We start from the raw sequence: 43,917 nt of genomic DNA on the forward strand, positions 1-43,917 counted from the left end.
GGCATTTCAGCCCTATTTCATGCCTAAACGTTTCGCACATTTATTACAAGTGTATTGACCTTGAGTCCCCTTGCCTAGTTTGGTATCGGGTGATACTAAACGTCGGGACATATAAACAGTTATAAGGTGGTCAGGGTTGACCTCTTAGATTCAGTCAGGGGACTGAAGACCTTACTAGGCGGTTATTTCGGGCATTTCAGCCCTATTTCATGCCTAAACGTTTCGCACATTTATTACAAGTGTATTGACCTTGAGTCCCCTTGCCTAGTTTGGTATCGGGTGATACTAAACGTCGGGACATATAAACAGTTATAAGGTGGTCAGGGTTGACCTCTTAGATTCAGTCAGGGGACTGAAGACCTTACTAGGCGGTTATTTCGGGCATTTCAGCCCTATTTCATGCCTAAACGTTTCGCACATTTATTACAAGTGTATTGACCTTGAGTCCCCTTGCCTAGTTTGGTATCGGGTGATACTAAACGTCGGGACATATAAACAGTTATAAGGTTGGTCAGGGTTGACCTCTTAGATTCAGTTAGGGGACTGAAGACCTTACTAGTCGGTTATTTCAGGTATTTCAGCCCTATTTCATGCCTAAACGTTTCGCACGTCTATTTTTAACTTGACGTAAGCGGTCAGGGATTGAGATAATCTAACAAGTATGTACGACAATGAAATCCTAGACTCTAGCAACTCCTTAAATAATCCTCTCGATGGGAGCGCTCTGGATCAAGCAGCGGAAATCCCCCCCGATCCAGAGGAAATGCTGTCATTGCTTACTTCTGCTCATGTCAGCGAGAGAATGATCGCCGCCCGCGCCTTTTGTGAATTGCGTGATGAAAGAGCGATCGCCCCGTTACTAGAAATGTTAAACGATGTCTGTCCCCTAGTGCGTGTCAGTGTCGCCTACGCTTTGGGCAGAAATCCCAGTCTTAACTCTGTGGAACCCTTAATCGATTTACTGGCCAGAGATTGGAATGGTTACGTCAGAAAAGGAGTAGTTTGGGCCCTGGGTAACTGTGGTGATCGCCGAGCGATCGAGCCTTTGGTTCATGCTCTTAAAACTGATATTTCGGCGGTGCGATTATGGGCCGCCAGTAGTTTGGCCCAGATTGCCAAGGTCAATTATGAAGATATCATCACCGTCTTGCCGCCTTTAATCGAAGGATTGCGCCGAGATTTAATCGCCGCAGTGCGGAGTAATTGCGCCTGGTCAATCGGTCAATTATGCCGAGAATTGCCCTTAAATGTGATTTATGCCACGGCGATCGATGCTTTGATCGAGGCCTTGGTGGAAGATGAGGATTTAGGTGTCAAGGAGGATGCTAGGGGTGCTTTATTAAAAGTGGGCGACCCGAGAGGATTACAATTGATCGAGGAATTAGAGCTTGAAGGAATTATCTAAACCGCTAATTTTGGGTGTTACAGGGGCATCAGGACTGATTTATGCCGTCCGTACTCTCAAATATCTACTTTTAGCCGACTACACGATCGATCTAGTGGCCTCCAAATCAGCTTACACTGTCTGGCAAGCGGAAGATAATATGCGGATGCCGCCAGAACCGGAGCTACAAGAACAATTTTGGCGCGGCCAATGCGGGGTGATGGAGGGGGGAAAACTACGCTGTCATCGTTGGGGCGATGTGGGGGCAACGATCGCCAGTGGTTCCTATCGCACCCTTGGTATGGTAATTATTCCCTGTAGCATGAGTACAGTGGCCAAATTAGCGGGGGGGTTAAGTTCCGATTTGCTAGAAAGGGCGGCCGATGTGCAGATGAAGGAGGGCAGAAAATTGGTTGTAGTGCCGCGAGAAACCCCCTTGAGTTTAATTCATCTGCGTAATTTAACCACTTTAGCCGAGGCGGGCGTTAGAATCGTGCCAGCAATACCGGCATGGTATCACCATCCCCAATCGATCGAGGATTTGGTCGATTTTGTCATCGCTCGTACCCTCGATCAGTTAGATATCGATTGTGTGGCCATTAATCGCTGGCAAGGACATTAACAGTTATCAGTTATCAGTTATCAGTTATCAGTGGGTAAGTTATCAGTTATCAGTGGGTAAGTTATCAGTTATCAGTTATCAGTTATCAGTGGGTAAGTTATCAGTTATCAGTGGGTAAGTTATCAGTTATCAGTTATCAGTTATCAGTGGGTAAGTTAAGCTAAACGGCTTTTACTTCGGATCACCGATATAGACTCCAAAAGGGTTATAGCTATTGGATCATGCAGGTTAAGCGCCGTTTAGCTTATCAGTTATCAGTTATCAGTGGGTAAGTTATCAGTTATCAGATGTAAGTTTTAAGTTAATTAGTTAGTTAGTTATCTTTATCTTTATACCTGTTTACTGTTTACTGATCACTGTTTACTGATCACTGTTTACTGATCACTGATCACTGAATCAAGGGAGGTAAAAATGGGCTGGATTATGGTCTTATTTGCGATCGCTATGGGCGGATTACTGATCTGGCAGAATCTGGGGGTGATCACTTTGGTCTTTTTTGGCGGTATTATGACGGTAAAACTGCCCCTAGCTGTCTGGGTGTTACTTTTCACCCTAGTGGGAATTATCAGTGGTTTAACCCTGCAATTTCTCTATAGTTTTGGTCGTCCTTTGGCTGCCCCAAAAGCTTCCCCTCGTATAGCGAATAATCCTACAGTCCCACCCCCATCTCCCCGACCTACCTATATTCAGGATACTACTCCGTCTGCACGGGGTAACGATTGGGAAAGAGATAGCGGTGATGATTGGAATTTTGATACACCCCCCGAAAAACCGACGACCATTCAGGATCGGGAAGAATTTCCGCCTAGGGTTGCCGATGAGGAAAAAGCGAATTTTGTCAAGCCTCCAGAGGACAGTTCTCAAACTGGCTCAGTTTATTCCTATAGTTACCGCACGGCCAAACAGACTCGCGGGGAAAAGGCCGATCAAGTTTACGATGTCAATTATCGGATTATTATGCCCCCTGCTCAGGATGAAAACGAAGATCGGGAGGTAAACAAAGCGGATGAAGAAGAGTGGATTTAATTTGACAGAGTAGAGGTTTCTACCCAAATAGCTCAGAGAAGACAAACTGTTCTGGCCTTGTCTCCTGTCTTACAATGGTTAAATCTAGGTTGTGTAGATAGATCGCCATGAAACACACATTATCCGTATTAGTTGAAGATGAAGCGGGAGTCTTAACCCGTATTGCTGGATTGTTTGCCCGTCGGGGCTTTAATATTGAAAGTCTGGCCGTGGGTCCGGCTGAACAAATGGGAGTTTCTCGCATTACGATGGTAGTACCAGGAGATGAGGACAGCATCGAACAGTTAACCAAACAACTTTACAAATTAATTAACGTCCTCAAGGTGCAGGATATCACCCAAACCCCCTGTGTGGAAAGGGAATTAATGCTGATTAAAGTTAATGCTACCGCCGAGCGCCGGGCCGAAGTGATCGAATTAGCGCAGGTATTCCGGGCGCGGATTGTGGATATTTCCGAGGAAACCCTGACCATCGAAGTGGTGGGGGATCCGGGTAAAATGGTGGCGATTATGCAAATGCTGAATAAATTTGGCGTTCGCGAGGTGGCCCGTACCGGTAAAATTGCTCTGATTCGCGAGTCGGGAGTCAATACGGAATACCTCAAAGCTTTAGAGGCTAAAATGTCAATTTAGGGATATTGGGTATGAATTGGGGTGTTAGGGTTTTAGGGTGTTAGGGTTTTAGGGTGTTGGGGTGATGGGGTGTTAGGGTGGTCACTGCGTGCGCGTTGCGGGGGGTGTTAGGGTGTTGGGGTTTTAGTTGAAATTCCCCACTCCCCACTTCCCCACTTCCCCACTTGCCTCTTGCCTTCAGAAGCTGATAACTGATAAAAACTATGTCTAAGCAGTCGCCGAAAACCCAAATTAGTCAACTTGTCACCGTTGCCGTGCAGAAATTGCAAGGAAAGGTGAATTTTCAGGCGGTAAATCTCAAAAAAGGGGCGAGAGTTCCCGAATTACGCCTTAAAAACGAGAATGGCAGCGGGGAAAGCAAATATCCCCTTATCGGCGATCGCTATTTGTTGGGTCGTAGTTCCAGTTCCTGTGATATTACTATCCGTAACACTGTGGTGAGTCAGATTCATTGTTCCCTGCAGCGTGACCCGAAAAATCCCCATAATTTCCTGCTCACAGATGAAAACTCCACCAACGGGGTTTATATGGGTAAACGTCGTCTCAAAAGCCTTTCCCTGCGTCATGGTGATATCTTTACCCTGGCCCCCCCAGACTTAGCCAATTGTGTCACCATCTCCTACTACTGTCCCCCTCCCCTGTGGGCGCGACTTTTGCGCTATGGTTTCTATGGTGCGGGGGGTATTTTCGGTTTATTAGTTTTAGCGGTTATCTGGGAAAGTCGCAAAGTTAATGTTTATCCACTCCCTTCCGGGGTGAGCGGTCCGGTGGTGGTTTACCCTAGGGATGGTCAAACTCCCCTCAATCCCATTCGACAGGAAACTCACCGAGAATTAGATAATCTGGGCGATTTTTCTCCCTATTTGCCCAAGGCGGTTGTCGCTTCCGAAGATAGTCGTTTTTACTGGCATTTTGGGGTTGATCCTTTGGGGATTGTTCGGGCTGTTATGATTAATTGGCAAGGTCGGGGCATTCGTCAAGGGGCCAGCACCCTGACTCAACAGTTAGCGCGTAGTTTATTCCCCGAAGTCGGTCGCCAAAATACTGCCGATCGCAAACTCCGGGAGGCTGTGGTCGCTTTACAATTAGAAGCGGTCTATAGTAAGGATACAATTCTCAAAACCTATCTCAATCGAGTTTATCTCGGTCTGGCCGGTTACGGTTTTGAAGACGCGGCCCGCTTTTATTTCGATAAATCCGCCAGAGATTTAGATATCTCCGAGGCTGCTACTCTTGTGGCTATGTTACCCGCCCCGAATCGATTTAATCCCATTCAAGATTACGACACTTCCGTACAATTACGCAATCGTGTCATCGATCGCATGGCCCAATTAGGCATGATTTCCCCGGAAGCGGCGGCCAGCGCCCGCAGATCTCGCATTGAAATCAGTCCCCAAGCCAAAAAATCCCTATCTAGTACGATTGCACCATATTTTTATAGTTACGTTTTCGAGGAATTACAGGACCTTTTAGGCGAAGAAGTGGCCAAAGAGGGCAATTTTATCGTTGAAACCAGTTTAGACCGCCGGCTGCAAGCGATCGCAGAAAAAAGTTTAAAAAATAATGTCCTAAAGCAAGGACCCCGCTATCGATACTCCCAAGGGGCTTTAGTTACCCTAAACAGTCAAACTGGGGAAATTCTCGCTTTAGTCGGGGGAGTTGATTATCAAAAAAGCCAATTTAACCGCGCTATCCAAGCTAAACGTCAACCCGGTTCCACTTTTAAGGTATTTGCTTATGCTGCCGCCCTAGAACAGGGAATATCGCCCTATAAAACCTATACCTGCGCTGGACTCTCTTGGCAAGGACAAGCCTATTCTCCCTGTGAACGTAGTAGCGGGGGGGTCAATATGTTTCAAGGTTTAGCGCGATCGGAAAATAGTGTTGCCCTTCGCATTGCTCGCGAGGCAGGATTAAGTAATGTGGTCAATGTGGCGGAACGTTTGGGGGTGAAATCACCTTTAAATCCCGTACCGGGGCTAATTTTAGGGCAAAGCGAGGTAAATGTCTTGGAAATGACCGGCGCTTATGCGGTTTTTGACCATGGCGGGCGCTGGAATCGTCCCCACGCCATTAAACGCATTCTCGACGCTTCCGACTGTAAAAATGTGGAGGATTTGAGTACTTGTCGGGTTATTTATGACTATGGCGACGATAGCGATAGAAATCAGCAGGTAATCTCCCCTAAAACCGCCGAAACGATGAATAGTTTATTGCGGGGGGTGATAACTAATGGTACAGGAGGCGCTGCTAGTATTGGCATGGGAGAAGCGGGTAAAACGGGAACTACGGATAATTATGTGGACCTCTGGTTTATCGGTTATCTTCCCCGTCGCGACTGGGTGACAGGCATTTGGTTAGGTAATGATAATAATTCTCCCACTGCGGGCAGTAGTCAACAGGCAGCCCGGTTATGGGGCGATTATCACCGTCAGTTAATCACTACACAAAACTAATGCCAATAGTTCTGAAGCTCAGACCCATTTTAACGGTCTATCCTTAAGATTAGTGGAATCAACCACAAAGACACAAAGGACACAAAGATTAGGTTTGTTAATTCTTCTTCCCATCTAATCAAAATTGGGTGGGTTGCGCTACCGCTAACCCACCCAACTGGACTACTTCATTGGGGAGATGAAGTTAAACAAAGTTAGCGGTCAACAGATTATCAGAGTCAACCCCACTCAAAAGAACTGAGGAAGCATTGGCTGAAAAAAGACCCCCAAGACCTTGAATAATCAGTGTAGATGAGCCAGCAGCCCCATTAGCGGCAATGGTGAAGACATTACTACTAAAGGTGCCAGAGAGGCGGTAGTTCGTACTACTAGCCAGAGCATCAGGAGAAAGGCCAAGCGCCGATGTCGGTAATACGCCGCTACCTTGAATGTCAAGGAATTCTCCTGCTGCACCTCCACCTGCAACAAAGTCTGTAATGATATCTAAGCTATTGCCGAAAGTGATGGTCATACCAACCGTAAAATTACCAGCAGCAGATATAGCTGTTGGCGCAGTACTGTCCGCGGTTCCCTGGACAAATCTGTCCGCATTAGCCCCACCTGTCAGGGAATCTGAGCCCGTCCCACCGTTGATCCTGTCACCGCCATTCCCACCAAGAAGGGAGTCATTGCCATCCCCACCAAGTAGGGAGTCATTGCCAGCGTCACCAAAGATGACATTGGCAACGCTGCTACCGGTCAGGGTATCGGCAGAACCGGAGCCAGTTAGGTTTTCAAAGCCAGCAATGATGTCGCCCGCAGCATCCCCACCAGATACGACACTGGTGGCGAGGTTGACATTAACACCGGCTGTAGAACCGGCATAGGAAAGGGTGTCAGTGTCAGCCCCACCGTTGAGGGTGTCAGCACCAGCCCCACCGTTGATCGTGTCATTGCCAGCGTCACCAAAGATGACATTGGCAACGCTGCTACCAGTCAGGTTATCGGTAAAACCAGAGCCGGTGAGGTTTTCAAAGTTACTAATGATGTCGCCCGCAGCATCCCCACCGGATACGGTACCGGTGGCGAGGTTGACATTAACACCGGCTGTAGAAGCGGCATAGGAAAGGGTGTCATTGTCAGCCCCACCGTCGAGGCTGTCAGCACCGGCCCCACCCTCGATCGTGTCATTGCCAGCAAGACCAAGGATGACATTGGCACCAGTGCTACCAGTCAGGTTATCGGCAAAAGCGGAGCCGGTGAGGTTTTCAAAGTTACTAATGATGTCGCCCGCAGCATCCCCACCAGAGCCGGCACTGGTGGCGAGGTTGACGCTAACAGCGGATGCAGAGTTGGCATAGGAAAGGGTGTCATTGTCAGCCCCACCGTCGAGGCTGTCAGCACCAGCCCCACCCTCGATCGTGTCATTGCCAGCGCCACCGTTGATGGTATTGGCATTGCCGTCGCCAGTCAGGGTATCGGCAAAAGCGGAGCCGGTGAGGTTTTCAAAGTTACTAATGATGTCGCCCGCAGCATCCCCACCAGAGCCGGCACTGGTGGCGAGGTTGACGCTAACAGCCGCTCCAGAACTGGCATAGGAAAGGCTGTCAGCACCAGCCCCACCGTCGAGGCTGTCAGCACCAGCCCCACCATCGATCGTGTCATCGCCAGCCCCACCAAGAATGCTGTCATCGTCAGTGCCACCATCAATGGTGTCGTTGCCATCCTGACCGTCGATGAAGTCATTGCCAGCCTCACCAGAGATGGTGTCATCGCCAGTCGCCGTATCTTCCTCAAACCCAAACGCACCAAAGAGGGTGTCATTGCCACCCCCACCAGCGAGGATGTCATTGCCAAGGCCACCATAGATGATATTTGCCCCACCGTCGCCAGTCAGGGTATCGTTATAATTGGTGCCATCCAAGTTTTCAAAGCCAGCAATGGTGTCGCCTGCAGCAAACCCCGATACGGCACCGGTGGCGAGGTTGACACTAACACTAACACCATTAAAAGAGTTGCTATAGCTGAGAAGGTCAATACCAGCCCCACCGTTGAGGTTTTCAGCGGCAGCTCTTCCGTAGATCTCGTCATTGCCATCCCCACCATTGAGGGTGCTATTGCTGGTATCCCCACCACCGAGGATGTCATCGCCAGCCCCACCATCGATGACGTTATTGCCAAACCCATCGATGATGTAGTCATTGCCATCCCCACCAAAGAGGGTATCATTGCCATCACCGTCAGTGATCGTGTCATCACCATCCCCACCATCGACCGAGTCATTGCCAAACCCAGGAAGGATACGGTCATTGCCAGCCCCGCCAAGGATGGTGTCATTGTTTAATGCACCAAATGTCTGCGTAGTGCCACCGTTGAGGAGGTCATCACCATCCCCACCCTCGATGAAGTCATTGCCATCGAAACCCAAGAGGGTGTCATTGTCAGCCCCACCATTGAGGCTGTCATTGCCAGCCCCACCATTGAGGCTGTCTTTGCCATCCCCACCGGTAATAGAGTCATTGCCAGCGCCACCGGTAATGGTGTCATTGCCCCCCTCACCGTTGAGGATGATGCTGGTAACGCCGGAGGCAGTGGTCAGCCCGGCTGCGCTGATCGTGTCATTGCCATCGCCGGCGTTGACGGTCAGCGTGGTATCAGAAAAGTTGCCATTGGGAGTGACTGAGCCGGATGTGGCGGTGATGTTGTAGCCAGTGACTAATGGGGTGCGGTTCTTAATGACGATGTTGTCATTGCCAGTGCCGCCAGCATGAGTTGCCATGTTTTTTTTTCTCTAAAGATACAGGTGAAGGTGATCGAGGCCATGCACGGGACTCAGTCTTGAATATTAAATCAACCCATCAGCAAGGTAGGCTTACCCTCCGGCTGGGGCCAGACTAGAGTGACCAGTGGCGACTACTGAAGTTAAGTGATGTGATCAGTCGAGTTACCTACCCCCCACCTGTCGCCGTCCCCCCAAAAGGGGGACTATAGGGACTGGACTCAAGCGGTTTGCTTAGAAGGTGAAAAGTAGATGGATTTTACATCCCTAGGACATTGATACCGCTTCGCCGGTTCGGTTTACACCGTTGCAGATGCCGTATCGATAAAAGTAGAAACCAAGGTCGCAAGATAGCCACCTTGTTAGGGCGTTCTAAGAAAACTCTAACCTAAGGTAAGGCGATCTGCTTTGGCATCAAGAAATCAAAACTCATACATCAAATATTCACAATTGACGGTATTTTACCAATCCCCAAAATTGGGGAAGCGATAAGAATTTCATGAAATCTTTAGCATATTAGGATTAATTGTAAGCTATCGGGATAGGGAAATGTTTGCCATACCCCTCATCTTTTATAAAAACTACACAATTGCTATAAAAACTACACAATTGCTATAAAAACTACACAATTGCCCGGATTCAGCTGGTTGGAAGTACTCAGCCCCGCCTCCCCCTATTACTGTCCCCCTCCCCTGTGGGCGAGACTTTTGCGCTATGGTTTCTATGGTGCGGGGGGTATTTTCGGTTTATTAGTTTTAGCGGTTATCTGGGAAAGTCGCAAAGTTAATGTTTATCCACTCCCTTCCGGGGTGAGCGGTCCGGTGGTGGTTTACCCTAGGGATGGTCAAACTCCCCTCAATCCCATTCGACAGGAAACTCACCAAGAATTAGATAATCTGGGGGATTTTTCACCCTATTTGCCCAAGGCGGTTGTCGCTTCCGAAGATAGTCGTTTTTACTGGCATTTTGGCGTTGATCCTTTGGGGATTGTCCGGGCTGTTATGATTAATTGGCAAGGTCGGGGCATTCGTCAAGGGGCCAGTACCCTGACTCAACAGTTAGCGCGTAGTTTATTCCCCGAAGTCGGTCGCCAAAATACTGCCGATCGCAAACTCCGGGAGGCTGTGGTCGCTTTACAATTAGAAGCGGTCTATAGTAAGGATACAATTCTCAAAACCTATCTCAATCGAGTTTATCTCGGTCTGGCCGGTTACGGTTTTGAAGACGCGGCCCGCTTTTATTTCGATAAATCCGCCAGAGATTTAGATATCTCCGAGGCTGCTACTCTTGTGGCTATGTTACCCGCCCCGAATCGATTTAATCCCATTCAAGATTACGACACTTCCGTACAATTACGCAATCGTGTCATCGATCGCATGGCCCAATTAGGCATGATTTCCCCGGAAGCGGCGGCCAGCGCCCGCAGATCTCGCATTGAAATCAGTCCCCAAGCCAAAAAATCCCTATCTAGTACGATTGCACCATATTTTTATAGTTACGTTTTCGAGGAATTACAGGACCTTTTAGGCGAAGAAGTGGCCAAAGAGGGCAATTTTATCGTTGAAACCAGTTTAGACCGCCGGCTGCAAGCGATCGCAGAAAAAAGTTTAAAAAATAATGTCCTAAAGCAAGGACCCCGCTATCGATACTCCCAAGGGGCTTTAGTTACCCTAAACAGTCAAACTGGGGAAATTCTCGCTTTAGTCGGGGGAGTTGATTATCAAAAAAGCCAATTTAACCGCGCTATCCAAGCTAAACGTCAACCCGGTTCCACTTTTAAGGTATTTGCTTATGCTGCCGCCCTAGAACAGGGAATATCGCCCTATAAAACCTATACCTGCGCTGGACTCTCTTGGCAAGGACAAGCCTATTCTCCCTGTGAACGTAGTAGCGGGGGGGTCAATATGTTTCAAGGTTTAGCGCGATCGGAAAATAGTGTTGCCCTTCGCATTGCTCGCGAGGCAGGATTAAGTAATGTGGTCAATGTGGCGGAACGTTTGGGGGTGAAATCACCTTTAAATCCCGTACCGGGGCTAATTTTAGGGCAAAGCGAGGTAAATGTCTTGGAAATGACCGGCGCTTATGGGGTTTTTGACCACGGTGGGCGCTGGAATCGTCCCCACGCCATTAAACGCATTCTCGACGCTTCCGACTGTAAAAATGTGGAGGATTTGAGTACTTGTCGGGTTATTTATGACTATGGCGACGATAGCGAGAGAAATCAGCAGGTAATCTCCCCTAAAACCGCCGAAACAATGAATAGCTTATTGCGGGGGGTGATAACTAATGGTACAGGAGGCGCTGCCAGTATTGGCATGGGAGAAGCGGGTAAAACGGGAACCACTAATAATTATGTGGATCTCTGGTTTATCGGTTATCTTCCCCGTCGCGACTGGGTGACAGGCATTTGGTTAGGTAATGATAATAATTCTCCCACTGCGGGCAGTAGTCAACAGGCAGCCCGGTTATGGGGCGATTATCACCGTCAGTTAATCACTACACAAAACTAATCCCAATACTACTACCTAGGGTTTGCGGCAAAAAGCTTTTCGGTGGGGGCAGGTGGGGTGTGGGGTTTTATCGATTTTCAGGTGGTCAACTACCTAATTTTCAGGGAAAAAGTCCAGGAATTTTCCCCCCGATCCCCGCAATGGCTGGCACTTTTTGAGGGGAAAAAGTCCAAAAGTCTTATCCAACAAGGTTTTTAGATTTATTCAGCAGACCCTAGCTACTGTTCCCGTTGCCTATTCCAGAGTTCCCTAAAACCAGAGACTTTGTACCTCACTATTAAGATAACTGCTTTAAAGTAATAAGGGTGTCTTAGCCCTAGCTAACACACCCGCAGAGATTATTTCTGGTAGCCTAGTTTTTCCCCAAAAATCCACAACTGCCCAACCCACCTGAGTGGAGGGACAGGGATAGATTAGGCGACAACCTCAATCCTGGCTGCAGTTAGGCCCGGCGAACCAGTAAGGGTTGCGATTTGAGTCAGAGGATTAGTATTAGTAGTAAGGTCTGAGTCAAACGATAAAACACCACCACTGTAGATAAATTTGGCAGTGCCATTTTGACCGGTTGTCGAGAATAGGCTAGGAGTCAAAGTACTGTTAATGGTAGTCAGTCCACCGAAACCAGCGGAAGAAACTCGGATAAAATCCTGAGAGACGTTAAAATCGGTGATGGTGTCAAGGCCTTCGTTGGAATTATTATACACAAATCTATCAGCACCAAGACCGCCGGTTAGGGTATCGTTTCCTAAGCCACCGATTAGTCTATCGTTGGCGCCGCCACCATCTAGGCTATCGTTGCCGTCGCCACCAAGTAGCGCATCGTTGCCGCCGCCACCAAGTAGCGTATCGTTGGCGCCGCCACCATCTAGGCTATCGTTTCCCGCGTCACCAGATAGGGAGTCGCTTCCTAGGCCGCCGATTAGGGCATCGTCATCGTCGCCGCCGGTTAGGCTATCGTTTCCATCGCCACCATCTAGGCTATCGTTTCCCCCTCCACCACTTAGGCTATCCGCTAGATTACCACCGGTTAGAGTATCGTCGAGCTCACTACCTGTGATGAAATAGGAATCGGTGGCGAGGAGTTTCCAGATCCCATTTTGTTGCGTACCCGACGCTTTCGTGTTAACAATACCGCCGCTTAGTTGATAAGTGCCGGCAGACCCACCTCTAACAAAGGTAAGGCTATCTGCTGGCAGGGAAAATAACTGAGAAAAGGCTCCACCGTACTGGGAAAGGGTTGCGCTATCAGCAGGGCCGAAGTTGGTTATTCTCCACGCTGTAGTAAGGCCGTCGGATAAAAGGCCCTGGGAAGTGAGATTATCGGCGGTAATGGTAATGCCTGGTCCTGATATAGAAATGGGGCTATCAGTATAGATGTCCAGCCAATCACGAACAAAACTATCCACAGCACCACTGAAATTAACAGGAGAGGTGAAGTAGTTAGCGAATGATATAGTTACAGTTGGCATGATTTTTCCTTTGAGTGATATGTTTGAATCTGAAGAGTTTGACAATCTTCCTCCCGATTATTATATACCAAGAAAAAAAATACAACCCTGTTTTCTAGGCTTGTTTCCTGTATTATTTATTGCTAATGGTTAAGTTTTTATCAATTTTGGGTTAATTTTTGGCTGGGTATGACATAAATCACCCCAGAAATTAAAGTTAATATCACCGATAGCCAAAAAGCGAACTGAGAAATTAAGTTATATTCAGAAGGCAAGGGAGCAATTAAGAGAGCGATAGCGACAATTTGGCTGACTGTTTTGCTTTTTCCCCACCAATTAGCCCCTTTTATGTCGCTATTTCCTGTTAAATTCGGATTAATGCGCCAACCAGCGATCGCTAATTCCCGAGCAAGAATTAAAAATACTCCCCAAGCAGCAATTAAATCCATTTCAATCAGAGCTAAAAGAGGAGCGAGAACCAGCAATTTATCGACCAAAGGATCGAGAAATTTCCCTAATTCGGTGATTTGATTGAATTTTCGCGCTAGATAACCATCGAGCCAATCGGTGCTGGCAGCAATCAGAAAGATAATTAAACTTAACCAGCGATCGATTTCTGTGCCTTGGTGCAACCAGTATAAAATTAATGGCAGTCCCAAGAGTCGCGATAGGGTAATCGAGTTGGGTAGGTTCATTTTTCAGTGATCAGTAATCAGTAATCAGTAATCAGGCTCTCTTAGGTTTGGTGGGTAAAATGTATTCTAAGATACATTCCTCCTAGCGAGTGAGTGGAAGGAACCACAAAGACACAGAGGACACAAAGACTGATCGATCATAATGTAAGTTAAACTTATCATACAAAGAATAAGAGAGCCGTAATCAGTAATCAGTAAACATTAAACAGTCAACAGTAATCAGTAAAAAGGCAGCTCCGAGCTTGTCGCTTAATACTATTCACTTAAAACTTAAAACTTAAAACTTAAAACTTAAAACTTAAAACTGATAACTGATAACTGATAACTGATAACTGATAACTGATTCTAGCTGGCTAATTTGAGATCGAAATTACTTTGTTTATTGCCTAATTGTCTGAGCCAACGATAATTATAAGTTAAAGCACCTCGCAGGGTGGGATAAACGGCATAATTAACGCCAAATTCTTGGCAAACTTCCGCTAAGATTGGGGCAATTTTGGGGTAGTGAATATGGCAAATTTGCGGGAAAAGATGGTGAACAACTTGATAATTTAATCCCCCTAAATACCAATTTAAAAAGGCATTTTTAGGAGCAAAATCTACGGTAGTTCGCACTTGAAAGATTGCCCATTCGTCTTCGATTTGGTTAGCTGCCGAGGGTTGAATAAATTCGGCGGGTTCCAAAACGTGAGCTAACATAAATACATGACAGGCAAGCACCCCATAGGTCATAAAAGCAATGAGAAAACCGATCGCTATTTCTAGGGGACTATAACCAACTAAGAGAGGAATGCCAATAAACCAAAAAAGATAAACAACTTTTCCGCTCAATAAAACGAATAGATCGATCGGTTTAGGATTGGGAATTTTAATCTCGCCAAAACGATTACCAAAGAGAATAGAGCGCACATCGGAGAATGACCAATAGATAGGAATTATAGCGTAGAGAATCGGGATAAATAAATGTTGATAACGATGATACCATTTATGCTCGGCATGGGGAGTCATTCGCACGATACCATCGCCGTGAATTTCCACATCGTACCCTAAAACATTGGTGTAGGTATGATGGAGATAGTTATGACGAAAACGCCAGAGATAACTGGAAGCACCGATGATATAATCGTAGGTCATGCCAAGGAGAGAATTAACCCATTTCTTACTAGAATAGCCGCCATGGTTGGCATCATGACCAATGCTAAAACCAATCCCTGCTAATCCTCCTCCTAAAACCATGCAACCGATAATTTTTAGCCACCAGATATCTGGACCAAAAAGCACAAATAGCCAAGCGGCAATTACCCAGGTTAAAATCGTGATCGTCTTCAGGTACATGGCAAAATTATCTCTGGTGGGGATGCCGTTTTCGGTAAAATAAGCATCAACCCGTTTATTCAATTCCTTTCTAAAACCCTGATTTTCGGTAAAAGTTACTCGCATTCCTAATTTTTGTCCTAGAAGTTGATATGACGGCTATTTGTGGCAGCTCAGAGTGAATTTATGAGTCTTGTACTGGTTTGCTAAGGCTGTCTCACTATAACTGATAATTTCTCATCAGTCCCTCATCTATTGTCAGAGAAAGAGGTGCGCTTGGCAAGGCAATCCCTCAATTTGTTTGCTACTCTTGCAGAAAATCCTCGGTTTTTACCTAATCAGATATCAGATACCTGTAGCCGGTGATAGAAATGAGCGTTAGGTACTTTTATACTACTATTAAAGCGATTGAAGGCGATCGAGTTTTCTGGTGCGAAGTGCCACAATTAAGAAAATCGATCAATGCGATCGCTGGAAGCGTGGCCGATGATGAAGCGGTGTATTTTTATCTGTGGCAATGGTTACAGAATGATCCTAATAACCAATTAGTCAAGTCCCATTGGATGGTTTTCTTACAATATCGCTCCTGTATGGTAACTCAAAGGGTTTATCAAAATGTCGGTCATCGGATCGATGCTGATTATGAAACCCTCTTCTACTATTTGCTGAATTTGCTTTCTACGGCAATCACCAACAATCCTCGCAATTTTTACGGTAACTTTCAGGATAACAAGACCAAACCGGGATTTTTTCGCTTAATCTTAGAAAAATGGACAGATAAAAAATTGAGAAATACTCTCTATAATTTTCTGCGAGGAGAGTATAAAACGATTGGCAGGACTAATCTCGGTATAGTCAGTCTTTTTAGTGCGAATAAAATTCAAAAAGTTTTACGAACATCGGGTATCTTTACCGAGAATCATCTGCTAATATTTAACTGTTTTCGAGAGGTTAAAAAAGCTTCTCTTAGATCATTGGATAACTGGCAAGAGGAGGATTGGCAACAGGTAATCGATCGCCTACAGCAGTTACAACCGCAAGTTATTCTCACCGTTGAGGAAGTGCAAGCAAAACTCAATCAAATAGGGGAGATAATGCGTAATCATATCGATCCTCCTTACTCTAAATTTGAGCCTAATAATTATGACGATAATAGCAATTACTTTTGGGAAAATATCCCCAGCAAGAAGCCAAGTAAAGATTTACTACAACAGCAAGAAATCCAGGAAGATATTAATAAGTTATTAATCACTCTTGAGGATGAAGTTAAACAGATTGCATATTGTTACTATCATCAAAAGATGACGCAAGCACAGATCGCTAATCGATTGGGAGTTCACTCATCTACTATTAGTCGAGAAATAACCCAATTATGTAAAAAATTTTATCAGCTACTCTGTGCAAGAGAAGGCAAAGATTGTCCTATTTTGTTAAATGAGATTAAATTACAATCTCGGCAAAAACAAGAGATCGATGCTTATCTGGAATATTTTTGTCAGTCCTACTTAACTCAAATCTAATCTGTTAGGAGATACCATGAAAGTCAACCTCGATATTTTGCAACAAATTAACCCGAAATCCCTTTGGCTAACTTTTTCGGAAACAGAGATTAAACAAGCTCGATCGATTCTCGGTCAATACTCTAATCAAACCGCCAAAAATCAGGCTTTGATTAATTACTTGGTGCAAATATGCTTAAGCAATTGGCTGAAAGATAATCTTGATTGTTCCCTTCAAATAATACCTGAAAACCATCAGTATCTTTGGGAGTTTATTAACGGGTTTACTTGGCAAATTCAAGATAAAAAAGTGACTACTATTCCCAGTCAAGCGATTGACATTGAGGGATTGACAATAGAGCAAGAATGGGTTGATATTCCCGATTTAGCGGCGGATTTTTATCTAGGGGTGCAGGTAGATTTAGCAGAAAAATTTCTCAATATCTGGGGTTTTATATCCAGAAAAGATGTTAAAAATCTCGCAGAATACGATCCAATTTACCATCAATATTATTTGGACAGTGAGCAAATTATTGATGATTTAGATATTCTTTGGCAGAGTTGTTTAGAGGGAGAGAGTGAACAAGAAAAACTGGAATCTTTAGCAAATTTATCGCCAGCAACAGCAGAAAATTTAATTAAAAAGTTAGGTCAAGTTTCACCCTATTCTCCGAGATTAGATATTAGTTGTCAGCAGTGGTTAGCTTTGTTGAATGATCAGCAATGGCGAGAAAAACTTTATCAGCAGCGTCTAGAAATAATCCCCACTAAACTTAGTCAATGGTTACAGGGAATTATTACAGAGAAATGGCAGGAAATCCTCAGCACTATCGACAATTATCGTCCAATTAATCCAGGGTTTTTGTTGGCTGCTGAAAAAATCAGCAGCCGAGAATCTCCGACAGATATTCAGCGAGAAATTAGACAACTGTATGCTAGTCAAAAAGAGGTGGAATTTTCGGAACATTTAACCCCAGAGGAAGCTTTAGCAAAACTGCAACATCAAACCCAAGATGAAACTATTCGCTGGCAAGCGGCCGAATATCTCTGGAATATTGATCCTCATTATCCCAATGCTGCTATTCGTAAAATGCTCGATGTGGGTAGTCAATTAATGGGTTATAAAATCGCTTTAATGGTGGGAGTTTTATCGACCAGTGACCAGAGAATTGCTGTCTTAATTCGTGCCTATGCCATGGACAATTTTGCCAAGCTACCCCCTGGTTTATCTTTGCAAATTAGCGATGAAATAGGCCAATTAATCCCCGGTTTAGAAGCAAGAGCAAGGGAGAAACCCTTAGATAGCTATCTACAGCTTTATTTTCTAGCTGATGCCGACGATCGCTTTAATGTTAACCTAAGCTTAGGGGACAGTAGCATTACCGAACAGTTTAGGATTTAATAGAGATAGCAGAAAATGTCAAGGGTAAAGACATGAGCAGAGTTGTGATTCTGAAAATTGGTGATGGCAGTTTTGAAACGGGATTTTCCGTCACTCTAGAAATTCGTGACAATCATCTCTTGATAGCACCTTTTGCTGACGGGAAATTAGTCCCTAACCTTGACATTGCTGCCGCTTTGCAAAATTATCGTCGAGCTTATTATCATTGGGTAGAAAGTCAACCCAGTTTAGGAATTACCGTTCCTCATAGTATGATCACCCATGCAGCGGTAGGTGATCCTAGAGACAACCTCAGAAAAGCCACTCAAACTTTAAAAGATAGCTTAAATGAATGGCTAAATTCCAGTTCTCTGAGTTCGATACAAAATCGTATCTTGTTCCATATAGGTACTGAGTCAGAAGTAAGATTTTTTATCCAAACTACCCACTTTGATTTACAACAAATTCCCTGGGAGTGTTGGAATTTTTTACGGGATTGGTGGAATGATGTGGAAATTGCTCTTACTATCCAGAGAAATCCTCCGATAATTAACCTTACTCCTCCGATTCATGTTTTAGTAATTTTGGGTAATATTGACATCGAAAACGAGCGTAATTCCCTGTGTTTATCCAGTTTGCAAACGGCACTAGGAAACCAAGATAAGGTTTCTATGAAAATATTGAGTCCCAGTTCAGATCCTCCTCTTTCAACGGAAAATATTCAGAATGAGTTGATCAAAAATCCATGGGATATTGTAGTTTATTTAGGTCATAGTCGAACCAGTAGCGACGGACATGATGGAGTTTTTATCATTGATAATGATACGGCTTTATCTCCCGAACATAATTTAAGAAATTCCCTAGAAATAGCTGTTAAAAAAGGCTTAAAACTTGTTATCTGTAACTCCTGCGATGGGTTAGGTATTGGTCGTCAGTTGGCTAATATCGGAGTACCGCATATTATTGTTATGAAAGAACCCATCGCTGTGCGGGTTGCTTTGAGATTTCTAGAAGTTTTTCTTCCCAATTTTCTTGAACATAAATCCCTACAGGAATCCTTAACAAGCGCTCGACAAGAATTAAGATTACATGAATTTGAGAAGGATGCTGCTAGTTCTTCTTTACTGCCTCGTTTGATAGAAAATCCTGAAGAACCACCGTTAATTTTACCTTTACCCCCTGAAAATACGGAGGAAAATCACCAAAATAGTTATGAGCAAAGTTGGCCTTTACGTCTATCTAGTCGCTGGAAACAAGCTCTGTTATTTATTTTAAGTATTCTGGTAACTTTATCAGTTTTATATTGGGGAGGAGTATTTTCCGATGATGCTAGTAAATACCCAGAAATTAGCCTAGGTGAAGAAATATTATTAAAGACAAACCGACAAGATAACATTATTGAACGGGGAAGACAAGCTTTTAAAAACCAAGAATATAAACAAGCAATTCAACTTTTTAAACAATCCCTTGATCGCTTGCCCAATAATCCAGAGATTCGCATCTATTATAATAACGCTCGTGCGGCCTATCAAGACAAAAATCCCTTAAAAATTGCCTCTAGTGTTCCTCTTGGTAATAATCCAGAAATTGCTCAGGAAATTTTACGAGGTATTGCTTTATTCCAACAGGAGTTAAACGATGAACAGGCCAAAAACCCCGATTTTCACTCTCTACAGGTAGTGGTCGCTAATGATAATAATAGCGCCGCAGATGCCAAAGATCGAGCCGAAAAATTTGTTAAAGATCCGTCAATCTTAGCAGTGGTTGGTCATAATGCTTCTGCTGCTAGTGAAGCGGCCAAAGATATCTATGTACAAGGGAAAATTGTTGCCCTATCTCCCACCAGCTTTTCCCCGAAAATCTCCGGTAATGGCTATGTGTATAAGATGGTTCCCGATCTGGAAACTTTTGCCACAAGCTTAAGTGAATATATCCGCGAACAAACTGACAAGCTAATTATCCAAAACCCCACTAATTTAATTTGTTACGATAGTCGCTCTGGGGATAATTATAACTTCGCTCAAAAATATAGAAATATTCTTCTCGGTCAGCAGTTTCAAAAATTCGTTAAAGATGAAGATTTTGACTGCAATATCGAACCAAAAATTAATTTAGATGAACAGGAAATTTATCAAAAAATTGCTCAATATCAAGTAAATATCCTAATGATTGCTCCCTATATTGACGATCTGAAAAGAGCCGTCAGTATCTTTAAGCAGCGTCCCGCAGAACAGTTAAACTTAGTGATTTTAGGTTCCCCCACTTTTCAAAGTTATCTCACCCTTGCAGAAGGTAAACAGGGGGTAGAAAATTTAGTTATCGCCGTGCCTTGGTATGATCTCAAACAAGATAATTATATCCACAGTTTTTGGCAAAATAAGATCAATGTTTGGCGCACTCCCATGGCCTACGATGCGACCAAAGTTATCCTCACCGCTTTGCGACAGTTATCCCAACAAGGACAAAAATTCGATCGAGAATTGTTAAATCAAGTTTTAAGAAACGATTTTTCTATTGAAGGAATGACTGGCACTGTTAGATTCGATGAGAATGGTGTCCGCAACATGAATAATAATCCTGACGATCGCCGCTACTTGATTCTACAGGTCAAAAAGGGTCGATTTGTCCCCCTCGCTCCCATTAAATCTGCCGGTCCAGTCTAAACCTTCCTATCCTTGTCAAGACTTTTTACAAAACTTAACCTTATCCACTGCATTAAAGTTGACCATCACTCCTAATTAACAGGTAATACCTCTAGGAGACAGACGGCATGAAATTGTCAAAAAAATTAACCCCAAAAGCCTTGATTTTTTGGCTGATCGGTGATAAGGCAGGAAATTCTCTCGTTGCGATCTGGAATTGGTTGTGGGGTATTCCCATCGAATCCGGCGGCAAAATTGCCGTAGAATCGGCCAGAGAATCTCTAGAATCGATGCAAAAATCCCTAGCGGAATTGACAGAATCGGTGGCGCAAGTAGTAGCGGCCCAGCAATCAGCCCAAGCACAATACGAGGCAAAAAAACAGGAACACACAAACTACTTGCAGCAGGCTGTCACCGCTCAAAAAAAAGGCCTTCAAGAAGCGGCAAGACAAGCTATGGTTAAGGTTCTCTCCCTAGAAAAAATTCTACCCGCCATGAAAGATCGGGTCGATAATGCCGAAAAAGTGGTCATTGATGCTAAGGAAAAACTTCGTAAAGAGCAGGAAAAAATCGAGCATTATAAGTTAGAAATGAGCAACTTAAAAGCGATTAGTTCCATGAATGAGGCTTTAGGCAAAATAAACGAATTTGATAGTAGTCTCAACCTCAATACCTCCCGCGATCGCTTTGATGATGCCAATGAAGCGATTAACAACCGTTATCGAAAAGAAAACGCCTATAGTGAATTAAGCGAGAACTATAGCGAGAAATTAGCTCAAGAAATCGATTTCTTAAGCCTTGATGACGAAATTAACCGCCGTTTAGCCGAATTCAATCAGCAAAGTTAAGGAGTAAAGCGATGACAAAGACTGGCAAAAAAGCGAGCTTACCGCCAATTTTCTATATTTTACTGGGGTTGATCGTTTGGTTTCTTTTTCCCCAAATATTGGCAATATTTGCCCCAAAAGCCGATAATAATCCCCGCATCAGTTACGGCAATCATCTCCTGATCAAAACTAATTCTAACACCATCAAAGAATCAGCGATCGCTGCCATTGCTCAAGGTGATCACCAAGAAGCAGAGCAACTCCTGCAAAAATCCCTCGCTCAACGTCCCAACGATCCCGAAAGCGTAATTTATCTCAGCAACCTGCAAACTGGCTCAAATCCCTTTAAAATCGCCGTTGTTGTGCCAGCAACAACTAATCCCAACGTCGCTCAGGAAATATTGCGAGGAGTCGCCAGCGCACAAACCCAGATCAATCAACAGGGAGGGATCAACGGCAGAAAACTGATGGTTATCGTGGTTAATGACGATAATCAGCCGCAGATATCGAAAGAGGTAGCCGGTGAATTAGTCAAAAATCCCGATATTATCGCCGTTATCGGTCATAATGCCTCCGATGCCAGTTTAGCCGCCGCTCCTATCTACGAAAAAGGCGGTTTGGTGATGATTTCTCCCACCTCCCTGGCTAATAATCTCTCCGGTGCGGGAAATTATATCTTTCGTCTGGTGGCTTCTAACGGCAAAATTACGGAAATATTAGCAAATTACATAGTAAATACTGCTAAAGTCCGGAAAATTGCTTTTTGCTACGATTCTCAAGCTCCTGATAATATTTCCTTTAAAGATGAGTTGATGGCTAATGTGGCGAAAAAAGGCGGTCAAATTGTGCCGATTGTCTGCGATCTGAGTGTACCCAATTTTAAGGCTGATCAAGCCCTTAATCAGGCGATTTCTGGGGGGGCTAAGGGTCTATTTGTCGTCGCTCATGTTGATCGTCTCGATCCCGTTTTTGAGGTTATTCGCTCCAATCGTCAGCGTTTGCCTCTGTTTAGTAGTCCCACCCTCTACAATATTCGCACCCTCGAAGATGGCGGCAAAAACGTCCAAGGTTTAACCCTTGCCGCACCCTGGCACCCCTCGGTTAACCAGACTTTTGCCAATCTTATGCAGGAACAGTGGCGCGGTCCGGTTAGTTGGCGCACAGCCACCAGTTTTGACGCTACACGGGTGATTATTGCCGGTTTAAGGGAAAATACTCAACGTCAGGGCCTACAGTCCAGGCTGCGCTCCGGGAATTTTCATCAAACAGGGGCCACCGGAAAAATTAGCTTTGATCCCAATACTGGCGATCGCATCGGTCAACCGGTCTTAATTCAAGTGCAATCAACTCCCTCCGGTGAGCAGTTTGTCCCTTTACCTTGAAAAGTCCCCAGTCCACCAAAGTCGGGAGAGTTGCCAACTCTCCCCCCAGAAAATCTCAAAAATTACAATTATTTCAATGTTCAACCCCGAGCAAGAAATGAATGACTAATATGTTAAAATATGCCTAGATATTTGTAAACTTTTTCCTTTGTATGGATATCGTTATTATCGAGGATGAAATTGAAATCGCCCATTTGATTCAGCAAACTTTAGAGAGGGAATCATTTAATTGTCATCTGGCTTATAATGGTAGGGTAGGACTAGAACTATTTTATCAAAAGCAACCAGACTTAGTGATTTTAGATTTAATGTTACCCGAATTAGACGGACTGGAATTGTGTGCTAGAATTCGCCAAAAACCCGGGACAAAAGACCCCTATATTTTAATGTTAACCGCTAGGGGAGAAGAAATTGATCGCATTATCGGTCTATCTACGGGAGCCGATGATTATATGGTCAAACCCTTTAGTCCCCGGGAATTAACCGCTCGCGTAAGAGCTTTATTAAGACGTAGTTTAAGACACGATAGTCAACCCCAGCAACTCCATCGCAGCCGTCATTTTATTATCGACTTAGATCAACATTCTGCTGTTCGTAAATTGGAGGAAATGCCAGAGGAAACCCTCGATTTAACCACCTTAGAATTTAATTTATTAGCTACCTTTGTCAGTTATCCCAATCGCGTCTGGAGTCGCACCCAATTAATCGATAATCTCTGGGGAAATGATTTTTTTGGCGATGAAAGGGTAGTAGATACCCATATCCGACGCTTACGCAAAAAAGTAGAACCCGATCCTGCTAATCCGATCTTTATCAAAACTGTAGTCGGTGTCGGTTATAAATTTGAGGATGACATTATTTAGGGTCTGCTGAAAAAGTTTGTTGGTGGGGTTAGTAGTCAGGAGTCGGGAGTCAGTATTCAGGAGGCAGTATTCAGGAGATCAGTAGCTGGTTATAATTAAATTAAAAATAGATTTTAGGTTCGATCCCCCCTTAGTCTTAGGGTGAATTCATAGTAGGGTTGATTCATGAATCAACCCTACCCTTAGTCCTCCCTTGATAAGGGTGGTGTCTGATAATTTTTAATGCCTACCTACTTAGGAGATGGCTTTTATTTATTCTCCCCCCACACCCCACACCCCACACCCCAAACCCCACACCCCACACCCCAACCCCAATAAAAAATTCTCCCTAAAGGCATTTAAGCAGTCTTTAACCCTTATGTGCTACAATTTTTGAAGATTTTGCCATTCATTTAGGTTCAATCAGGGATCACAGCCTTTTTAGGGAAATTTTATGACAAGTAACTACGGCGCGGAACAGATACAAGTTCTCGAAGGGTTAGAACCAGTCAGGAAGCGGCCGGGGATGTATATCGGTACGACCGGGCCGCGGGGACTACATCATTTAGTCTATGAAGTGGTGGACAACTCGATCGATGAGGCCCTAGCGGGTTACTGTACTCATATCGAAGTGGATATCAAGGCCGATGGTTCCGTCAGCGTCACCGACGATGGCCGGGGTATTCCCACCGATGTCCACCCCACCACGGGTAAATCTGCCCTCGAAACCGTTCTCACTATACTTCATGCCGGCGGTAAATTTGGCAGTGGTGGCTATAAAGTGTCGGGAGGGTTACACGGAGTCGGGATTTCCGTCGTTAATGCTCTTTCCGCATGGGTCGATGTCACCGTCTGGCGCGATCATAAAGTACATATCCAACGCTACGAAAGAGGTATCCCCGTCACAGAATTGGTCAGCAGTCCCAGTCAAGAGGAAAAAACGGGAACTAGGGTTAATTTCCTGCCAGACACCGAAATTTTTAGCCAAGGTATCGAATTTGATTACAGTACCCTCTCCGGACGTTTACGAGAACTAGCCTACTTAAATGCGGGTGTTAAAATCACCTTTAGCGATTACCGTCCCGAAGAACCCCACATCGAAACCTATTGTTATGAGGGGGGTATTAAAGAATACGTCGCCTATATGTGTCGGGAAAAAGAAACCCTGCACAAAGATATTATCTATGTATCGGGGGAAAAGAACGGAATTAATATCGAAGTGGCGTTTCAGTGGTGTATAGATGCCTATAGCGACAATATTCTCGGTTTTGCTAATAATATCCGCACCATTGACGGGGGAACTCACCTAGAAGGATTAAAAGCAGTTCTGACCCGTACTTTAAATAATGTTGCTCGTAAACGCAATAAAATTAAAGAAAACGAGCCTAATCTAGCGGGGGAAAACGTCCGCGAGGGTTTAACCGCCGTTATTTCCGTAAAAGTCCCCGAACCGGAATTTGAGGGACAAACCAAGACCAAATTGGGTAACACCGAAGTCCGGGGTATTGTTGATTCCCTGGTGGGGGAAACTCTCAACGAATACCTAGAACAAAATCCCCAAGTGGCCGACACGATTATCGAAAAAGCAGTACAAGCGTACAAAGCGGCGGAAGCAGCCCGACGGGCCCGGGACTTAGTACGACGGAAATCGGTCTTGGAATCCTCACCTTTACCGGGTAAATTGGCTGATTGTAGCGAAAGAGACCCGGAAAAGTCAGAAATTTACATCGTCGAAGGTGACAGCGCCGGCGGAAGTGCCAAACAGGGGCGCGATCGTCGTTTTCAAGCGATTCTACCTCTGCGGGGAAAAATCCTCAATATCGAAAAAACCGATGATGCCAAAATCTACAAAAATACGGAAATTCAATCCTTAATTACCGCCCTCGGTTTAGGAATTAAAGGAGAAGATTTCGACCCCTCACAATTGCGCTATCATCGCATTGTTTTAATGACTGATGCTGATGTGGATGGCGCCCACATCCGAACTTTGTTGTTAACTTTCTTCTATCGTTATCAGAAGAATTTAATTGACCAAGGTTATGTATATATCGCCTGTCCTCCTCTCTATAAATTGGAACGCGGTAAAAATCATTCCTACTGCTATAGCGATCGAGAATTACAGCAAAAGATAGCGGAATTTCCCTCCAATGCTAACTACACAATCCAACGTTTTAAAGGGTTAGGAGAAATGATGCCCCAACAACTTTGGGATACTACCATGAATCCCGAAACTCGCACTTTAAAACGGGTGGAAATCGAAGACGCAGCCAAAGCAGAAGAATTATTTACCATTCTTATGGGCGATCGAGTTGCCCCCCGGCGAGAATTTATCGAAACCCACGGACCGCGTTTAAATCTCACCGATTTGGACATTTAAAGAGTAACTTTGGGCTGTGTTAGTCTAGGCTAATACAGCCCCCGATAAAATCCCTAAATCCAGTTACTAATCGGAGGGTTAGGGATTCAAGGAACCCGGGGCGCATTCCAGAACTTCATCGAAAAAATCAGCCGGCAGCGGGGGATTATCGGGGTCTTCTAGGGCATTTTTGGCAATTTCCGCCTCGCTCATCCCTTTAACTTTCTCCCAGTTCGTTTTGCCTTTCAACTTCGCCCACTGTTCGCGGGTGACTCTGGTAATATGTTCTTCGTTCACGGTTGTTGGCCCTCCTAGCACTAATTATTCGACGAACCGAGCCACGCCATGTATAAACCACCACCAAAACGATATTATCGATTGTACCCACTAGAATCACTCGAATTTCGCCGTAATTCTGACGGGTATCCACGCGCTCAATTATTGGACTCCTAAAAATCGCTTCCAGGTCGGCGAAATCTATGCCGTGTTTTTCTATATTAGCCTGACGCTTATTTTCATCCCACTCGAAAAGTTGCGGGGTCGTCATTGATGTCGCCGTTGAGGATAACTACCTGAGATCGATCGAAATGGGATTTAATAAAAATAAGGCCGCATGACTAGCCATTTCTTCCGATAAATAAATCTTTTTATACTTAATAATCCCCGTTTCTAGAAAAGAATCCCTTAACATGGCTTTTGTCCCACTATTAAAGTCCGCTTCGTAAAAAACTTCTTTAATTCCCGAAGAAATAATTAGTTTCAAGCAGGAAATACAGGGTTCTAAAGTAACGTAAATACTAGCTCCTTGGGTAGAAATACCGTGTTTAGCCGCTTGAGCGATCGCATTAGCTTCGGCATGAATTGCCCGAGAGGGAATTTCTCCGGATTCTCGACAGGTTCCCAAACCGGGATAACAAAAACCCTGGGCAGTACAATGAACTGTTCCTGATGGAGAACCATTGTAACCCGTGGCTAAAACCTGCCGATCTTTGACAATTACCGCACCGACGGGAAAAGCTAAACAGGTGGATCTGGTGGCGGCTAATTTAGCGATCATCAAAAAATATTCGTCCCAAGTCGGTCTTTTTTCTTCAGAGTTGATCACGGTTTTATACCAAGCTAGAAAAAGCGAAAAAGAGGGAGTTATCTCTGATAGCTTATCATTAGATGACCTCTAAACCAATTAAAGCACTACCCTGACTACCGATCGCGTAGTCAATGTAGTCACCAGCCTCTTCTAACTGATAACTGCTCACTGATTAAGGACTAGCATAAAAACTTAAAAAACCTCGAAAAATTAATAATAATTTAAATAATTTGACTGCTTGAGAATAATTGAGATTTTGGCTAATAGCTAAACCCTGATGATCGGAAAAATAACAGAAATTCTTAAGAAGCTAAAGGGTTTAAATCCCCAGAGAGGGCATTGTAGAATAAAGCGGTTAGTTATCTACTAGAAGAGAGGACTTTTCCGTCCTAGCGACGCAATTCTCTGGAAATCTTTAACCCAAATTGCCAAGGAGACTGAGTTTTAATGTCTATTAATTTTCTAGGGGTTGGTTTGTTTCACCCTCTCCTGACCCCTTATCTCGCCCTCCATATACCCGACGGCTTTTTGAGTCCATCGGTGAGTCTATTTACTTGGATAATTGCCCTTGTCCTGATTGGCTTTTCTCTCAAAAAAGTGCGCGGTCACTACGCTGAACGGGCTGTACCTTTGATGGGAGTTTGTGCCGCCTTTATTTTTGCCGCCCAGATGATTAATTTTCCCATTCCGGGGGGAACCTCCGGACATTTGTTAGGGGGGACTCTCGCGGGGGTTTTACTCGGTCCCTGGGCGGGTTCTCTGGTGATGGCGGTGGTTTTTATCGTGCAGGCTTTATTTTTTCAAGATGGCGGTTTAACGGTTTTAGGGGCAAATATCGTCAATATGGGTCTGATCGGGACGTTTGGCGGTTATTATCTCTATCTGGGGATTAGAAAAACCCTCGGTTTTAATAGTTGGCGCAGTATGGCGATCGCTGTTGCCGTCGCTGCTTGGACAAGTGTGGTGGTAGCCGCGTTGTTTTGCGCCCTGCAATTGGCTTTATCGGGGACTGTACCGCCTTTAGTCGCCCTTTTTGCCATGTTATCTTGGCATATCCTCATCGGTATCGGGGAAGCGGTGATTACCGTTTTCGCTGTCGGTTATATCTGGCGAACTCGTCCCGATCTCCTCTACGATCCGCCCCATTCCGTTAATACTTCTGTTTCCCCTTCCTAAGCTTCTCGTCAATAAACCAATTAAGTCGATGAATATTCGCAGAAATAGCCAATTTTTTCTGATTGGTCTGGTATGCTCCCTAATTGTTGCCGTTTTTCTTTCTCCCTTTGCCAGTCCCGATCCCGACGGACTCGATCGAGTGGCGGAAGACTTGCAATTTAGCCAAAAAGAAGACCCCAACGCCCTCGGTAATCAATTACCCTTCGCCCGAATTTTTGATGGTTATGCCCTCAAAGGTGTTCCCGAAGGTGTCGCCACTCCCCTCGCAGGTTTTCTGGGAACTCTTGCCACTTTCGGCATCGCTTGGGGTATCGGTAAATTAGTGATTCCAAAATCCCAAAATCAGGAGTAAGGAATCAGGAGTCGGGAGTGGGGTATTTAGCTGAAATTTCCCCAAATCCCTAAACCCCTAAACCCCTAAATCCCCTTTCTAACTGATAACTGATCACTGATAATTGATCACTGAATAAATGCTACACATTGCCACTTTTTCTCGCGAAAATGAGCGCCAAAATTGCGGTTTTTGGCAGAGACTTGCGCCCCATACCCGGGTTTTAGTGACTCTTTTGTTAGTTTTTGCCACAGCCTTAACTCCTAATGGTAGCTGGGAAACTTGGGGGATTTACGGATTAGGATTAGTTATTTTAATTCTGATCAGTCGGGTGACTATTCTCGTACTTTTACGAAGAGTAGCGATCGAATTTGTCTTTATCGGTGTGGTTTTATTGGGAACTCTTTTTCGTGATGGCGGGGAAATTCTTTGGTCTTGGGGATTTTTGCGGATAACTAGCGAGGGATTGCTGGTTTTAGGCAGTGTAGCCCTAAAAGCTTTTCTCTGTCTTTGTACGGTCAATATTCTGGTTTTAACCACAGCAATTCCCGACCTGTTGCAGGCCTTAGTTACCCTAAAAACTCCCCCTTTATTGGTGGCAATTTTAGCTTCTATGTATCGTTATCTAGCGGTTTTGATCGCTGAATTTAATTCCATGCGAAGGGCAGCAATTGCGCGTAATTTAATGAGTAGTCCCCGATGGCAACGGCTGCTAGTGGGACACATGATCGGCGCTTTATTTATCCGTACCTACGAACGTGGCGATCGCATTTATCAAGCCATGTTATCGAGGGGTTACACCGGTTCCTTGCCTTCTGTCCAGGTTCCCCAAAGCAAGCTGAACGATTATCTCGCTATGATTTGCACAGTAATTCTGATCCTCTGGGGTCAAATGGTAAATCTACTCAGTTGACACTCCCGTTGCCCAAACTTGAAGCTAGATTGACAACCTGTTGCAAAAAAAGCCGTCCTCCGCTACGCTAAAGGACGGGGAACCTTAAACCCAATTTTTCGGTAAAAGTCTCGTTTTTCATGCACCACAACCCGATTTTTATTGAAAACCTAGTTTATACCTATCCTGACGGCACAGAAGCGTTAAAAGGTATTAATTTAGCCATTGAAGCTACGGAAAAGGTCGCTTTGGTCGGGGCCAATGGATCGGGAAAATCCACCTTATTACTGCATTTTAACGGTATTCTCCCGCCGCAAACGGGGAGAATCACCGTCGGTCCCTACCAAGTTAAACCGGAGAATTTAGAAAATATCCGCAATTTTGTCGGTTTAGTCTTCCAAAACCCCGACGATCAGCTATTTATGCCCACTGTCTGGGAAGATGTGACTTTTGGACCGATGAATCAGGGTATTCGGGGAGAGGATTTAAACCATCGCTGTCATCATGCTTTACACGCGGTGGGATTGGATTCCCAGCATTACGGTAAGAGAAACAGTCAGAATCTATCGGGGGGTGAAAAAAAACGCGTGGCAATTGCGGGGGTTTTAGCCATGTTGCCGGAGGTCTTAGTTTTTGATGAACCTAGCGCCCAACTGGACCCCCGATCCCGTCGGCAATTAATACAACTGTTGGCCACTTTACCCCAAACCCAAGTGATCGCCACCCATGATCTCGATCTGGCCTTAGAATTATGCGATCGCACGGTGGTTTTAAGTCGTGGTCAGGTGGTAGCTGAGGGAGAAACCGCTAAGATTTTAAGTAATCGGGAATTTTTGGAACAACACGACTTGGAAACACCCCTTTGTTATAGTCGTCCCTACTGTGCGATCGCTGATGCGCCCTCATAAGTCAGTGATCAGTGATCAGTTATCAGTGATCAGTGATCAGATGTGAGTTTTCAGTTCACCGATTACTGTTTACTGGACGGCTACGCCGTGCCTTTGGCAACACTGAAAAAAAGCTCCCTTTTCCTCTCTCATAGACAGTCTTAACGAGTTATTTAGATAGTCAACAGCTTACCGCTACTTAGCGGTTAATTTTGGGGATTCTAAGGGAGAATGATGTAATAACATTAATTGATTTTCTTGTAAGATTTCGATAGCATAAGCAAGGCCAGAAGTATCGCTAAATTCAACTTCAAAAACATTTGGCTCATAGACTTCTACAATTGTTCCCACTTGCCCGCGATATAATCCCAATTGGGGTAAGTCTTCTAATAAAGCAACCACATCTAAGAGTTTCATTTCCTTAGACCTCTTGCATAAATCCGAAAACAAACGATAGAAACAATAATGGGAGGGACTTTCAGTTAATTATTTATTAGTAGTTGATAATCTTCAAAAATGTTGCTGTACAAGGATCGACTTAAGACTTTTGCAAGAGGTCTCTTATCTCCTTATCTCCTTAAATTACATAACAAGTAACTAAACGGGGAAATTTTTCATCATTTCTGATTATCCAAACACTGGGAATAATAGCCGTTTTGTTTTGATGATTTAGGGGAAAGTCATTAACGAAGGCAGGGGGCAGGAGGCCGTTTTTGTAACGGGGATTTATGCCCCGCTCCCAAAACTTTTCGCCTTAAGGCGAGGTTTTAGACCCGATTTTTTCGATAATATACTTTTGTCCATATTCCCACTTCTGCAAGAAGTCTGTGGATAGCTTGCCCTGAGTAAATAGGGCTTGCTGAATAAATGTGAAATGTAGGCAAGGTAAGGGTTTTGTGGCTTTTCTCGCGAAACAGGTGCAAGATTTTGAGAGAATCGTGGTTCAAAACCTTGCGTCTTCATCGGCCCGCGTCCTGTAGGGGCGAAGCATTCGGGCAATAACCTATCGGTGAAACCAGAGATTTTCTATTGGGACTTAGACAAAAAACAAATCGAGAAAAGCCTCAACCCCAATCCCTGCTTGGGATTTACTTCGAGAAGCCCAAAATCGCTGAAACCCAGATAGATCAAGGAAAATCATAAATCGAGGTTAACCCTTTGTCCCGTAATGGTTTGAGCCTTTTTTGCTGCCCGAAAATGCCTAAGTCCCACTATCCGAATGCTTCGCCCCTACTTTTTGTCGCAAACCCTAAATACTGATGTCTGATGCACAATTTGGAGATTTATTATCGGTTTCTTGCATTATCAGAGAAGACAAAAGCGAGAAAGTCTGACATTCTTAGGATAGGTAGCACGAAAATCGAGGCCATTTCTCACGATGCAAGCTCTGCTAGAAAAAGCTCAGATAGCGTTGAATAAAAAGGACTGGGAGACAGTAAACGCCAGCATACAGCGACTTTTAAACCAAAAAGATGCTGTTGAATCGATTATTAACGATGAAATCCTCGATTTAGCCCTAGAAGCTTTACAAAAATGTGATTTTCAACAGCGATGGGAAATAGCGAAACTATTTCCTCAAATCGGTCAATCGGCGATCGCTCCTTTAATTGCCCTGTTAGAATCCGAAGAACAAGATGGGGAAATGCGCTGGTTTCTGGCGAGAATTCTCAGTCAATTTGACGATCGAGCCTGTATTCTCGCTCTCAGTCAATTATTGCAAAGATCGGAGGAGGAGGAACTCAGCCAAATGGCTGCGGCCGCTTTAGCTAATATCGGCAGTTCTGCCATCTCCAGTTTAGAACAATTACTGTCCGACTCGAACAGGCGTTTTTTAGCCGTACAAGCTTTATCACAAATTCGCCGGCCGGAAATTATCGAACCGCTTTTAACCGTAGTTAAGGATCAATCTAGTGCCATTCGGTCCATGGCGATGGAAGCTTTAAGCAGTTTTCACCATCCCCAGATTACTGCGATTATCCTCGATGCTTTACAGGATCCAGCCATCGAGGTGCGACGGGAAGCAATTAAAGCTAGTAGTTACCTAGCGCCAAGTTATCCCCAAGCAGATTTAGTTAACCATCTGCAACCGCTGTTATTCGATATCCACCTCGAGATCTGTCAAGAAACTGCGATCGCTCTCGGTCGTATCGGCACAGCAACCTCAGCCAAAGCTTTAAATCCACTGCTGCAATCTTCCTTAACTCCCGATAGTTTAAAATTAACTGTAGTGCGAGCATTGGGCTGGATCGAGGATGAGGAAGCCTTAAATTACTTAGAAAAGGCTTTATATAGCGAAAATGTCTTGATTTGTCGGGAAATTATCGCTATTCTCGGCCGGCAAACCTGCCAGAAATTACGCCGACAAGCAGGGGAAATTCTCGGTAATTTTTATCACTCCCGTCCGGCGATCCTCGGTGATACGGGAGTTAAACAGTCTCTAGCGATCGCTTTAGGAGAATTAGAGCGGGATAATAAAAGTATTTTGCTGACTTTAGCAGCCGATGGGGAAGCAATCGTCCGTCTCCATGCTCTCAGCGCCCTGAAAAAGCTAGATCATGGGACTATATAGGGTTTGCGGCAAAAAGTTTGTTGGTGGGGTTAGGAGTCGGTCGTCAGTAGCCGGTCGTCGGTCGTTTCAGGCTTTGTTGTCCTCTTTTTTTTGTACCAGTTTGTGTACTCAAAGAAGGATAATGCAAGGTTTTTGAAGGTCTCAATCCTATTTTCGCAGCATGAACATCGGATTTTAACAGGTCAAAAGCCTTATTTTAAAAGGGTTTTACCATTATTGAGCCAGCCCTACATAGAGGACATTATCAAAGGATCAAGCATTACTCCCACTCCTGTAAGTCTCTGAGCCAATTTTGCAGCAAGCTAGTTAATTGAGTACGGCGAGTTTCAAAATTGCCAGCAATTGAGAGCAAGCTAACCCCCACCAGCAATCCGATAATCCATTTAAGCAGAGGATAAAGGGAAATCAAAATTACCAACTGATAGAAAGCATTAGCCACAAAAGTAAAAGTGCCAAGATAGAGGAAGGCGCGAATTCGTAAGGCTAATCCGGCAAAAATTGCCACTAAACTGAGGATGCCAGGCAGGATTCCCGTCTGATGATGAAACCAGAGAGCCGCACTAGCAATAATGCCTGTTCCCAAGAGGCGAAGCAGGTGGCGCAAGGATTTGCCTTGCCTCCCCTGACAGGTAGGTTCTATCCAGACAAGACAGAGGATAGACAATCCGACAAGACTGCTGTAGGCGAAGGGAGTTGCCAGAGAGAAATCCGCCAGCCCAAGGGCGATCGCCCAATTCACTAACAAGAGGGTAAGATAGCGCCACCGGGGTTGCTGCCGCAGCCAAGCCAGCCAAGCATAGAATCCAGCCACCACCAGCAAACTTAGGGGATTGAGCTTGTCTAAACTGCCCCCAAGGGCGAGTCCTGGAAGAACAAGAGCGAGGAATTGCCAAGGACGAGGTGGCCAGCCCCAAAGCCGCCAAGGGAGCAGATAGGTGAAAACAGCCACCCCAGAGGCGATTACTCCCAACCAAGAAACTAGGTATTGAGAGAAGAATTCCATCGGAGGAATAGTATTGACAGCATAGGCCCCAATCCCAGTCGCTTCTAGAATACCCAGATAGACCCAGATTTCAGCGATCGCCTGGTCAGGATGGTTGCGCCCTTGCCAGATAGCATAACGAGTCAAAAAGATACCGGTTGCCAATCCCAACAGTTGATTGACTGCAACGGGATAGAATAAAGCCCCTAGTAACAGGCAACTGCCCAAAGCCCAGTGCAGGTGGGCAACCAACTTCAATTCTGAGGCCGTCAGATACAAGTAGCCAGCCAACCAGGGAGAGAGCAATCGATAGCCGTAAACCAAGCTGGCGGCCAGGGCTGCCATTGCCAAAAATTGATCGCCTTGGGACAGGTCGGCAATTTGATAAAACAATAGCTCGTAGGCTGAGATGGAGATCCCGCCAATTCCCAGGTACAACAAGGGCTTCCTGGCCGGAGAGCGCCGCCCAACTCCGATGGCAATCAGTACCAGTCCCAGAGAACTCAAGCCAGTCCAACTACTGAAAAATCCCCAACGCAGAGCCGCTCCTAAGGCCCCATAGAGCAAGGGTAGGATATTCCAGCTATTGAGCATTTCCCGCCTGTGAGATCTGTGCCACCAATCTCCCAACAGTTGGGTAAGCAATCCCAAGAGAATATTGGCGATCGCCAGGGCAATTAAAGACTGCTTAGTTAGGTTGAGAACTTCGATGGTGAACAGTTCCAAGCTCCAGCCTACCCCGTAGATGCCCCAGTTACTCGGATCGAGGTAGCTTCGATAGGCGATCGCCCCTAAAGTCAGGGCAGCCCCTAGGACAGAGAGGCTTGAGGCCGCCATCCAATCCGAGTAAACGGCTAGAGAATGGAGAGTCAGGGCGACTAACTCCAGACTACAGAGGGCAATTGCCCAGCCATCGAGGGACTGGGTATAGAGGGCGGCAAGTTGGCTCTGGCGGCGCAAGAACCAACTTCGCAGCATCCAGAGGACAGCTAAGAGCAAGGCAACTGCCAGCAACCAGCCGTCAATTGAACGCAAAGCCCATCCCGCCCAACCATCCCACAGGCAAATTCCCCACAAAGCCAGAGCGAAGCCGATGGTAAGGGTAACTGCCGCCCCTTGTTGTAAATAATAGGCATGAACCAGCATCAACCCAGTTGCTATTCCTAAGCCGATTAGCCTGTACCCTGTCAGCCCTAGCAAGGGCAACTGGACTAGGGATAAGGTGGCAATACTCAACCAGATTGCTGAGGGAAAACGGGGAGGTTGCCAACTGCGATAGGCGGTTGCTCCCATAAGCAAGAGCGACAAGAGGAGAGTGCGGAAAGGCTCCTGCACTATCGAGGTGTTAGCTACCAGAATCGACAACTCCAGACTACAGAGGGCGATTGCCCAGCCATCGCAGGCGCGGGCATAGAGGAGGGCAAGTTTAGAAGTACGCTGGCTCAACCAATAGCGCAACGGCCAGAGGGGGATAAGGGCGATTGCCCCCGCCAACAGCCAATCTAATCCAGAGAGAGGCAATCTCTCTAGTAAGGCAACGCTCAAGCCCAAGGACAAGCCTACCGTGATGGCAGCCGCTGCTAATTTTTGTAGGCGATGAGTCTGGAAGAACATCAACCCAGTGGCGATCGCAAAGGTGACTAGGCGGGTTTCTCCCCCTACCCAGGTGGGAATTTGGGCAACTAACAGGACTGAGATGCTCAACCAAATGACTAGGTTAGGTTGGCGCGAGGGTTGCCAACTGCGATAAGCTGTCGCCCCCATCAGCAGCCAAGTGGCGATCGCTTCTCTACCGTCTGGAGAATTAAGGACATTGCCAGAAAGCGCCAATAACATCAGGAGCGAGAGGCAAGTTGCCCAACCATCGCTAACCTGGGCATAAATTCTCGCCAAATTATTCGGTAATGCCCTTAAGCATTGGCGGAGAATCCACAAGCTTGTCGCAGTAATTACCCCTGCCAACAGCCAGCTTGCTTCTTGCCGCAATGCCCAACCAAAACTGCCATCCCACAAAGACAGTGCCAGCCAACTCAAGCCAAAACCTACGGTAATCGCTGCTGCTGCTACCTGCTCTAAGTTACGGCTATTGACGAACATCAATCCTGTAGCTATCCCTAAGCTAATTGAGGCAATTCCTGGTTCCAACCCTTGCGGGGGTCGGGCTGTTAAGATAAGCCACTGCCACAGGGCTAAAGCGTCTATACTCAACCAACTGGCAACTTCCCGCCGAGCCAGATTCCAAGTTCCCACCCCAGTCAGGGCCAGGGGAGCCAAACCCCAGACTAAGCCCCACTCTAGCCCCATAAGCGGGCGCTCCAACACAGAGGTCAACTGGGCGAAAACTGCCCCCTGATTGAGGACAAACAAGCCATAGGATAGCCCTGCCAAGATTAGTCCCAGCTTCCAAGTTGTGTGGTGTAGGAGATGGAGCAAGGAAGTAGGAGGAAAGGGCTGTTTCACGCTGAATGCCAATTCCAGCACCGCCAGCATGATTAAAATCACGCCCCAAACTGCCCAACTCAGCCTTGGCCATCCCCAGTCAATCGCCAAAATTAGGGTGAGCAAGCCAGCTAGGTGAGTGAGATAGGCCAGGGAGAGAAAACGGCGGGAAATCTCTTGAAGGGAAGCTAGTTTGACTTGCCGTTGGCTGAAAATTACTAACGCCAGGGTTGAAGCTGCCAAGTTGAGCGTCCTCAAGGCAGGATTGACTAAGGAGCAAAAGGTCAAGGTTGTTCCCCAGAACAAGGCTATCGAGCCGGTAAAAGAGGCTAATTCCCGCTTGCCCAATTGGGAGAACCAATCTGTCAGGAATAGGATTAAGACTAGGTAAGGAAAGAGAACTAAGCTTAGTAACGCCCAAGGGGTAGCTTCAGCGCCAGTTAAACCAGTCCCCAAGGTGATTGCCCCTTGCCTGAAAGTGTCTGGAAGTAAGCGCCAAGCCAGCCACAACCCCTGCAACCCAATCAGCAAGGCTGCTGCCAAGTCGAACTTCCGCCAGGAGTAACCGATGCGTCGGGCAAAAAACAGGAGTGATAAACCACTCACTGCTAGGGCTTGCCAAGGTGTTTCACCCACCGACAGTAACCAACCTAGCAGCAGCAAGCTACCGCCGATACGCTGCCACAAGGAAACAGATTGTCTGGTCTGCCAACTGGCTAACCAGCCGCAAATCCCCACAGCCAGCCCCAATTGGCTAATCTCTACCTGAGCGATAAAAATTGCCCGCACCAGCAGGATAACTAGCCCATAGACGACAATTGCCTCATTTAAGCTAAAAGGGGCTAATCTCTCTCTGCTTGATTCTCCTTCTTGTCTAGCTTTTTCAGGAAAGCGGGAAAGGGCCATCAGAGTTGTTCCTACCACTCCCAAGTAAGTTGCCAGCAAGGGAAACCCCCCAATTGCCCATCCCCAATGCAGATAGCTCAATCCCAAATGATTCGGCAGACTTTGAGAAAATCCTGCCGGGCCAGTTCCCCCGTACCTCCCCCGGAATAGTTGAACTGTTACGGCGGTAAGGGAAAGGGCAGCCACTACCACAATCAACCAGTCTAGAGGGTTGCGCCACAAGCCCAAGCTATCCATGGCCAGAAAATTCATCGGTACTAGCAACAGAGTAACCAGGCGCAAAGCCTGACTGGTCAGGCGCAGGCGCGGCTGTTGGCTACTCCAAAAACTGGCTCCCCAAAAAGCTAAAGTATAAAGCCACAAAACCCCATACTGTCCGGCGCTTGAGAATTTTTCCCAAAAGTTGGCGGCGAGGACACCAGAGGAGATGACCACCATGAAGACTCCCAACAGCAGCAGCCAGAGGACGCTCAATTCTGCCATCAGAGACTGTAACATTTGTCCAAACTGGCTGGGAGTTTCCTGCCGTCGAGGAGATGTTGGCGGCTGTGGCGGGATTCTACGGGGAGCTTCTGGCCGTCGAGAAGGTAGCGCGGGTGGGGGAGTTTGCTGGGAGGAGATGGGGTCTGGCAGCGGCTCTCTGGTAGGGGCAGTTGTCAGTATAGGCATGACACAGGAGAGGTTTTCCCGACACAGTTGCTTGACTTGAGACTCCTCAAGTAATCCTAATTGGAGCCATTGTTCTAAACCTTGTAGTAGAGAGGGATGGGAAGCTCTCACTCTTATAACAACCCGGATTTGAGAAGCAGTCAGCCAGCCTCGCTCCTGCCATTGCCCCAAACCTTCTAAAAAGTTAGATAAAGGGACGCTGGTGGTTATTGTCAGAGCGAGGGTTTCTTGAATTGAATTTTCTCTCGCATTTATTGCTAATTCTAGTCTTTTGTCGGCAATCAACTCTAATTCTAGCCATTGATTGAGAGCTAGTAAAAGTTCGGCTGGCGAGTTGGGATTGACGATTTCTATTGGGATGATTCGCTTCTCTTGAAAGGACATAAGTAATCAGATAAAGTTAAAGTTAACTGTGGAGACAAGGGAACGGGGAACAGTAAGGGTTTCAGCCTTGGTTAGCTCTCTTAAGAAATTAATCTCATCTAAGCTGTCTTGAAAAAGCGAATAATCTCTCGTACATGATTGAGAAATTGACTGTCTTCTGTCAGTTGTGCGATCGCATTTTGTGCTTCCTGAGATAAGGTTTCATGTTCAACCTGATTTTTCGCCTCCAATTTTTCTAGTAAGGCTTTCAGTCGGGCTAATTCTTGGCGAGTTATTTGGACTTCTTCTTGCTGTATATTTACTTCTGTATCGAGTTTTTCCCTAATTGTTGCCAGATTATCCTCTAAAATAGAAACGCGATTACGCAACTCTACTACATCCTCTCTGGGATACTTAATCTGTTGTCGAATCATTGACAAACGCACGGCTAAATATTGATAAGCTCGAATCGCCGGGCGTAAAGCTGTCAATAATAAAGTTGCACCGGAACTCACATATCCTACTGCACTAATTCCCGTTGCTGCTAAGGTATAAAGTCCAATTCCTGACAGCAAATGTAAGGCGATTGCGAGCCGAATTGACCAATGCGCTACTGTCTTAACATAATCAACTTGTTTCCGATCTACGGGAATATTTTTTGCTTGAGAAATTGCTGCTTCTGCGATGACTTCCTGGGCATCAAAATAAATGTTCCAAGGAACAGTCACAATCACTAACAACCACCAAAAACTGGCGATCCCAATCAACCAATCGATTAAATTTCCTGACGGGATGTGCAACCATTGTAAAACCCCAAAAGCTAGTAAGACTAAGGCTCCAAAAATCACACAAAATCCGATAAATCCTAGGTAGCTTAAAAACATCTCAATCACCTCTTTTTTATTTCTCTTTACTGGCTCTACCGAACTTAGTATGCTAAACTGATGATTGAAAAAGGGAACGGGGAACGGGGAAAAGGGTTGAGATTTTGGCAACAACTAAGAAATGATTATTGAACGAAAAGGTGACGTTATGGACAATAAGCAGAGAATAGTCTGGTTTTTTTTAGTGCTTGAACCTTAGCAAAGCTGAGTCAAAAACATCGCAAACAATTGACAAAAATTGCGGCAATGTCTGTCTATATAAGGGTTTCATTCTTTATAACCCCGTCCATTGCATAAGACAAACCGAAGAACCTGTTATTTTTACATAACAGGTTCGGTAGAACCCTCTTTTTTATGCTAGAAAAAGGTTGGTCAAGTTTCACTAGCGGTTGTGACACTTTGTGAATTTACCCATAAAATAGCCTAATTGTGAACCATAACTTGGCTGTTTGACAACGAGTATAGTGTAGGTTGGGTTGCAGCATGAAACCCAACGCCCGCTCATGTTACGCTACTGCTAACCCATCCTACAAATAATTGTGTCTCCCTACTTAAATTGAGAAAATAAGGGTGATCGATCCATGAAGGTTATCAATTTTTAGAGAATTGTTAGATAAGTATCTAGAGATTCGGAGGGTAGAACTTTCAAAGTTTGGTTTTGTAGGTCTAATTCTAAACCCAGTGCTTCTAGGGGGATTACTCCAATTAAAGGATCGCGACCACCGGGTAATTCTAAACATTCAAAAGTTCCCTCGCGACCACAAAGCAATATTTTAGCATCCTGAAAGACTCTCGCTTTGCTCAATCCAGTTGCGGTACTAACATCGACTTCTTTAAGTAAATCTAGCCCCAGTCTGTCAATAATATTAGCAGGTAAACAGAGGGTTGTTGCTCCCGTATCAACTAAAACTTTTGGTAAAGTAACAGAGCGAATTTCTGAAGGAGAGATAAAACCTCTAGCAGCTGCTGATTCATCGGCACGATTAATTATTGTTAAAGGGATGAAAACTTTGCCCATCGGATTTGTCTGTTTCTTTTCCATATTATTATTTAGTAATCCCTATAATTAGAGAAGATATTTTTAGACTAACTAGAGATGAGAGCGGTTACTGATAACTGATACTAAATCTGGTTATTAAAAACTGATTATTTATTCTACCCTTTGCATGAGTGCCTCTCCTCATAACTAGCCCATACTCAACGGATTTAGTATGATTCTAGCTGATAGCTGATAACCAAAAAACTGATTACTGATTACTGATTACTGATTACTGATTACTAATTTAAGGTCTTTGCAGGAAGATTAATTCTTCAACGGGGAGGAAATCATAGTATTGACCTTGATTGGCTAAAACTGCGATTAGATGGAGACGAGCATCCGGTTCAATGTGTAATCCTTCCCAGGGGACAGCAATTTCCAAACATTGATTAAAAGAAGCTTTGGCACTACTAGGAACTCGTTGCCAAGTAAAATATTCTTGAGCAACTTCTAACCAAGTAAATTCCGTGATTAAATTAACTCCTAGATGATGATGATAACCGTAATCGAGGGGCGATCGAGGGGGAATATCTGCTAGGGGAATTGGACTTTGCAGACGATGCACTTCGTCATAATACCAATATAAATGCACTTCAGGCGGTATATCTTTGCCTAATTCTGCCCCCGGTTTCCAATCGAAACGCAGATAAAAATTGAGGTGATCCCAACCGAAAAAGAGTCTTTGCACTAAGGAAGTCCGGTGCATTGTACCACTGGCGCCGCCAATTTCGATCCGTCCAGCTTTATCCCAATCCTGTTCGTCCCCAAAACCATCGATAATGGGGTGAATGAAAGCCAGTGGACGATTACTTTGTTTATCCCCGTGTTCTTCCACCGGTTCGAGCAAATAGGAGGGAATTGGCTCATTTAAAGCTTGATACAGAGCGATCAGGTGTTCGCGGAAAAGTTGATCAAAAATTGCGTCATGATTGGAGGAATGGCCATAACCAAACCACCAAAACCAATCGGAACCTTCCGCTGCATACAATGCTTCCCACGCATCGGGGTTATTATCTTCCGTCGCTTCCGGGTGATTAGCGAGGGTTTGACGGGCTAAAATTAGATATTCCCAAGCCTTATTTTTAGCGGGATCGCCGATCCAAGTGGTAAAATTGGCATCGATCCAAGACCCGCTATGAAGTTGATTGACAGGGATTTTGGCATTAGCGGGAAAGCGATCGAGATATTCGGAGACGGTGACTAATTCGATCGCTTGGTGGTCGCTTAAAAGTTGATAAAGATTCTCTAGGAAGGGTAAACCGTCTTGATGATAGTTTTCCCAGCAGTTTTCGCCATCTAGCGCAATGGTAACTAACCAGGGTTTTTCTAGGGTCGTGGTTTCTGCGTTGGTTTTCAGTTGTTCGGCGATCGCTTCTAGGTGTTTAACTAAGTCTGTAGCGGCCTCTTGCGCTTTCATGCCACTATAGCTAAATCCGATCAGATCCGAGAGACGATGATCGCGGAAAACCATCGATAAATTGCCGTTGCTAGTTTCCAGACAGTAGGGACGATAAAGCAATTCTGGTTCGCTAATATTGCCTTTTTCGTCGCGATGAAAGTAATGTCCCAGAGACCAACCTAACACCCCCTCATCGGAACATAACCACTGAAAACCCTGTTTAGCGACTGCGGGGAGAATCGCGGGACTAACGGATTGTTCCGAGGGCCAAAGTCCTCGAGGATGTTTATCAAAGCGATCAATATAGATTTGCCAAGCTTTCTGGAGATGGCGGGAAATATCTTCAGGATAGCGGAAATATTGGCGAGGAAGGGTCATATTCGGCACCGCTACCCTGCCGGCTTCCGAGTTAGCCAGCAGGGGTAAAATCGGATGGGTGTAGGGACTGGTAATGATTTCTAGTTGTCCAGTTTCCTGCATTAACCGATGTTGCGGCAAGATACGACGCAGAATTTGACGCTGTTTGGAGATAATTCGCTGGCGATCGCTTAAAGTGAAGTTTTTTCCCTGTTCTAACCAGGCAGCGATTTCCGGGTCACTGTGAAAGATAGGATCGATCCAAGCGAGGTTATGCCAAGCCAAGAGATCGCTATAATCTTGCAGATGCCAATGGCTAATACACCAACTATGACCGTTTTCTTGACGCTGTGCGTATAATTGGGCGTAACGGGGGTGCGGATCGATCAGGGTACGATGGTTAGCATCGAAAAAGTGTTCGAGGATAAAGTGTTTTTGTGCTAGGGTTAATTGCGCTTCTGGGGTGACGGTGAGGGCAAGATAGGGGTCTATAGCTAGTCCGTTGACGTAATCCTCTAATTGCAGGATTAAAGAGGGGACAAGGTTGACAGTTTGATGTAATTTGGGAAAACGTTCTAGAATCAGGATTAAATCGAGATAATCTTTCACCCCATGCAGTCGCACCCAGGGTAAGCGATATTGTCCCGAAGCGTCACTGCTAGTTTGAGAGGATTTGTAGAGGGGTTGGTGTTGATGCCAAATAAAAGCGACGTAGAGAGGATAGGCCATGATAATACCGAGAAAAAGTGCATATAACAGGCTATTTAGCCGTTATTTGGATGAGAATAGACAATAAAGCCCATTCTAGATTCTTAAAAATTGATTTCGGTCACTACCATAATCCTATCAACTGGTTTTGAAGGGGTATCGTCTCTTTGTATTTGTTAAAGGATCGGATTCGGTTTAGCAGAGTGAGTTAGGCAAGAATAACTTAGGTGATATATCGACAAATTTAATCTTGTCCCTAACCCACCACGATAAAACTTTAAGAGATTATGGCACTAACGAGAGACTATCAAGAGACAATCAACGAACGAGTTCAAAAAGACCCCGAATTCGCCAAAGCTTTGCTAGATGAAGCACTGATTCTCTTTTTAAATGGAGAACCAGGGACAGCGCGCCTCATTTTACGAGATTTGGTTAACTCAGGTTTTCGAGAGAAAATTAAGATCTAAACTTAGGTAATTTATCGACAAATTTAATCTTACCTCTAACCCTAAATAAGTGCATTACGCCGTGCTAATACACTCGACATTGATCTTAATTTCTTGAAAAGATATAAACTTAATTACAACATTACATATTATTACAGCTAGAATTGACGGTCATCACAAGATCAAGGAGGAAAAATAGACTGAGGTTAATCCTCTCTCTCTAGCTTAATTGCGTGTTTTTCGATCCAATCGGTCAATCTCTCGAAACCATCTTCATAGGTTTCAATAGCACCAGCGAGATCAAGAAAAAAGCTTGCCGCTTCTACCTCACTGGCGGTTAAAAGATAGTCATTCTTTCGCAAAAAAGTAGAAACGGCAGCTAGATCCATACGTTTATTCCCGTCGCAGAAGCAATGATTCTTGAGAAAACCATAACCGTAAGCTGCCGCTAATTTAAAAATCGATGATTCGGGTTCGTACTGGAAAAAGAATTTTGGTTTATCGATGGTCGATTCCAGTAAGGTAGGGTTTAAAATCCCGGCAATCCCCCCAGTTCGAGCGATTAAAATGTCCTGAATTGATCGGATTGCCTTGCTTGATAACCCTTTCGGTTCCTCAATCATTATTTGGCAAGTTCCTTGAATGCGTTACGGTATTGAGCGTAAGTATCTTCAAAAGCTTTCATAGTTTCCTCAAAATCGGGATCGAAGCTCGAAATGCTGTACCCGTTTGCCGATTCAGTTATATAAATACAATCCCCTTCTTCTACATTCAGCCTGGATAAAACCTCTTTCGGTAAGATCACCCCTATAGAATTACCGATTTTTCGGAGTGTTAAAGTTGTCATAACTTATTTCCTCTCTTTATTTTTGGGAATTATACAAATGTTATAACACGGCTCTTCGGGAATTGTTATGCAAATAATTAACTTAAAATAAAATTCGATGAGAGCACCTACGCTCAAAAGTAGCTGAAATCCATACAGGGAAGGACTTAAGGCACAAACAGG

At 45.1% G+C, this 43,917-nt stretch carries 31 protein-coding genes and 1 pseudogene; 19 read left to right on the top strand and 13 right to left on the bottom strand.

The annotated features are described in order from the left end of the window. The first annotated feature begins 661 nt into the window (after window positions 1-661). The 5 genes from H6F92_RS08975 (at window position 662) to H6F92_RS08995 (ending at window position 6,120) form a co-directional block, all read left to right on the top strand. Window positions 662-1,405 (top strand): HEAT repeat domain-containing protein, encoded by a 744-nt coding sequence (locus H6F92_RS08975; RefSeq protein WP_190357587.1) that lies wholly within the window; start codon window positions 662-664, stop codon window positions 1,403-1,405. Next, a complete protein-coding gene (locus H6F92_RS08980) occupies window positions 1,389-2,006 on the top strand; it encodes a flavin prenyltransferase UbiX (RefSeq protein ID WP_190357588.1) in 618 nt (205 codons plus the stop codon). The genes H6F92_RS08975 and H6F92_RS08980 overlap by 17 nt, the downstream gene beginning before the upstream one ends. A gap of 411 nt (window positions 2,007-2,417) precedes the next feature. Beyond that, on the top strand, window positions 2,418-3,032 hold the full coding sequence (locus H6F92_RS08985; protein WP_190357589.1) for a LapA family protein: 615 nt from the start codon (window positions 2,418-2,420) through the stop codon (window positions 3,030-3,032). Between the two features lie 107 nt (window positions 3,033-3,139). After that, window positions 3,140-3,664 carry an acetolactate synthase small subunit gene (ilvN, locus tag H6F92_RS08990; protein WP_002732118.1) on the top strand — a complete coding sequence of 175 codons (525 nt, stop codon included), beginning with the start codon at window positions 3,140-3,142 and terminating at the stop codon, window positions 3,662-3,664. A 203-nt stretch (window positions 3,665-3,867) separates the two neighbouring features. After that, window positions 3,868-6,120: a PBP1A family penicillin-binding protein gene (locus H6F92_RS08995; RefSeq protein WP_190357590.1), complete on the top strand. Its 2,253-nt coding sequence runs from the start codon at window positions 3,868-3,870 to the stop codon at window positions 6,118-6,120. Window positions 6,121-6,304: 184 nt separating this feature from the next. Here H6F92_RS08995 and H6F92_RS09000 read toward each other — a convergent pair whose 3' ends face one another. Continuing rightward, window positions 6,305-8,878: a beta strand repeat-containing protein gene (locus tag H6F92_RS09000; RefSeq protein ID WP_190357591.1), complete on the bottom strand. Its 2,574-nt coding sequence runs from the start codon at window positions 8,876-8,878 to the stop codon at window positions 6,305-6,307. 674 nt (window positions 8,879-9,552) lie between these two features. Between H6F92_RS09000 and H6F92_RS09005 the strand changes: the two are divergent. Then, window positions 9,553-11,388, top strand: a pseudogene (locus tag H6F92_RS09005) (transglycosylase domain-containing protein); the annotation flags it as partial. A 413-nt stretch (window positions 11,389-11,801) separates the two neighbouring features. On the opposite strand, the gene H6F92_RS26545 reads toward H6F92_RS09005, so the two are convergent. The 3 genes from H6F92_RS26545 to H6F92_RS09020 form a co-directional block, all read right to left on the bottom strand. Continuing rightward, window positions 11,802-12,857 (bottom strand): calcium-binding protein, encoded by a 1,056-nt coding sequence (locus H6F92_RS26545; RefSeq protein WP_190357592.1) that lies wholly within the window; start codon window positions 12,855-12,857, stop codon window positions 11,802-11,804. A gap of 140 nt (window positions 12,858-12,997) precedes the next feature. After that, window positions 12,998-13,531 carry a CDP-diacylglycerol--glycerol-3-phosphate 3-phosphatidyltransferase gene (pgsA, locus tag H6F92_RS09015; RefSeq protein WP_190357593.1) on the bottom strand — a complete coding sequence of 178 codons (534 nt, stop codon included), beginning with the start codon at window positions 13,529-13,531 and terminating at the stop codon, window positions 12,998-13,000. Window positions 13,532-13,876: 345 nt separating this feature from the next. Continuing rightward, window positions 13,877-14,971, bottom strand: coding sequence for a fatty acid desaturase family protein (locus H6F92_RS09020; protein ID WP_190357594.1), 1,095 nt, complete (start codon window positions 14,969-14,971; stop codon window positions 13,877-13,879). 245 nt (window positions 14,972-15,216) lie between these two features. Between H6F92_RS09020 and H6F92_RS09025 the strand changes: the two genes are divergently transcribed. The 7 genes from H6F92_RS09025 to gyrB all read left to right on the top strand — a co-directional run bounded on the left by H6F92_RS09025 (window position 15,217) and on the right by gyrB (window position 25,795). Next, on the top strand, window positions 15,217-16,365 hold the full coding sequence (locus tag H6F92_RS09025; RefSeq protein WP_190357595.1) for a helix-turn-helix domain-containing protein: 1,149 nt from the start codon (window positions 15,217-15,219) through the stop codon (window positions 16,363-16,365). Window positions 16,366-16,381: 16 nt separating this feature from the next. Further along, complete coding sequence (locus tag H6F92_RS09030) at window positions 16,382-17,746, top strand: DUF1822 family protein (protein ID WP_190357596.1); 1,365 nt, start codon at window positions 16,382-16,384, stop codon at window positions 17,744-17,746. Between the two features lie 32 nt (window positions 17,747-17,778). After that, the gene (locus H6F92_RS09035) at window positions 17,779-20,388 is read left to right on the top strand and encodes an ABC transporter substrate-binding protein (protein ID WP_190357597.1); all 2,610 of its coding nucleotides are present in this window, start codon (window positions 17,779-17,781) and stop codon (window positions 20,386-20,388) included. Window positions 20,389-20,495: 107 nt separating this feature from the next. Further along, window positions 20,496-21,215, top strand: a complete 720-nt coding sequence (locus H6F92_RS09040; protein ID WP_190357598.1) for a PspA/IM30 family protein — start codon at window positions 20,496-20,498, stop codon at window positions 21,213-21,215. An 11-nt stretch (window positions 21,216-21,226) separates the two neighbouring features. Further along, window positions 21,227-22,576 carry an ABC transporter substrate-binding protein gene (locus H6F92_RS09045; RefSeq protein WP_190357599.1) on the top strand — a complete coding sequence of 450 codons (1,350 nt, stop codon included), beginning with the start codon at window positions 21,227-21,229 and terminating at the stop codon, window positions 22,574-22,576. A gap of 152 nt (window positions 22,577-22,728) precedes the next feature. Then, a complete protein-coding gene (locus tag H6F92_RS09050; RefSeq protein ID WP_190357600.1) occupies window positions 22,729-23,439 on the top strand; it encodes a response regulator transcription factor in 711 nt (236 codons plus the stop codon). A gap of 433 nt (window positions 23,440-23,872) precedes the next feature. Then, a complete protein-coding gene (gene gyrB / locus H6F92_RS09055) occupies window positions 23,873-25,795 on the top strand; it encodes a DNA topoisomerase (ATP-hydrolyzing) subunit B (protein WP_190357601.1) in 1,923 nt (640 codons plus the stop codon). 196 nt (window positions 25,796-25,991) lie between these two features. Here the strand turns inward: gyrB and H6F92_RS09065 are convergent, their stop codons facing one another. After that, window positions 25,992-26,321 carry a BrnT family toxin gene (locus H6F92_RS09065; protein WP_190357602.1) on the bottom strand — a complete coding sequence of 110 codons (330 nt, stop codon included), beginning with the start codon at window positions 26,319-26,321 and terminating at the stop codon, window positions 25,992-25,994. Between the two features lie 21 nt (window positions 26,322-26,342). After that, entirely contained in the window at window positions 26,343-26,879 is a 537-nt protein-coding gene (locus H6F92_RS09070; protein ID WP_110578255.1) for a deoxycytidylate deaminase, read from the bottom strand. A 429-nt stretch (window positions 26,880-27,308) separates the two neighbouring features. Between H6F92_RS09070 and H6F92_RS09075 the strand changes: the two genes are divergently transcribed. The 4 genes from H6F92_RS09075 to H6F92_RS09090 all read left to right on the top strand — a co-directional run bounded on the left by H6F92_RS09075 (window position 27,309) and on the right by H6F92_RS09090 (window position 30,168). Beyond that, window positions 27,309-28,037, top strand: a complete 729-nt coding sequence (locus H6F92_RS09075; RefSeq protein WP_190357603.1) for an energy-coupling factor ABC transporter permease — start codon at window positions 27,309-27,311, stop codon at window positions 28,035-28,037. Window positions 28,038-28,065: 28 nt separating this feature from the next. Continuing rightward, window positions 28,066-28,389 (top strand): PDGLE domain-containing protein, encoded by a 324-nt coding sequence (locus tag H6F92_RS09080; protein ID WP_002799903.1) that lies wholly within the window; start codon window positions 28,066-28,068, stop codon window positions 28,387-28,389. Between the two features lie 118 nt (window positions 28,390-28,507). Then, window positions 28,508-29,281: a cobalt ECF transporter T component CbiQ gene (gene cbiQ, locus H6F92_RS09085; RefSeq protein WP_190357604.1), complete on the top strand. Its 774-nt coding sequence runs from the start codon at window positions 28,508-28,510 to the stop codon at window positions 29,279-29,281. Between the two features lie 119 nt (window positions 29,282-29,400). Further along, window positions 29,401-30,168 (top strand): energy-coupling factor ABC transporter ATP-binding protein, encoded by a 768-nt coding sequence (locus H6F92_RS09090; RefSeq protein WP_190357605.1) that lies wholly within the window; start codon window positions 29,401-29,403, stop codon window positions 30,166-30,168. Between the two features lie 174 nt (window positions 30,169-30,342). Here the strand turns inward: H6F92_RS09090 and H6F92_RS09095 are convergent, their stop codons facing one another. After that, window positions 30,343-30,564 carry a DUF4926 domain-containing protein gene (locus H6F92_RS09095; RefSeq protein WP_004161153.1) on the bottom strand — a complete coding sequence of 74 codons (222 nt, stop codon included), beginning with the start codon at window positions 30,562-30,564 and terminating at the stop codon, window positions 30,343-30,345. A gap of 961 nt (window positions 30,565-31,525) precedes the next feature. On the opposite strand from H6F92_RS09095, the gene H6F92_RS09100 reads away from it, so the two are divergent. Continuing rightward, window positions 31,526-32,716 (top strand): HEAT repeat domain-containing protein, encoded by a 1,191-nt coding sequence (locus H6F92_RS09100; protein ID WP_190357606.1) that lies wholly within the window; start codon window positions 31,526-31,528, stop codon window positions 32,714-32,716. A gap of 259 nt (window positions 32,717-32,975) precedes the next feature. Here H6F92_RS09100 and H6F92_RS09105 read toward each other — a convergent pair whose 3' ends face one another. The 4 genes from H6F92_RS09105 to H6F92_RS09120 all read right to left on the bottom strand — a co-directional run bounded on the left by H6F92_RS09105 (window position 32,976) and on the right by H6F92_RS09120 (window position 42,483). Beyond that, window positions 32,976-38,096, bottom strand: coding sequence for a hypothetical protein (locus H6F92_RS09105; protein WP_190357607.1), 5,121 nt, complete (start codon window positions 38,094-38,096; stop codon window positions 32,976-32,978). A gap of 98 nt (window positions 38,097-38,194) precedes the next feature. Further along, a complete protein-coding gene (locus H6F92_RS09110) occupies window positions 38,195-38,959 on the bottom strand; it encodes a hypothetical protein (protein ID WP_190357608.1) in 765 nt (254 codons plus the stop codon). A gap of 598 nt (window positions 38,960-39,557) precedes the next feature. After that, complete coding sequence (locus tag H6F92_RS09115; RefSeq protein WP_190357609.1) at window positions 39,558-40,001, bottom strand: retroviral-like aspartic protease family protein; 444 nt, start codon at window positions 39,999-40,001, stop codon at window positions 39,558-39,560. Between the two features lie 241 nt (window positions 40,002-40,242). Beyond that, window positions 40,243-42,483 (bottom strand): glycoside hydrolase, encoded by a 2,241-nt coding sequence (locus tag H6F92_RS09120; RefSeq protein ID WP_190357610.1) that lies wholly within the window; start codon window positions 42,481-42,483, stop codon window positions 40,243-40,245. Between the two features lie 266 nt (window positions 42,484-42,749). On the opposite strand from H6F92_RS09120, the gene H6F92_RS09125 reads away from it, so the two are divergent. Further along, the gene (locus tag H6F92_RS09125) at window positions 42,750-42,929 is read left to right on the top strand and encodes a hypothetical protein (protein ID WP_045360426.1); all 180 of its coding nucleotides are present in this window, start codon (window positions 42,750-42,752) and stop codon (window positions 42,927-42,929) included. 185 nt (window positions 42,930-43,114) lie between these two features. Here H6F92_RS09125 and H6F92_RS09130 read toward each other — a convergent pair whose 3' ends face one another. Together H6F92_RS09130 and H6F92_RS09135 are read right to left on the bottom strand one after the other, a co-directional pair. Then, complete coding sequence (locus H6F92_RS09130) at window positions 43,115-43,531, bottom strand: type II toxin-antitoxin system death-on-curing family toxin (RefSeq protein ID WP_190357611.1); 417 nt, start codon at window positions 43,529-43,531, stop codon at window positions 43,115-43,117. Next, window positions 43,531-43,755, bottom strand: a complete 225-nt coding sequence (locus H6F92_RS09135) for an AbrB/MazE/SpoVT family DNA-binding domain-containing protein (protein WP_045360254.1) — start codon at window positions 43,753-43,755, stop codon at window positions 43,531-43,533. Before H6F92_RS09135 ends, H6F92_RS09130 begins: the two co-directional genes overlap by 1 nt. Between the last annotated feature and the right edge of the window lie 162 nt (window positions 43,756-43,917).

The sequence above is a fragment of the Microcystis wesenbergii FACHB-1317 genome (assembly GCF_014696875.1).
Lineage (GTDB): Bacteria > Cyanobacteriota > Cyanobacteriia > Cyanobacteriales > Microcystaceae > Microcystis > Microcystis wesenbergii_A.

Coding starts and splice junctions, on each gene's coding strand:
- H6F92_RS09125 (WP_045360426.1), top strand. CDS start 42,750: ATGGCACTAACGAGAGACTATCAAGAGACAATCAACGAACGAGTTCAA.
- H6F92_RS09110 (WP_190357608.1), bottom strand. CDS start 38,959: ATGTTTTTAAGCTACCTAGGATTTATCGGATTTTGTGTGATTTTTGGA.
- H6F92_RS09030 (WP_190357596.1), top strand. CDS start 16,382: ATGAAAGTCAACCTCGATATTTTGCAACAAATTAACCCGAAATCCCTT.
- H6F92_RS09000 (WP_190357591.1), bottom strand. CDS start 8,878: ATGGCAACTCATGCTGGCGGCACTGGCAATGACAACATCGTCATTAAG.
- H6F92_RS08975 (WP_190357587.1), top strand. CDS start 662: ATGTACGACAATGAAATCCTAGACTCTAGCAACTCCTTAAATAATCCT.
- H6F92_RS09090 (WP_190357605.1), top strand. CDS start 29,401: ATGCACCACAACCCGATTTTTATTGAAAACCTAGTTTATACCTATCCT.
- H6F92_RS09115 (WP_190357609.1), bottom strand. CDS start 40,001: ATGGAAAAGAAACAGACAAATCCGATGGGCAAAGTTTTCATCCCTTTA.
- H6F92_RS26545 (WP_190357592.1), bottom strand. CDS start 12,857: ATGCCAACTGTAACTATATCATTCGCTAACTACTTCACCTCTCCTGTT.
- H6F92_RS09120 (WP_190357610.1), bottom strand. CDS start 42,483: ATGGCCTATCCTCTCTACGTCGCTTTTATTTGGCATCAACACCAACCC.
- H6F92_RS09025 (WP_190357595.1), top strand. CDS start 15,217: ATGAGCGTTAGGTACTTTTATACTACTATTAAAGCGATTGAAGGCGAT.
- H6F92_RS09050 (WP_190357600.1), top strand. CDS start 22,729: ATGGATATCGTTATTATCGAGGATGAAATTGAAATCGCCCATTTGATT.
- H6F92_RS09100 (WP_190357606.1), top strand. CDS start 31,526: ATGCAAGCTCTGCTAGAAAAAGCTCAGATAGCGTTGAATAAAAAGGAC.
- H6F92_RS09075 (WP_190357603.1), top strand. CDS start 27,309: ATGTCTATTAATTTTCTAGGGGTTGGTTTGTTTCACCCTCTCCTGACC.
- gyrB (WP_190357601.1), top strand. CDS start 23,873: ATGACAAGTAACTACGGCGCGGAACAGATACAAGTTCTCGAAGGGTTA.
- H6F92_RS09095 (WP_004161153.1), bottom strand. CDS start 30,564: ATGAAACTCTTAGATGTGGTTGCTTTATTAGAAGACTTACCCCAATTG.
- H6F92_RS09105 (WP_190357607.1), bottom strand. CDS start 38,096: ATGTCCTTTCAAGAGAAGCGAATCATCCCAATAGAAATCGTCAATCCC.
- H6F92_RS08995 (WP_190357590.1), top strand. CDS start 3,868: ATGTCTAAGCAGTCGCCGAAAACCCAAATTAGTCAACTTGTCACCGTT.
- H6F92_RS09020 (WP_190357594.1), bottom strand. CDS start 14,971: ATGCGAGTAACTTTTACCGAAAATCAGGGTTTTAGAAAGGAATTGAAT.
- pgsA (WP_190357593.1), bottom strand. CDS start 13,531: ATGAACCTACCCAACTCGATTACCCTATCGCGACTCTTGGGACTGCCA.
- H6F92_RS09045 (WP_190357599.1), top strand. CDS start 21,227: ATGACAAAGACTGGCAAAAAAGCGAGCTTACCGCCAATTTTCTATATT.
- H6F92_RS08985 (WP_190357589.1), top strand. CDS start 2,418: ATGGGCTGGATTATGGTCTTATTTGCGATCGCTATGGGCGGATTACTG.
- H6F92_RS09040 (WP_190357598.1), top strand. CDS start 20,496: ATGAAATTGTCAAAAAAATTAACCCCAAAAGCCTTGATTTTTTGGCTG.
- ilvN (WP_002732118.1), top strand. CDS start 3,140: ATGAAACACACATTATCCGTATTAGTTGAAGATGAAGCGGGAGTCTTA.
- H6F92_RS09130 (WP_190357611.1), bottom strand. CDS start 43,531: ATGATTGAGGAACCGAAAGGGTTATCAAGCAAGGCAATCCGATCAATT.
- H6F92_RS09035 (WP_190357597.1), top strand. CDS start 17,779: ATGAGCAGAGTTGTGATTCTGAAAATTGGTGATGGCAGTTTTGAAACG.
- H6F92_RS09065 (WP_190357602.1), bottom strand. CDS start 26,321: ATGACGACCCCGCAACTTTTCGAGTGGGATGAAAATAAGCGTCAGGCT.
- H6F92_RS09080 (WP_002799903.1), top strand. CDS start 28,066: ATGAATATTCGCAGAAATAGCCAATTTTTTCTGATTGGTCTGGTATGC.
- cbiQ (WP_190357604.1), top strand. CDS start 28,508: ATGCTACACATTGCCACTTTTTCTCGCGAAAATGAGCGCCAAAATTGC.
- H6F92_RS09135 (WP_045360254.1), bottom strand. CDS start 43,755: ATGACAACTTTAACACTCCGAAAAATCGGTAATTCTATAGGGGTGATC.